51 protein-coding genes and 1 pseudogene (2 of these 52 cut by a window edge) are annotated in these 57,302 nt (G+C 70.9%); 30 read left to right on the forward strand and 22 right to left on the reverse strand.

Features of this window, described 5'->3' with window-relative positions:
* Positions 1-959: pseudogene (locus EDD90_RS42600) on the forward strand (alpha-L-arabinofuranosidase C-terminal domain-containing protein); its annotated part reaches 990 nt to the left of the window's first position; the annotation flags it as partial.
* Here the strand turns inward: EDD90_RS42600 and EDD90_RS42605 are convergent.
* From EDD90_RS42605 to EDD90_RS42615, 3 genes are all read right to left on the reverse strand, one after another.
* On the reverse strand, positions 946-1,380 hold the full coding sequence (locus EDD90_RS42605) for a carboxymuconolactone decarboxylase family protein (RefSeq protein WP_123978421.1): 435 nt from the start codon (positions 1,378-1,380) through the stop codon (positions 946-948). The pseudogene EDD90_RS42600 and the gene EDD90_RS42605 overlap by 14 nt on opposite strands.
* An 87-nt stretch (positions 1,381-1,467) precedes the next feature.
* A complete protein-coding gene (locus tag EDD90_RS42610; protein WP_123978422.1) occupies positions 1,468-2,454 on the reverse strand; it encodes a phosphotransferase family protein in 987 nt (328 codons plus the stop codon).
* Positions 2,455-2,761: 307 nt separating this feature from the next.
* Positions 2,762-3,670 (reverse strand): LysR family transcriptional regulator, encoded by a 909-nt coding sequence (locus tag EDD90_RS42615; RefSeq protein ID WP_123978423.1) that lies wholly within the window; start codon positions 3,668-3,670, stop codon positions 2,762-2,764.
* Positions 3,671-3,751: 81 nt separating this feature from the next.
* On the opposite strand from EDD90_RS42615, the gene EDD90_RS42620 reads away from it, so the two are divergent.
* From EDD90_RS42620 to EDD90_RS42670, 11 genes are all read left to right on the forward strand, one after another.
* A complete protein-coding gene (locus EDD90_RS42620; RefSeq protein ID WP_123978424.1) occupies positions 3,752-4,666 on the forward strand; it encodes a DMT family transporter in 915 nt (304 codons plus the stop codon).
* Between the two features lie 215 nt (positions 4,667-4,881).
* A complete protein-coding gene (locus tag EDD90_RS42625; protein ID WP_123978425.1) occupies positions 4,882-7,506 on the forward strand; it encodes a YfhO family protein in 2,625 nt (874 codons plus the stop codon).
* 22 nt (positions 7,507-7,528) lie between these two features.
* A complete protein-coding gene (locus tag EDD90_RS42630; RefSeq protein ID WP_123978426.1) occupies positions 7,529-8,503 on the forward strand; it encodes a glycosyltransferase family 2 protein in 975 nt (324 codons plus the stop codon).
* On the forward strand, positions 8,503-8,922 hold the full coding sequence (locus EDD90_RS42635) for a GtrA family protein (protein ID WP_123978427.1): 420 nt from the start codon (positions 8,503-8,505) through the stop codon (positions 8,920-8,922). The genes EDD90_RS42630 and EDD90_RS42635 overlap by 1 nt, the downstream gene beginning before the upstream one ends.
* A gap of 65 nt (positions 8,923-8,987) precedes the next feature.
* Positions 8,988-10,016, forward strand: coding sequence for an N-acetyl-gamma-glutamyl-phosphate reductase (gene argC, locus EDD90_RS42640; RefSeq protein WP_123978428.1), 1,029 nt, complete (start codon positions 8,988-8,990; stop codon positions 10,014-10,016).
* The gene (gene argJ / locus EDD90_RS42645; protein ID WP_123978429.1) at positions 10,013-11,164 is read left to right on the forward strand and encodes a bifunctional glutamate N-acetyltransferase/amino-acid acetyltransferase ArgJ; all 1,152 of its coding nucleotides are present in this window, start codon (positions 10,013-10,015) and stop codon (positions 11,162-11,164) included. The genes argC and argJ overlap by 4 nt, the downstream gene beginning before the upstream one ends.
* Positions 11,161-12,063, forward strand: coding sequence for an acetylglutamate kinase (gene argB / locus EDD90_RS42650; protein WP_123978430.1), 903 nt, complete (start codon positions 11,161-11,163; stop codon positions 12,061-12,063). The genes argJ and argB overlap by 4 nt, the downstream gene beginning before the upstream one ends.
* Entirely contained in the window at positions 12,060-13,256 is a 1,197-nt protein-coding gene (locus tag EDD90_RS42655; RefSeq protein ID WP_123978431.1) for an acetylornithine transaminase, read from the forward strand. The genes argB and EDD90_RS42655 overlap by 4 nt, the downstream gene beginning before the upstream one ends.
* Before the next feature lie 7 nt (positions 13,257-13,263).
* A complete protein-coding gene (locus tag EDD90_RS42660; protein ID WP_123978432.1) occupies positions 13,264-13,809 on the forward strand; it encodes an arginine repressor in 546 nt (181 codons plus the stop codon).
* A 109-nt stretch (positions 13,810-13,918) separates the two neighbouring features.
* Positions 13,919-14,506: an RNA polymerase sigma factor gene (locus EDD90_RS42665; protein ID WP_123978433.1), complete on the forward strand. Its 588-nt coding sequence runs from the start codon at positions 13,919-13,921 to the stop codon at positions 14,504-14,506.
* Entirely contained in the window at positions 14,496-15,251 is a 756-nt protein-coding gene (locus tag EDD90_RS42670) for a zf-HC2 domain-containing protein (protein ID WP_123978434.1), read from the forward strand. The genes EDD90_RS42665 and EDD90_RS42670 overlap by 11 nt, the downstream gene beginning before the upstream one ends.
* 1 nt (position 15,252) lies before the next feature.
* Here the strand turns inward: EDD90_RS42670 and EDD90_RS42675 are convergent, their stop codons facing one another.
* The 8 genes from EDD90_RS42675 to EDD90_RS42710 all read right to left on the reverse strand — a co-directional run bounded on the left by EDD90_RS42675 (position 15,253) and on the right by EDD90_RS42710 (position 23,272).
* The gene (locus EDD90_RS42675; protein ID WP_123978435.1) at positions 15,253-16,071 is read right to left on the reverse strand and encodes a serine/threonine-protein kinase; all 819 of its coding nucleotides are present in this window, start codon (positions 16,069-16,071) and stop codon (positions 15,253-15,255) included.
* Entirely contained in the window at positions 16,068-17,882 is a 1,815-nt protein-coding gene (locus EDD90_RS42680; RefSeq protein WP_123978436.1) for an ABC transporter ATP-binding protein, read from the reverse strand. The genes EDD90_RS42675 and EDD90_RS42680 overlap by 4 nt, the downstream gene beginning before the upstream one ends.
* Before the next feature lie 78 nt (positions 17,883-17,960).
* On the reverse strand, positions 17,961-18,143 hold the full coding sequence (locus EDD90_RS55925; protein WP_185149420.1) for a hypothetical protein: 183 nt from the start codon (positions 18,141-18,143) through the stop codon (positions 17,961-17,963).
* 138 nt (positions 18,144-18,281) lie between these two features.
* Positions 18,282-19,022 (reverse strand): FAD:protein FMN transferase, encoded by a 741-nt coding sequence (locus tag EDD90_RS42690; RefSeq protein WP_260328798.1) that lies wholly within the window; start codon positions 19,020-19,022, stop codon positions 18,282-18,284.
* A 55-nt stretch (positions 19,023-19,077) separates the two neighbouring features.
* On the reverse strand, positions 19,078-19,893 hold the full coding sequence (locus tag EDD90_RS42695) for an FMN-binding protein (RefSeq protein WP_123978438.1): 816 nt from the start codon (positions 19,891-19,893) through the stop codon (positions 19,078-19,080).
* 46 nt (positions 19,894-19,939) lie between these two features.
* Complete coding sequence (locus EDD90_RS42700) at positions 19,940-21,322, reverse strand: ferric reductase-like transmembrane domain-containing protein (protein ID WP_185149421.1); 1,383 nt, start codon at positions 21,320-21,322, stop codon at positions 19,940-19,942.
* A 59-nt stretch (positions 21,323-21,381) separates the two neighbouring features.
* Positions 21,382-21,903 (reverse strand): FMN-binding protein, encoded by a 522-nt coding sequence (locus EDD90_RS42705; RefSeq protein WP_123978439.1) that lies wholly within the window; start codon positions 21,901-21,903, stop codon positions 21,382-21,384.
* 10 nt (positions 21,904-21,913) lie between these two features.
* Entirely contained in the window at positions 21,914-23,272 is a 1,359-nt protein-coding gene (locus tag EDD90_RS42710) for a ferric reductase-like transmembrane domain-containing protein (RefSeq protein WP_123978440.1), read from the reverse strand.
* Between the two features lie 151 nt (positions 23,273-23,423).
* On the opposite strand from EDD90_RS42710, the gene EDD90_RS42715 reads away from it, so the two are divergent.
* Both EDD90_RS42715 and EDD90_RS42720 read left to right on the forward strand, forming a co-directional pair.
* The gene (locus EDD90_RS42715; protein WP_123982235.1) at positions 23,424-24,164 is read left to right on the forward strand and encodes a response regulator transcription factor; all 741 of its coding nucleotides are present in this window, start codon (positions 23,424-23,426) and stop codon (positions 24,162-24,164) included.
* Positions 24,161-25,645 (forward strand): cell wall metabolism sensor histidine kinase WalK, encoded by a 1,485-nt coding sequence (locus EDD90_RS42720; RefSeq protein WP_260328478.1) that lies wholly within the window; start codon positions 24,161-24,163, stop codon positions 25,643-25,645. The genes EDD90_RS42715 and EDD90_RS42720 overlap by 4 nt, the downstream gene beginning before the upstream one ends.
* A gap of 48 nt (positions 25,646-25,693) precedes the next feature.
* On the opposite strand, the gene EDD90_RS42725 is transcribed toward EDD90_RS42720, so the two are convergent.
* From EDD90_RS42725 to EDD90_RS42750, 6 genes are all read right to left on the reverse strand, one after another.
* Complete coding sequence (locus tag EDD90_RS42725; RefSeq protein WP_123978441.1) at positions 25,694-26,305, reverse strand: hypothetical protein; 612 nt, start codon at positions 26,303-26,305, stop codon at positions 25,694-25,696.
* Positions 26,302-26,685 (reverse strand): hypothetical protein, encoded by a 384-nt coding sequence (locus tag EDD90_RS42730; RefSeq protein WP_123978442.1) that lies wholly within the window; start codon positions 26,683-26,685, stop codon positions 26,302-26,304. Before EDD90_RS42730 ends, EDD90_RS42725 begins: the two co-directional genes overlap by 4 nt.
* Positions 26,678-31,651 carry a caspase family protein gene (locus tag EDD90_RS42735; protein WP_123978443.1) on the reverse strand — a complete coding sequence of 1,658 codons (4,974 nt, stop codon included), beginning with the start codon at positions 31,649-31,651 and terminating at the stop codon, positions 26,678-26,680. Before EDD90_RS42735 ends, EDD90_RS42730 begins: the two co-directional genes overlap by 8 nt.
* A 75-nt stretch (positions 31,652-31,726) precedes the next feature.
* A complete protein-coding gene (locus EDD90_RS42740; RefSeq protein ID WP_123978444.1) occupies positions 31,727-32,431 on the reverse strand; it encodes a L,D-transpeptidase in 705 nt (234 codons plus the stop codon).
* 3 nt (positions 32,432-32,434) lie between these two features.
* Entirely contained in the window at positions 32,435-33,022 is a 588-nt protein-coding gene (locus EDD90_RS42745) for a pyridoxamine 5'-phosphate oxidase family protein (protein ID WP_123978445.1), read from the reverse strand.
* A 132-nt stretch (positions 33,023-33,154) separates the two neighbouring features.
* Positions 33,155-34,024 (reverse strand): hypothetical protein, encoded by an 870-nt coding sequence (locus EDD90_RS42750; protein WP_123978446.1) that lies wholly within the window; start codon positions 34,022-34,024, stop codon positions 33,155-33,157.
* A gap of 188 nt (positions 34,025-34,212) precedes the next feature.
* On the opposite strand from EDD90_RS42750, the gene EDD90_RS42755 reads away from it, so the two are divergent.
* The 3 genes from EDD90_RS42755 (at position 34,213) to EDD90_RS42765 (ending at position 38,681) form a co-directional block, all read left to right on the forward strand.
* Positions 34,213-35,406 carry an argininosuccinate synthase gene (locus EDD90_RS42755; RefSeq protein WP_123978447.1) on the forward strand — a complete coding sequence of 398 codons (1,194 nt, stop codon included), beginning with the start codon at positions 34,213-34,215 and terminating at the stop codon, positions 35,404-35,406.
* A gap of 78 nt (positions 35,407-35,484) precedes the next feature.
* Positions 35,485-36,915 (forward strand): argininosuccinate lyase, encoded by a 1,431-nt coding sequence (gene argH, locus EDD90_RS42760; RefSeq protein ID WP_123978448.1) that lies wholly within the window; start codon positions 35,485-35,487, stop codon positions 36,913-36,915.
* Between the two features lie 329 nt (positions 36,916-37,244).
* Positions 37,245-38,681 (forward strand): hypothetical protein, encoded by a 1,437-nt coding sequence (locus EDD90_RS42765; RefSeq protein ID WP_260328479.1) that lies wholly within the window; start codon positions 37,245-37,247, stop codon positions 38,679-38,681.
* A gap of 105 nt (positions 38,682-38,786) precedes the next feature.
* On the opposite strand, the gene EDD90_RS42770 is transcribed toward EDD90_RS42765, so the two are convergent.
* The gene (locus EDD90_RS42770) at positions 38,787-39,542 is read right to left on the reverse strand and encodes an HAD family hydrolase (protein WP_260328480.1); all 756 of its coding nucleotides are present in this window, start codon (positions 39,540-39,542) and stop codon (positions 38,787-38,789) included.
* A gap of 177 nt (positions 39,543-39,719) precedes the next feature.
* Between EDD90_RS42770 and EDD90_RS42775 the strand changes: the two genes are divergently transcribed.
* The 3 genes from EDD90_RS42775 to EDD90_RS42785 all read left to right on the forward strand — a co-directional run bounded on the left by EDD90_RS42775 (position 39,720) and on the right by EDD90_RS42785 (position 42,848).
* Positions 39,720-40,691, forward strand: a complete 972-nt coding sequence (locus tag EDD90_RS42775; protein ID WP_123978449.1) for an aldo/keto reductase — start codon at positions 39,720-39,722, stop codon at positions 40,689-40,691.
* Positions 40,692-40,776: 85 nt separating this feature from the next.
* Positions 40,777-41,328, forward strand: coding sequence for a TetR/AcrR family transcriptional regulator (locus EDD90_RS42780; RefSeq protein WP_221305148.1), 552 nt, complete (start codon positions 40,777-40,779; stop codon positions 41,326-41,328).
* Positions 41,325-42,848, forward strand: coding sequence for an MFS transporter (locus EDD90_RS42785; RefSeq protein WP_123978451.1), 1,524 nt, complete (start codon positions 41,325-41,327; stop codon positions 42,846-42,848). The genes EDD90_RS42780 and EDD90_RS42785 overlap by 4 nt, the downstream gene beginning before the upstream one ends.
* A 71-nt stretch (positions 42,849-42,919) precedes the next feature.
* Here the strand turns inward: EDD90_RS42785 and EDD90_RS42790 are convergent, their stop codons facing one another.
* The gene (locus EDD90_RS42790; protein WP_123978452.1) at positions 42,920-44,560 is read right to left on the reverse strand and encodes a multicopper oxidase family protein; all 1,641 of its coding nucleotides are present in this window, start codon (positions 44,558-44,560) and stop codon (positions 42,920-42,922) included.
* A 191-nt stretch (positions 44,561-44,751) separates the two neighbouring features.
* Complete coding sequence (locus EDD90_RS42795; protein ID WP_123978453.1) at positions 44,752-45,423, reverse strand: 1-acyl-sn-glycerol-3-phosphate acyltransferase; 672 nt, start codon at positions 45,421-45,423, stop codon at positions 44,752-44,754.
* A 322-nt stretch (positions 45,424-45,745) separates the two neighbouring features.
* On the opposite strand from EDD90_RS42795, the gene EDD90_RS42800 reads away from it, so the two are divergent.
* From EDD90_RS42800 to EDD90_RS42810, 3 genes are all read left to right on the forward strand, one after another.
* Positions 45,746-46,930, forward strand: coding sequence for a glycerophosphodiester phosphodiesterase (locus EDD90_RS42800; RefSeq protein ID WP_123978454.1), 1,185 nt, complete (start codon positions 45,746-45,748; stop codon positions 46,928-46,930).
* 74 nt (positions 46,931-47,004) lie between these two features.
* On the forward strand, positions 47,005-47,511 hold the full coding sequence (locus EDD90_RS42805; RefSeq protein ID WP_123978455.1) for an RNA polymerase sigma factor: 507 nt from the start codon (positions 47,005-47,007) through the stop codon (positions 47,509-47,511).
* A 44-nt stretch (positions 47,512-47,555) separates the two neighbouring features.
* A complete protein-coding gene (locus tag EDD90_RS42810) occupies positions 47,556-48,053 on the forward strand; it encodes a GNAT family N-acetyltransferase (RefSeq protein ID WP_123982243.1) in 498 nt (165 codons plus the stop codon).
* A gap of 114 nt (positions 48,054-48,167) precedes the next feature.
* Here EDD90_RS42810 and EDD90_RS42815 read toward each other — a convergent pair whose 3' ends face one another.
* Together EDD90_RS42815 and EDD90_RS42820 are read right to left on the reverse strand one after the other, a co-directional pair.
* The gene (locus EDD90_RS42815) at positions 48,168-48,587 is read right to left on the reverse strand and encodes a hypothetical protein (RefSeq protein ID WP_123978456.1); all 420 of its coding nucleotides are present in this window, start codon (positions 48,585-48,587) and stop codon (positions 48,168-48,170) included.
* A 1-nt stretch (position 48,588) separates the two neighbouring features.
* Positions 48,589-48,948: a hypothetical protein gene (locus EDD90_RS42820; protein ID WP_123978457.1), complete on the reverse strand. Its 360-nt coding sequence runs from the start codon at positions 48,946-48,948 to the stop codon at positions 48,589-48,591.
* Between the two features lie 69 nt (positions 48,949-49,017).
* On the opposite strand from EDD90_RS42820, the gene EDD90_RS42825 reads away from it, so the two are divergent.
* The 7 genes from EDD90_RS42825 to cobT all read left to right on the forward strand — a co-directional run.
* Positions 49,018-49,674: an HAD family hydrolase gene (locus EDD90_RS42825; protein WP_123978458.1), complete on the forward strand. Its 657-nt coding sequence runs from the start codon at positions 49,018-49,020 to the stop codon at positions 49,672-49,674.
* Between the two features lie 375 nt (positions 49,675-50,049).
* The gene (locus EDD90_RS42830; RefSeq protein ID WP_185149424.1) at positions 50,050-51,084 is read left to right on the forward strand and encodes a methionine ABC transporter ATP-binding protein; all 1,035 of its coding nucleotides are present in this window, start codon (positions 50,050-50,052) and stop codon (positions 51,082-51,084) included.
* On the forward strand, positions 51,081-51,809 hold the full coding sequence (locus EDD90_RS42835; protein WP_123978460.1) for a methionine ABC transporter permease: 729 nt from the start codon (positions 51,081-51,083) through the stop codon (positions 51,807-51,809). The genes EDD90_RS42830 and EDD90_RS42835 overlap by 4 nt, the downstream gene beginning before the upstream one ends.
* A 76-nt stretch (positions 51,810-51,885) precedes the next feature.
* Positions 51,886-52,722 (forward strand): MetQ/NlpA family ABC transporter substrate-binding protein, encoded by an 837-nt coding sequence (locus EDD90_RS42840; RefSeq protein ID WP_123978461.1) that lies wholly within the window; start codon positions 51,886-51,888, stop codon positions 52,720-52,722.
* Between the two features lie 168 nt (positions 52,723-52,890).
* Entirely contained in the window at positions 52,891-53,529 is a 639-nt protein-coding gene (locus EDD90_RS42845; protein ID WP_185149425.1) for a GNAT family N-acetyltransferase, read from the forward strand.
* A gap of 106 nt (positions 53,530-53,635) precedes the next feature.
* Positions 53,636-54,868 (forward strand): precorrin-6y C5,15-methyltransferase (decarboxylating) subunit CbiE, encoded by a 1,233-nt coding sequence (cbiE, locus tag EDD90_RS42850; protein WP_123978463.1) that lies wholly within the window; start codon positions 53,636-53,638, stop codon positions 54,866-54,868.
* 395 nt (positions 54,869-55,263) lie between these two features.
* A protein-coding gene (gene cobT, locus EDD90_RS42855; protein WP_123978464.1) for a nicotinate-nucleotide--dimethylbenzimidazole phosphoribosyltransferase crosses the window boundary here: on the forward strand, positions 55,264-57,302 show its 5' portion. Its footprint extends 1,717 nt past the window's final position; the window shows 2,039 of its 3,756 coding nt (coding positions 1-2,039); it begins with the start codon at positions 55,264-55,266; the stop codon falls past the right edge of the window.

Genomic DNA, 57,302 nt, shown 5'->3' on the forward strand with positions numbered 1-57,302 from the left:
AGGACTACGTCCAGTGGCGCCCGGACCTGGTCTGGTTCAACAACCACGCCTCCTGGGGCTCCGCGAACTACGAGGTCCAGAAGCTGTTCATGAACAACGTCGGCGACCGGGTGGTCCCGAGCACGGCCACCACCACACCGAACGTCAGCGGCCCGATCTCCGGTGCCGTCGGCCTGTCGACCTGGAACACCAGCGCCGCCTACGACGACGTCAAGGTGACCGACGCCGACGGCAGCACACTGCCGAGCGACGACTTCTCCGGCGACGCCTCGCAGTGGACGCACACCGGCGGCGGCAGCTGGGCCGTCCAGGACGGCCAGTACGTCGAGACCTCCGACACCGCCGAGAACACCATGGTCCAGGCCGGCGACACCAACTGGCACGACTACGACCTGCATGTGAAGGCCACCAAGAAGTCCGGCAAGGAGGGCTTCCTCGTCGCCTTCGGCGTCAAGGACACGGGCAGCTACTACTGGTGGAACATCGGCGGCTGGAACAACACCCAGACCGCGGTCGAGCAGGCCGTCGACGGCGGCAAGTCGACACTGATCGCCAAGGCCGGGTCGGTCGAGACCGGCCGCGCCTACGACGTCGACATCAAGGTGCGGGGCCGGCAGGTCACCCTCTACCTCGACGGTCAGGAGTGGGGCAGCTTCGCCGACAACAAGCCGGCCGAGCCCTTCCGGCAGGTCGTCACCAAGGACGGGAAGACCGGTGATCTGATCGTCAAGGTCGTCAACGCCCAGTCCACGGCGGCCCGTACGGCCATCGACCTCGGCGACGCCGAGGTGGCGAAGAAGGCGCGGGTGACCACGCTCGCGGCGGCACAGGACGCGGTGAACACCGAGACGGCCACCGCGGTCGCCCCGGTCACGTCCACCCTCACCGGGGTCGCCGACAGGTTCACCTACACCTTCCCGGCGAACTCGGTCACCTTCCTGCGGATCAGGCAGAAGTAGTGTCCTGCGTGGGCTGCTGCCCGACCGGCAGCAGCCCACGCTCGGCGAACACCTTCTTGGCGACCAGGGTGGCGTTGAGTGCCTTGGGGAAACCGCAGTACCCGGCGGAGTGCAGCAGGGCCTCGACGATCTCCTCGGGGGTCAGGCCCACGTTGAGGGCCGCGTTGACGTGCACCTCCAGCTGCGGCTCGCAGCCGCCCAGCGCGGTGAGCATGCCCAGGGTCACCAACTGCCGGTCCCGGGGCGCGAGTCCGGGCCGGGAGTAGATCTCGCCGAAGCCCCAGGCGACGACCTGGTGGCCCAGCTCGGGGTTGATGTCGGCCAGCGAGTCGATGACCCGCTGCCCGACCTCGCCGTCGACCTTCCGCAGGACCTCCAGGCCGTGGGCGAAACGTTCTTCGCGCGTGGTGCTCTCGCTCATGTCAGCTCTTCCGTTCTCCTCGGATCCGGTCACGACCAGAAGAACGCTAGGAGTTGGAGCGCGCTCCAGGTCAAGCCGGTTTCGCGGTCACCCCAGCGCGCGCAGCGCGGCGACCCGTTCGCCGAGGAACTCCCGTGTCCAGTCGGCGTGTTCACCGGTATAACCCCGGGGCCCGCACTCCACGACCAGGATCAGTCCCAGGTACAGGCCGTAGAGCGCGAGGCGGTGGCGCAGCGCCGGCGTGAACTCGAGGCGGCCGCCGGCACCCAGGTACCCCGCCACCAGATCGCTGTCCGGGCCTACGTCCCCGCCGAACTCCAGGGAGACCAGTTCGGCGGCCGGGTCGCCCCAGAAGGCCCGCTCGTGGTCGATGAGGCCGGTGATCCGGGCCCCGTTCCCGGGGTGGTCGACGAAGATGTTGCCCGGCCACAGGTCGAAGTGGACCAGACGGGGCTCGCCGACCTCGTCCAGCGCGGGGCCGCCCTCGGCCACCAGGGCCCGGATGCCGGAGGCGGGCACCCCGAGGTCGGACTCCCAGCGTCCGGCGTCCTCCAGGAGAGCCTCCACCATGGCGGTGAAGGCGGTGCGCCAGTCGGCGGCGGTCAGGCCGGCCTCCGGCGCCGGGTAGCCGAACCGGCCGTCCTCGCTGGTCAGGGTGTGCAGCCGGGCGGTGATCGCGCCGAGTTCGCGGCGCAGCTCCGACGCCGTGGCGGGTGGCAGCCGCTCGGCCGCCTTGTCCCACGGGGTGCCCTCCAGCACGGAGACGGCGAGGAAGCCGTCCCCCGAGTGCAGCAGCGCGGGCGCCGGCACCGCTCCGTCGGCCAGCGCGGCGAGCCGCCGGTAGACCATGGTCTCGGTCGCCATGATGCCGCGCTCGTACCGCAGCACGGGTATGTCCGCGGGCGGCGCGAGCTTCACCACGGCCGCGCGTCCGTCGTCGAACCGCACGCGGTAGGCGGTGTTGAACCAGCCGTCGGTCAGCTCCGCCTCCACCCGGCATCCGATGCCGGTCGCCGCGCGGAGGAGAGTGTCGAGCTCGGACGCGGACACATGACGCTTGGTCAGGCTCTGCATGGGGCGACTCGCTCTCGTCCAGGGCCGTATGGGAGCGCTCCCGAACATACGGGACCCGCCCCGGGGGTGTCCGGCGGATCCCGCCGGCGCCGAGGGCCCTGACCGCCCTCCCGGCAGAGGTGTCGTCGTCACTCGCCGACGTTTCCCGGCCGTCGGCCGGGAGGCGTCCCCGCCGCGTCGCCCGCCGTGACAGCGGCCGGTCGGCTCAGCCGACTCCGCCTCGCGGCGGCATGCGCGCCATGCTCCCGCCCGGCCCGGCCCGGCCGGGGAGCGCCGTCTCCCGCAGCCCGCCCGATCGCCGGACCCCTCAGGCCGGTCCCCGGCATCGAATGGTCTCCGCCGCCTCCACCAGCTCGGAGAGCACGGTCCGCACCGCCCGGCGCGCCGTGCGCTCGGGGCGGTGGAGTACGTCGACGTGGCGGTGGGCCTCGATACCGCCGAGCGGTCTGAGGGTGACACCGGGGTGCGGGCGGGACGTCCAGCGGGGCATCAGGGCAACTCCGCCGCCCGCGGCGACCACCTCCGCCACCACCGAGATCTCGTTGACCCGGTGGACGATGTCGAGCCGGCGTCCGGCCGCGGCGGAGACGGCCTCGACGGTCGCGAGCAGCGGGAAGCCGTCGTGCACGGTGATCCAGGGCTGGTCGGCGACGTCCTGTGCGGTCAGGACGGACCGCGTGGCCAGCGGGTGGCCGACGGGCAGGGCGATGTCGAGGGGTTCACGCAGCAGCGGCGTGGCCACGGCGGTCCGGGGCCACGGCGGTGCGTGGTCGAGGCGGTGCGCGACGACCAGGTCGTAGGTGCGGGTGAGGGGCGGGAAGCCGGCCTGGGCCACGTCCTCGTCGTGGAGTGCGAGCCGGGGCGACCCCGGCGCATCCAGCCGTCGTAGCAGCAGCGGATAGAACGCGGCGGCTCCGCTGTGGAAGGCCGCCACCGACACCGTGCCGTCGGGTTCGTCGACGTACTCGTCGATGGTGTGCCGGGCCCGGGCCAGTGCCGTCTCCACCCCGATCGCCGCGTCGGCCAGGGCCTGCCCGGCCGCCGTCAGGACCAGCCGGCGCCCGGCGCGCTCGGTGAGCGGGACCGGGATCGAGCGCTGCAGCAGGCGCAGCTGCTGCGAGATGGCCGAGGGCGTCACCCGCAGCGCCTCCGCGACCGCTGTGACACTGCCCAGTTCGCCCAGCTCCCGCAGGACGCGCAGCTGCCGTTCGTCCATGGCGTCAGTGTAGGTCTGCTACAGGGTTGGTTGAGCAACTCGTCGTTTACTTCACCGTCCGGGCCGTGGATCGTGAACGGCATGCCGACCACCCGTCGTACCGATGCGGTGCTCCTGGTCGTCGCCGTGGTCTGGGGCTCCAGCTATCTGACGGCGAAGACGGCCACGGACACCCTGCCCGTCCTGATGGTCCTCTTCCTGCGCTACGCCGTCGCTGCCGTCGTCTGCGTCGCCGCGCTGCGCCGGTCCGGTGCGCCCACCCGGGACGAGAAGGCCTACGGCTGTCTGCTCGGCCTCACCCAGGCCGCCGTCCTCGTCCTGGAGACATACGGTGTCGCCCGCACCAGCGCCGGGAACGCGGGCCTCATCATCAGCCTCACCCTCGTCCTCACCCCGGTCATGGACCGCGTGGGGCGCCGGGACGGACTGCCGGGGCGTTTCTTCCTCGCCGCCGGGGTGTGCCTGGCGGGTGTCGCCCTGCTCGTGTCCGGCAACGGGCTGCGCGCTCCCGGAACCGGTGATCTGCTGATGCTCGCGGCGGCGGTGGTGCGGGCCGGCCATGTGGTGCTGGTCGGCCGGGTGACCGCGGGCCGGGCCCTGCGCCCCTTCCCGCTGACGGCCGTACAGACCGTCGTGGGGACGGTCCTCTTTCTCGTGCCCGTGGTGCCCGGGCTGCCCGTGCTCGCCCGGACCGGCGCCGCCACCTGGGCCCAGCTCCTCTACCTGGCCCTCTGCTGCGGCCTGTTCGCCTTCCTCGCCCAGACCTGGGCCGTCCAGCGCACCTCCGCGACCCGGGCCAGCCTGCTGCTGGGCACCGAACCGGTGTGGGCCCTGCTGGTCGGCGTCGGTCTCGGCGGTGAACGGCTCACCGCGCTCGCCGTGTCCGGCGCCACGCTGATCGTCGCGGGGACATACTGGGGCCAAGCTGTTGAACGCGCCCATCGGGCCGCACCGCCGCACATGGCATCCGAAGGGGTCCCGCAAGGCGCCCGATAGGCCTCCCAAAAGCGCGTTCACCTGCGGCTCATTTCCCGGAAAACTTCTGTTTCCTTTGGCGTCATGAATTCCTCATAATGCGTACGTGTATTCGGAATTCGGGCTATCACTTCACAGCCGAAGCACAACCAAGTCGGTCCCCTACCCGTCTATGTCGGCGAAACACCGTCCTGCGGGGAGTAATGCCCGCGTTTTTTATCTAGGGGCCGCACAGAATGAATCGCACCACCCTGACCGGGCACGAACAGGGGGTGGAACCGGCAGGGAGCGAAAAGCAGGAGACCGGGCCCGTGAGACGGCGCAGCGGCGATCCACGCCGGGCCGCCGCCCTGCTCGCGGCACTCCTGACCGCCGTCGCCTTCTGCGCCGGCGACGTCATCGCCGGCAGCTATCCCTTCGGCTCCCGCACCCGCAGCGTCAACGACCTCGGGAACCAGTACGTCCCCTTCCACGCCCATCTGTGGGACCTGCTGCACGGGCGCGCCGACGGCGGCCTCTTCATCAACTGGCAGTCCGGCTACGGCTCCAGCTTCCTGCCCGACATCGGCACCTACCTCAGCAGCCCGTTCGCCCTGCTGGTGGGGGTGTTCCCGCGGGACGAGATCGACCTCGCGGTCTACACGATCACCGTGCTGAAGACGGCGACCGCCGGTGCCGCCATGGCCTGGCTGCTGCTCAGTCTGCACCGCGGCCGCTGGTGGGCGGCCGGCGTCCTGGGCGCCTCCTACGCGCTGTGCGGCTGGAGCCTCGCCCTCGCCTCCTTCAACCCGATGTGGCTGGACGGGCTGATCGCGCTGCCGCTGCTCTGCCTGGTCGGGGAGTGGGTGATGGCCGGCCGCCGCCCGCTGCTCGCCGTGCTGGTCGTGGCGCTCGCCTGGATCGCCAACTTCTACACCGCCTACATGGCCACCCTCGCCGCGGCCCTGGTGCTGCTGCTCCGGCTGGTGCTCGCCGAGCTGCCGTGGCGGCGCGCCCTGGGCATCGTGGGCCGGGCCGCCGGGACCGTCCTGCTCGGCATCGGCCTGGCCGCGCCGCTGGTGATCGTCGTGTACTCCGGCACCAAGCACGCCTATCCCGGACGGGACAACCAGTTCGCCCCGGTCGGTGTGGAGGACCTGCTGGCCCGGCTGCTGCCGACCACCTACAGCTACGCCTCCCCGGCCCTCTACGTCGGCATCACCGCGCTGGTGCTCGCCCTCGCCCTGCCCTTCCACCGGGCGGTCCCGGTCCGGGTGCGGGCGGGCTGGACGGGGCTGGTGCTCGCCGTCGCCCTCTCGCTCCAGTGGGCGCCGAGCAGTCTGGCCTGGCACGCCTTCGCCGTCCCGAACGGCAGCTCCTACCGTCAGGCCTTCGTCCTGTGCGCCCTGCTGGTCATCGCGGCCTGGCACGCCCTCGCCTACGGTCTGCCCGACTGGCGCGCGCTGGGGGCGGCGGCCGTCCTGCTCGCCCTGATCGCCGGCGTCGCGAGCCGCAGCATCCTGACCCAGCAGCACAACCACCACACCTGGCCGGTCGTGCTGCTCGCCGTGGCCGGCGCGCTGGGCGGGCTCGCGCTGCTCGGTCTCGGGAACAACGGCCGTCCCGCGCTCGCCGGACTCGCCGTGGTCCTGCTGATCGGCGCCCAGATCGGCGAGGCCGCCGCCACCACCGCCGTGGCCGACCGCGTCCGCCTCAACAACATGGACGACTACGCGCCCTGGGGCGACCGCCAGCAGCGCCAGGCGGACGTCGTCGCCGAGAACGACGCCTGGCCCGCGTACCGCACCGAACCGGGCCGCGACCAGACGGTCGCCAACGACCCGATGATGGTCGGCGGTCAGGGCTCCCAGTACTACAGCAGCCTCACCGCCGACGTCCTCAGCCGCACCATGACCGCCCTCGGCGACGGCTGGACCTCGCGCGGCCGCAGTCTGCAGAGCCTCGACAACCCGGTCACCGACGCGGTCTTCGCGGTGGGCGCCCGGGTGCACAACCCGCCGGACCCGCACCAGAAATGGCTGCCCCAGGGCGGCGGTCCCTCGACCGTCACCCGCGAGGACGTCCCACCGCTGGTGACCGTACGGCCGGCCGCCGCGGACACGACTCCCGCCGCCTTCGGCCCCTCCCCTTACCGCAACCAGGAACTGCTGCTCGGCAGTCGCGTCTACACCCTGCCCGCCACCACCCTGAGCGGTCAGCAGCAGGGCGGCGCGGCGCGGGGGCTGCTGGTGCGCGGCCGGCAGACCGTCACCGCCCGCTGCCAGGCCGGGAGTTCGGTGTTCCTGTGGGCGCCGCACTACATGGGCACCGCACAGCTCGCCACCGGCGGCGACCAGAAGCTGTTCCGGTCCGACGACCTGGGCACGAAGATCGCCGCGATGCAGCCGCTCGGCACCGTTCCGGCCTCCGGACAGGTGCGGATCGCGCTGACGCCCAACTGGCCCACCCGGATCCCGGCGCAGGGTGCGGTCGGCTGCCTCGACGACGCCAAACTGCGTGCCGCCGTACACCAGTTGAAGTCCACCGGCGCGACGAAGGTCACCGTCTCCGACGCCACGCTCCACGCCCAGCTGCCCGCCGGCAGCAAGGGGACCGCCGTCGTGGCCGCCCCCCGCATCGCCGGCTGGCGCTGCTCCGCCGGTGGCGCCGAGGTCGCGGCCGGCGAGTTCTACGGCCTGATCGCCGTCCCGCTGGGCGCCTCCGCCACCAGCCTCACCTGCACGTTCCACCCGCCCGGCCTGCGCCTGGGCGGAGCCGTCGGCGGCGCCTCGCTGCTGACCCTGATCCTGCTCGGCACCGTCCCGGCCGTACGCCGCAGAGTCACCGCCCGCTCCGGCGCGCGCACGACCGCCGCTCACTGACCTGTCCCCAGGGGAGAAACCCATGCTGATATCGATCGTCGCGCCCTGTTACAACGAGGAAGACGTCATCGAACGCTTCCACGAGGCGGTCCAGAAGATCGCCGACGAACTCCTGCCGCTCGGCCACGACATGGAGTTCGTGTACGTCGACGACGGCAGCCGCGACAAGACGCTGCACCTGCTCAGCCAGCTCGCCGACCGCGACTCGCGGGTCCGGTACGTCTCCTTCAGCCGCAACTTCGGCAAGGAGTCGGCCCTGCTCGCGGGCCTGAAGCACGCCGCCGGCGACGCCGTGATCGTCATGGACGCCGACCTCCAGCACCCGCCGGAGCTCATCAAGCGCATGGTCGAACTGCGCGGCGAGGGCTACGACCAGGTCATCGCCAAGCGCACCCGGCAGGGCGACCGCTTCACCCGCACCCTCACCGCCCGCCTCTACTACCGGCTCATCAACCGGATGGTCGACGTCGAACTCGTCGACGGCGTGGGCGACTTCCGGCTGATGTCGCGCCGGGTCGTGGACGCGATAGTGAACCTCACCGAGTACAACCGCTTCTCCAAGGGCCTGTTCGCCTGGGTCGGCTTCCCCAGCACCACCTTCGAGTACGAGAACGCGGTGCGCGAACACGGAACCAGCTCCTGGTCGTTCCGCAGCCTGCTCAACTACGGCCTCGACGGGCTGCTCTCCTTCAACAACCGCCCGCTGCGCGCCGCGCTCTACCTCGGCATGACCCTGCTGGCCCTCGCCGGCGCGTACACGGCGTGGATCGTGGGCGCCACGATGATCAACGGCGTCCAGACACCCGGCTATGTCACCATCATTACAGCCGTCACCGCCCTGGCCGGCGTACAGATGATCATGCTCGGGGTCATCGGCGAGTACACCGGCCGGATCTACTACGAGGTCAAGGGGCGCCCGCACTTCCTGGTGAAGGCGACGAACGTGGACCGAACGGAAGACCGCACCCGCGGCACGACGAAGGACCTCATCCCCTGATGCCGAACGCCACCCTGTCGACCACGACCGTACCCGCCCGCCCGATATCCAGGCAGATCATCACCTTCGCGCTGGTGGGCGTCGTCAACACGGCGACGTACTACGGCCTTTACCTTCTCCTTCTCAGGTATTTGCCGTACCTCGCCGCACACGTCATCGCTTTTACGCTGAGCATGATCGGTTCATTTTTCCTCAACGCGAAGTTCACCTACCGGATACGTCCCACCTGGCGGAAATTCCTGCTGTTCCCCCTGACCAACGCGACGAATTTCGTGATCACGACGGTGGGTGTGTACGTGATCGTCGACATGCTCCATGTGGGCAGCAAGTTCGCTCCGCTGATGGCTTCGGCGGCGGCGATTCCGGTGACGTTCGTGGTGTCGCGGTGGGTGATGCTGCCGAAGGTGGAGGCTGCATAGTGATGCCAGGCGTTGCATAAACGTGCAGCGAGCCGTATAGTCATGCCATCTGGAGGAGGATGGACATGGCGGTACGTGCGGCGGTGGCCGGAGCGAGCGGGTACGCGGGCGGAGAGGTCCTGCGGCTGCTCCTCGCGCACCCCGAGGTCGAGATCGGCACCCTGACCGGCAACTCCAACGCCGGTCAGCGGCTGGGCGCGCTCCAGCCGCACCTGCTGCCGCTGGCCGACCGAGTGCTGGAGGAGACCACCGCCGAGGCCCTCGCCGGGCACGACGTCGTCTTCCTCGCGCTCCCGCACGGGCAGTCCGCCGCCGTCGCCGAGCAGCTCGGCCCGGATGTCCTCGTCATCGACATGGGCGCCGACTTCCGTCTGAAGGACCCGGCCGACTGGGAGCGCTTCTACGGCTCCCCGCACGCCGGCACCTGGCCCTACGGCCTTCCCGAACTGCCGGGTGCCCGCGCCGCGCTGGAGGGGTCCAAGCGCATCGCGGTACCCGGTTGCTACCCCACCGCCGTCTCCCTCGCCCTGTACCCGGCCTACGCCGCCCAGATCGCCGGGGCCGAGGCGGTGATCGTCGCCGCGTCCGGCACCTCCGGCGCGGGCAAGGCACCCAAGGCGCACCTGCTGGGCAGCGAGGTCATGGGCTCCATGACGCCGTACGGCGTCGGCGGCGGCCACCGGCACACCCCCGAGATGATCCAGAACCTGAGCGCGGTGGCGGGGGAGCGGGTCGCCGTCTCCTTCACGCCCACGCTCGCGCCGATGCCCCGGGGCATCCTCGCCACCTGCAGCGTCGCGGCGAAGGACGGAGTGACCGCCGAGGCCGTCCGCGCCGCCTACGAGAAGGCCTACGCCGACGAGCCCTTCGTCCATCTGCTCCCCGAGGGCCGGTGGCCCGCGACGGCGTCCGTCTACGGTTCCAACGCCGTTCAGGTGCAGGTCGCATACGACGAGGCCGTCGGCCGCATCATCGCGATCAGCGCCATCGACAACCTGACCAAGGGCACCGCCGGCGGTGCCGTCCAGAGCATGAACCTCGCCCTGGGTCTCGCCGAGACCACCGGGCTGACCACGATCGGAGTTGCGCCGTGAGCGTGACGGCAGCGAAGGGATTCACGGCGGCGGGCATCGCCGCCGGGATCAAGGAGAACGGCAACCCGGACCTGGCCCTCGTGGTCAACAACGGACCCCGCCGTGCCGCCGCGGGCGTCTTCACCTCCAACCGCGTGAAGGCCGCGCCGGTCCTGTGGTCCGAGCAGGTGCTCAAGAGCGGCCAGGTCTCGGCCGTCGTCCTCAACTCCGGCGGCGCCAACGCCTGTACCGGCCCCAAGGGCTTCCAGGACACCCACGCGACCGCCGAGAAGGTCGCCGAGGTGCTCGGGCGCGGCGCCATCGAGGTGGCCGTCTGCTCGACCGGCCTGATCGGTGTGCTCCTCCCGATGGACAAGCTGCTGCCCGGCGTCGAGACCGCCGCCGCCCAGCTCTCCGAGCACGGCGGCGAGAAGGCCGCCATCGCCATCAAGACCACCGACACCGTGCACAAGACGTCCGTCGTGACGAAGGACGGCTGGACGGTCGGCGGTATGGCGAAGGGCGCGGGCATGCTCGCCCCGGGCCTCGCCACCATGCTGGTCGTCCTCACCACGGACGCGGTCGTCGAGAGCGAGGACCTGGACAAGGCGCTGCGGGCCGCGACCCGCACCACCTTCGACCGCGTCGACTCCGACGGCTGCATGTCCACCAACGACACCGTGCTGCTGCTCGCCTCGGGAGCCGCTGACGTCACCCCGGAGTACGCGGAGTTCGCCGAGGCCGTCCGCGCTGTCTGCGACGACCTCGGCCAGCAGCTGATCCGGGACGCCGAGGGCGCCAGCAAGGACATCAGGATCGAGGTCGTGAACGCGGCCAGCGAGGACGACGCCGTCGAGGTGGGCCGCTCCATCGCCCGCAACAACCTCCTCAAGTGCGCCATCCACGGCGAGGACCCCAACTGGGGCCGCGTGCTCTCCGCGATCGGCACCACCCAGGCCGCCTTCGAGCCGGACCGGCTGAACGTCGCCATCAACGGCGTCTGGGTGTGCAAGAACGGCGGGGTCGGCGAGGACCGCGAGAAGGTCGACATGCGCTACCGCGAGGTGCACATCGTCGCCGACCTCGCCGCCGGCAGCGAGACCGCCACCATCTGGACCAACGACCTCACCGCCGACTACGTCCACGAGAACAGCGCTTATTCGTCATGAGCACTACGCGTAAGCACACCGCGCTGCCCAAGGCGCAGACCCTCATCGAGGCGCTGCCCTGGCTGGTCCGTCACAACGGCAGGACCGTCGTGATCAAGTTCGGCGGCAACGCCATGATCGACGAGGACCTGAAGGCCGCCTTCGCCCAGGACGTCGTCTTCCTGCACCACGCCGGCCTCAAACCGGTCGTCGTGCACGGCGGCGGCCCGCAGATCAGTGCCGCCCTCGACAAGCACGGCATCGTCAGCGAGTTCAAGGCCGGGCTGCGGGTCACCACCGAGGACGCCATGGACGTCGTACGGATGGTGCTCGCCGGGCAGGTCCAGCGCGAGCTGGTCAACCTGCTCAACCAGCACGGGCCGCTCGCCGTCGGACTGACCGGCGAGGACGCCCACACCATCACCGCCACCAAGCACCAGCCCAGGATCGACGGCGAGTTGATCGACATCGGGCGGGTCGGCGAGATCACCGCGATCGACACGGGCGCGATCGAGGCCCTGCTCGCCGACGGCCGGATCCCGGTCGTCTCCTCCATCGCCCGCAGTCAGGACGACGGACATGTCTACAACGTCAATGCTGATACGGCGGCTGCGGCACTCGCTGCTGCTCTGGGCGCCGAAACCCTCATGGTCCTCACCGACGTCGAGGGCCTCTACGAGGACTGGCCGAACTCCGACGAGGTGATCAGCCGTCTCACCGCTTCCCAACTGGAGAAGCTGCTGCCGGAGTTGAGCGCCGGCATGGTGCCGAAGATGGAGGGCTGCCTGCACGCCGTGCGCAACGGCGTGCAGACCGCCCGGGTCATCGACGGCCGGGTCCAGCACTCGATCCTGCTGGAGATCTTCACGGACGAAGGCATTGGCACCATGGTCGTGCCGGACCAAGAGGGGGAGTCATGAGCAATCAGGAACTGACCTCGCGCTGGCAGGGCGCGCTCATGAACAACTACGGCACCCCGCGCCTGCCCCTCGCCCGCGGCGAGGGCGTCAAGGTCTGGGACACCGACGGCCGGGAGTACCTCGACTTCGTCGGCGGCATCGCCACCAACGCGCTCGGCCATGCCCACCCGGCGATCGTCGGGGCCGTCAGCAAGCAGATCGCGTCCCTCGGCCACATCTCCAACTTCTTCATGGCGGAGCCCACCGTGGCCCTCGCCGAGCGGCTGATCCAGCTCTTCGGCCGGGAGGGCAGGGTCTTCTTCTGCAACTCCGGCGCCGAGGCCAACGAGGCCGCCTTCAAGATCGGCCGGCTGACCGGGCGGACCCACATGGTCGCCACCGACGGCGGCTTCCACGGCCGGACCATGGGCGCCCTCGCACTCACCGGCCAGCCCGCCAAGCAGGACCCGTTCCGCCCGCTGCCCGCCGACGTCACCCACGTGCCCTACGGCGACGCGCAGGCCCTGGCCGCCGCGGTCACCGAGGACACCGCCCTGGTGATCATCGAGCCCGTCCAGGGCGAGAACGGCGTGGTCGTACCCCCGCCCGGCTACCTCAAGGCGGCCCGCGCGATCACCGCCGCCACCGGCGCGCTGCTCGTCCTCGACGAGGTGCAGACCGGCACCGGCCGCACCGGCACCTGGTTCGCCTACCAGGCCCACGAGGGCGTGCTGCCCGATGTCGTCACCCTCGCCAAGCAGCTCGGCGGCGGGCTGCCGCTCGGCGCGACCGTGGCCTTCGGCCGGGCCGCCGAACTGCTCCAGCCCGGCCACCACGGCACCACCTTCGGCGGCAACCCGGTCGCCTGTGCCGCCGGCCTCGCCGTCCTCGACACCATCGAGAACGACGGGTTGCTGGAGAACGTCAAGCGGCAGAGCGAGAAGTTGCGGGACGGAATCGAGGGTCTCGGCCACGGGCTGATCGATTATGTCCGGGGCACGGGCCTTCTCCTGGGTATCGTGCTCACCGAGCCGCTGGCCGCACAGGTGCAGCAGGCGGCTCAGGAGGCCGGGTTCCTGGTGAACGCGCCCGCCCCCGACGTCGTACGGCTGATGCCCCCGCTGAACCTCCGCGACGACGAGGCGGACGCGTTGCTGCAGGCGCTGCCCGGCATCCTCGACGCAGCGAGCGGGGACGGACGATCCGGGGAATGAGACGACGATGAGCCAGGCGCAGGAGTTCGACCAGTCCGGCGGGACGGGGGCTGCGGTGCCGCAGACCCGGACCGCCCGGCACCGCCGGATCGTGGACATCCTCAACCGGCAGCCGGTGCGCTCGCAGAGCCAGCTCGCCAAGCTGCTGGCCGACGACGGGCTCACGGTCACCCAGGCGACGCTCTCCCGGGACCTCGACGAGCTCAACGCGGTGAAGATCCGCAACACCGACGGCGAGCTCATCTACGCGGTCCCGAGCGAGGGCGGCTTCCGCACGCCCCGCGCACCGCTGGGGGAGTCGGCGAAGGAGGAGCGGATGCGCCGCCTCTCCCAGGAGCTCCTGATCTCGGCGGAGGCCTCGGCGAACCTGGTCGTCCTGCGCACCCCGCCGGGCGCCGCACAGTTCCTGGCGTCGGCGATCGACCAGGCGGAGCTGCACGACATCCTCGGCACCATCGCCGGTGACGACACGCTGCTGCTGATCAGCCGCGAGCCGACCGGCGGCCAGGCCCTCGCCGATCACCTGCTGCGCCTGGCCCAGAACGGGCACTGACCCGCGTGCGGGTCCCGGCCCGCCGACGGAGAATGGACATGTGATCTTCCGCGGCGGGCGGGCAGGCGGGCGGGCAATCCCCTGGCGGCCGTCGAACGTATACAGGGGTGTGTCGGGCATCCGGTCCCCCGTCGGCCGCCTCCCGGACGAGGCTCTGCTGTCCGGGCTGGCCACCGGAGATCCGGAGCTCGCCGAGATCTTCGTACGGAGATTTCAGCACCGGGTCTTCGGGGTCGCCATGGCCGTCACCGGGGACCAGCAGCTCGCCGAGGACGTCGCTCAGCAGACATTCGAACGCGCATGGCGGCATGCCCAGATCTACGACTCGCGCCGCGGCTCGGTCGGGACCTGGCTGACGACCATCGCGCACAACCTCGCCGTCGACGCCGTCCGCGCGAGGCGGACGGAACCGATGGCACCCGAGGACCTCGACCCGCTCCTCGAGGTCGTCACCGAGACCCCCGAGCGGTGGGCGCTGGCCGACGAGGCCTCCTCCCAGCTCCGGGCGGCGCTGGCACGGCTGCCGAGGGAGCAGGCCAGGGCCCTGATGATGGCAGGGATCTACGGTATGACGGCCCAGCAGATCGCCGAGGCGGAGAAGATCCCGCTGGGCACCGCAAAGACGCGGATAAGGGCGGCGATGGCCAAACTCCGCACCACCCTCACGTCTCTGGAGCGAGGCGACCATGGCGAGTGACGCGCACTGCGAGAAGCTGCGGGAGGTCGGCGCCGAGCTGGCGCTGGGCGTGCTGCCCGGCCGTGAGCGGGCCGAGGCCGTCGCGCATCTGGACGGGTGCGCGGACTGCCGGGAGTACGTCCGGCAGCTGACCGGGATCGGCGACCGGCTGATCGGTCTGCTCCCGGACGCCGAACCGCCGCCCGGTTTCGAGACCCGGGTGGCGCGCAGCCTGGCCGAGCAGGCGGCGACGGCACCCGAAGGACAGCGGCCCGCCCGCGCCGTCCAGGGCCGGCGCAGCCGTGCCCGGCGGGCCCGGCTGCGGCTCGCCGCGGTGGCCACCGCCGTCGCCGTGGCCGTCGGCTTCGCCGGCTGGGCGGTCGGCACCGCCGTCGAGGGAGCCGTCACCGCCTCGGCGCCCGCCACGGAGTCCGAGCCCATGCTGGTCGGGGACGTGATCCCGACCGGGGGCGGGCAGCCCATCGGCGACGTCTACGCCCACCCGGGCAGCCCCGCCTGGATGTTCGTGTCCGTCTCCTTCCCCGGCACTCCCTACACCGGCAAGGTCACCTGCCTCCTCGAACACATCGACGGTACGACCACGCGTGTCGGCGAATTCCTGGTGCGCGAGGGACGCGGCCACTGGGGGGTGGCGGTCCCCGTCGACCTCACCCAGTATTCCGGCGCCCGCCTGACCTCTCCCGACGGCACCGTCGTCGCCACCGCCCAGCTGCAGAAGGGCAAGGTGGTGACGCCGGAGGCGTGAGTCACGCGCCGCGGTGCGGGGCGGGCAGCGTCGCTGCCAGGGCGGCGGCCAGCTCGGCGACGGTGGGGCGGGCCGTCGGATCGGCCCGGAGGCAGCCGTCGACGGCTGCTGCGAGAGCGCGGGGGAGCCGCCGCCGGGACGAGACCGGCGGGGCGCCGCGCTCCCGCGTGTCCCCGCAGGGGAACGCGGCCTCCCCGCACGCCGCTTCGAAGAGCGTGACGCCGATGCCCCACACGTCGGCGGCGGCCGTGAGCGTCCCGCCGCGGGCCTGCTCGGGGGCGCGGTAGCAGCAGGTGCCCAGCCCGGCCGGGGCGGCCCCGGGAGGCCGTGCCACGCTCAGGTCGAGGACCTTCGCGTGCCCCCGGTCCACCACCACGTTGGACGGCTTGAGGTCCAGGTGCAGCAGGCCCCGGCCGTGCAGATAGTGCACCGCCGAGCACAACTGCACCCCGAGCAGCGCCACATCGGTCGCGGACGGCCGGTGCCGCAGCCGGCGCAGCAGGTGGGAGAGCGTCTCCCCGGTCAGCGTCTCCAGGACCACCAGCGGCTCGGGGGAGTCGAAGGTGTCGTACCCGCGGACCAGGTGCGGATGGCTGAACTCCTGCAGCCACCGGCCCTCCCGCAGCAGCCGTTCGCCCAGCCCCGGCTCGTCCCGGCGGTCGGGCCGCACCACCTTGACCACGCACCGGCAGTCCCGCTCCGCGCTCCAGGCGTCGTGGACGTCGAGCCAGCCGGTGCGGGCGAGATGTCCCAGGACCTCGTAGCCCGGGACCGGCACCGTGCCCGGCGCCAGCGGCGGGTCCCGGCCCACCGGGCTCATGACAGCACCGCACCCGCGTTCAGCCGGTGCAGCCGGGCGTACGCCCCCTCGTGCCCGAGCAGGTCGGCGTGCGCCCCGTCCTCGACGACCCGGCCGTGGTCGAGCACCACGATCCGGGTGGCGTCCCGGACGGTCAGCAGGTTGTGGGAGATGACGACGGTCGTCCGCCCGGCCATCAGCCGGCGCAGCGGATCCATGATCCGCCGGCCCGACCCGACGTCGAGCCCTGCCGTCGGTTCGTCCAGCAGCAGCACCGGCGCGTCCCGGATCATCGCCCGGGCGATCGCCAGCCGCTGGCACTGACCGCCGGAGAGCGTCCGGCCGCGCTGGCCGACGAGCGTGTCGTAGCCCTCCGGGAGCCGCCCGACGAACTCGTGCGCGTCCGCCGCGCGCGCCGCCGCGACGATCTCCGCCTCCGTGGCCGCCGGCCGGCCGTAGGCGATGTTCTCCCGCACGGTGCCGTGGAAGACAAGGGTCTCCTGCAGCACCACCGCGACACTCTCCCGCACGTCGGACAGGGCGAGTTCGCGCAGGTCGGTCCCGTCCAGCCGGACCGCGCCCCGGTCGGGGTCGTAGAACCGCAACTGCAGTTTCGCGAGCGTGGACTTGCCGGCCCCGCTCGCCCCGACCAGCGCCAGCGTCTCCCCGGGCGCCACATGGAACGACACGTCCGACAGCGCCCAGGCCGCCGTACCGGGATAGCGGAACCACACCCCGTCGAACTCCACGTCACCGCGTGCCCGGCGGATCCGCCGGGCACGCGGCGCCTCGGTCACCTGGGGCCGCTGGTCCAGCAGTTCGATGATCCGCTCCGCCGAGGCGGAGGCCGCGTAGAAGGTGGTGCCGAGCCCGGACAGCCCGTGCACCGGGCCGTACAGCTTGCCGATCAGCGCCAGGAACACCAGGAGCCCGCCCAGCGTGAGCTGGCCCTGGGCCAGCTTCCAGGTGCCGAGGCCCAGCACCGCGAGACCGCCCGCCACCTCGATGATCTCCACGACGGGTCCGTAGACGCCCCGGATCCGCGCGGAGGCCATCGCCGCCCGGAACCTGCCGAGGTTCTCCCGCTCGAACCGGTGCGCCTCCCAGCCCTGCCGGTTGTACGCCTGCACCAGTACGACATTGCCGAGCGACTCCTCGGCGATCGCGCTGAGCGTGCCGCTGCGGCGCCTGCGTTCCCGGGACGCCTCCTTGATCAGGCGCGAGAAGTGCCGGGCGCAGCCCCAGAACACCGGCACGACGAGGAGGGAGAGCAGGGTCAGGTCCCAGCGCAGGTAGAAGAGCAGACCGAGGAAGACGCCGAGCCGGATCAGGTAGTACAGGGCGTCCGCCACGCCCGAGAGCAGGAACGTCTCCACCGCGTCGACATCACCGGTGACCCTGGCCAGCACGTCCCCGAGCCGCCGGCGCTCGAAAAAGCCGAGCGACAGCCCCTGGACGTGCCGGAACACGTCGGAGCGCAGCGCGAGCAGGAAGTGTTCGCCGACCCAGGTGGAGGTCACGTCGTCGGCGAAGCCGAGCGTGCCGGAGCAGACGACGAGACCGAGGTAGGCCGGTGCGATCCACAGGAACGGCCGCAGGTCCCGGGGGACGAGCACGTCGTCGATGACGATCTTGAAGAGCCAGAGTTCGGCCGCGTCGACGGCGGGAGCGGCCAGGCTCAGCAGAACGAGGGGCACGAGCCAGCGGCGGCCACCGCGGGTGTACGGCCAGAACCGCCGGAACACCTCGCGCGGGGAGACCCGGGGGGCGGCCGCGACCACGTCGTCGCAGGGGGCGCCGGCCGACAGCAGACGCCGTAGGAGATGCGCCATGGCAGGAGTTCCTCGGGTACCGACGGAGGCGCGGACCGGCTGCCCCGGTCGCCGGTCCGCTCACCCTTCCCTCTGCGGTCAGTAGCCGTTGTGGCCGTGCCGGTCGCCGTGGTCGTGGCCGTGCCGGTCGCCGTCGAAGTCGTCGTGGTCGTGGCCGTGCCGGTCGCCATGACGGTCCCCGAACCGGTCGTCGCCGTGGCCGGACGAACCGTGGTCGTGGTCTCGGTGCAGTGCTGGCATCAGGTTGCTGAAGATGGCCATGTTGTTCCTCCTGAAACTTGCTTCACAGGGGATACGGGGGAGGAGGGAACTTGGATGGCGTTTTATGGAACGAATATGTAAAAAACGGGCATGCGGCAGCCGTGGTCGCAGCCGTAGCCGCAGCCGCATTCGGGGGCGCTAGCCCAGACGCGCCGCAAGCCCCCCGGTGCACCGCACCTCGTCACCGGCGGTGATCAGCAGCCCTTCCACATCCGGCAGCGACTCCAGGAAGGCCAGCCCCGCCCGCGAGCCCATCGCGAACGCCGCGGTGGCCCAGCAGTCCACCCACGTCAGCCGCGGACCCACCACCGTCACCGCCACCAGGTCCGTCACCGCCGACTTGCCCGTCCGCGGATCGACGATGTGCGCGCCCCGCTCCGCCGTACCGGAGGTGGCGACCGCCAGCTCCGCCACCCCGGCCGCCGAGATCACCGCCGCCAGTCCGCCCGGCCGCAGCGGATCGGCGATCCCCACCCGCCAGGCCCGCGCCGGCTCCGGCGCGCCGAACATCTGGACGTCGCCGCCGCCGTTCACGCTCACACCGCTCACCCCGGTCACCCGCGTCAGCGCCCGCGCCGCCCGTTCGGCCGACCAGCCCTTGACGATCCCGGTGGGGTCGAGCCGCCCCCGGTAGCGCGTGCTGAACCAGCCGTCGCTCACCCGCTCGGCCTCGGCCGCCAGTTCCAGCACCTCGGCGACCTCGGCATCGCACGCGTCGACGCCGATCTCCTCCCGCGCCAGCCGGGACACCTGGCTGTCCTCGCGGTAGGTGCTGAACACCTCGTCGACCCGGTGCAGCCCGGCGACCGCCTCTTCGAGGGCCGCCCGTACCGCAGCCGGATCCCCGCCGCGGACGTCGAAGGAGAAGACGGTCCCCATGACCTCCTCCGCATGACGTACCGCGGCGGGAGCCTTCGCGGACTCCGCCACCGCGTCAGCCACCGGCCTGGTCCAACGCCGACTGCAGTGACTGCTTGTAGCCGGTGCTGGTGTAGGTGGCTCCGGAGACGGAGTCGATGTTGGCGTTGCCCGCCGCCACCGCCTCCTGGTTGAGCTTCGGCACGGCCAGTGCCGTCTTCTGGTCGCTGAGTCCGCCCTTGGGCGCCTGTACGGCCTCCGCCTTGGTGATCTTCCCGCCCGAGACCGTGATCCGGACCTGGACGGCCCCGTACTGGGTCTGTGCGACCTGCCCGGTGACCGTCTTGGCCTGCGCGGCCCCGGAAGACCCGGAGGACCCGGAGGGCGAACCCGAGGAAGACGACCCCGACGAAGACGAACCCGACGAGGAAGCCGCCGCTTGCTTCATCTTGTCCAGCGCCGACTGCAGCGACTGCTTGTAGCCGGTGCTGGTGTACGTCGCCCCGGAGACCGAGTCGATGTTCGCGCTCTGCGCCGCCACAGTCTCCTTGTTGAGCTGCGGCACCGACAGCGCGGTCTTCTGGTCGCTGGTGCCGCCCTTGGGCGCCTGGATCGCCTCGGCCTGGGTGATCTTGCCGTTGGCCACGGTCAGCCGGACCTGCACGACCCCGTACTGCGTCTGGGTCGCGTCACCGGTCACCGTCGTGGCCCCGGCGGCCCCGGTGCCGCCCTGCGGCGACTCCTGCCCGGCCGCGGCCGCCGACGGGGCCGTACCCGCCGCCGACGCGGACGTCGGGTCCGACGACGGCTTCAGCGACAGCAGCAGCACGACGGCGGACACGGTTCCCGCGGTGGCCAGCACCACACGCCTGAGGGGGTGACTCTTCCTCATCGTTCCAGAACTCCCGATTCCCCTGGATTCCCTGAATTCCCGTCGCTCACATCTCGAACGACTCGTGATGGATGCGGCGGGCGGGAACCCCCGCGCCGCGCAGTGCTTCGTACACTCCCTGCGCGAACCCGGGCGGGCCGCACATGAAGACGTCGTGGTTGTCGATGTCCGGGATCTTCCGCTGGAGGTTCTCCGCGGAGATGTCGGGACGTTCGCCGTCCGGGCTGTTGACCGCGTACATCAGCCGGGCCCCGCGCTCGTTGGCGATCTTCGCGAGTTCGTCCCAGAGCGCCAGGTCCTGTGTGGTGTTGGCCCGGTAGAGCAGGGTCAGGTCGCCGGCCGCGCCGGGCAGCGTCTCGAACAGCGCCCGCATGGGCGTGATCCCGACACCGCCCGCCACCAGCAGCACCTTGCCGCGGCTGCGCCGGGAGGCGGTCATCGCCCCGTACGGCCCCTCGGCCCACACCCTGGTCCCGGGCCGCAGCTCGCGCAGCCGGGCGCTGTGGTCGCCGATCGCCTTGACGGTGATCCGCAGCATGTCGGGGCGCGGAGCCGCCGACAGGGAGTACGGGTGCGAGCTGAACCGCATCCCGGGAGCCAGGAACCGCCAGCGGAAGAACTGGCCGGCCTCCGCGCCCATCCGGTGCAGCTTGCGCCCGCCGATCAGCACCGACACGATGCCCGGCGTCTCCTCGATGACCGCCTCGACCCGCATCCGGTGCCGCAGGTTGAGCCGGATCGGGGTGAGGATCCGGTACCAGATCACCAGCGCGGTGACGATGCCGTACAGCCCGTACCAGAAGGTCTTGGCGATCGGGGTGAGCGCGAAGTCGTTGCCGGTGGTGATCTGATGCCAGAAGGTCAGGAACACCGCCGCGTACGTCAGCAGGTGCACGTGGTACCAGGTGTCGTACGGCAGCCTGCGCCGGACCACCCCGACGGACGTCAGGCCGATGACCACGAACAGGCCTGTACCGATGGCGGCCTTGCCCATGTCCGGCAGCTGGTTCACGGAGTCGATGGTCTGCTGGACGATGTCGTTCAGCGTCTTGCCGGCCTGCAGCGCGTAGCCCCACATGATGAGGAAGACGTGCGCGAAGACCAGGCAGAGGGTGTAGCGGCCGCTCATCGCGTGCCAGCGGGCGACGCGGTCGGAGCCGACCCGGCGCTCCAGCGCGGGCACCCGGGCCATCTGCAGCACGACCAGTGCCATCAGATATCCGGCCAACAGGCCCGTGATACGGCCGGCGTTGAGTATCTTGCCGTTGGTGTCGGCGATGGACGGCGTGTTGTGCCACCACAGCCAGAGCACGGCCGCCGCGCCCGCCCACACGGCGAGCAGCAGCGGTACGGCCGGGGAGCGGCGCGGGCGGATGCGGCGCATCGTCTGGCGGCGGGCGGCACGTCCGCCTGCGAGCGTGGTGGTCACGGTTCCTCCGTAGGGACTTGACCCTTGGCCCACAGGTACGTGCCGTACGGCCCGATTGTTCAGAGTCCGGTGGAGTCCAGTGCCGATTGGAGTGACTGCTGGTAACCACCGCTGGTGTAGGTGGCCCCGGAGACGGTGTCGATCTTCGCGCTCTGCGCTGCCAGCGCCTCGCTGCGCAGCTGCGGGAGGGCGTAGCTGTTGATCTGCTGGTCCCGGGGGTTGTCCTGCGGGTACTGGACGGCCGTCACGTCCGTGATCTTGCCGTTCTTGATGGTCACCCGCACCTGGACGGGACCCCAGCGGGTCTGGACGGTGTCCCCGGTGACGGTCTTGGTGCCGGTGCTGCTCCCGGACTTGCCGGACTTGCCCGACTTTCCGGAGTCGCTGCTGCCACTGCCGGTGCCGCCGGTCGCGCCCGGTGCGGCGCTCGCGCTGCTCGACGGCGCCGGGGCCACCGAGCCCGTGACCACGGTCGGGCTGGTGTGCGGCTTCAGCGCCAGCAGCATCACGATCCCGGAGACGGTGGCGGCACTCGCCAGCATCACGCGGCGCAGGGGACGGTTCTTGTTCAGTGCGTGCACGGCAGCGGCCTCACAGCTCGAAGGACTCGTGGTGGATACGGCGGTCCGGCACCCCGGCGGCCCGCAGCGCGCCGTACAGCTCCTGGGCGAAGCCATGGGGGCCGCAGATGTAGACGTCGTGGCCGGCGAGGCCCGGGAAGGTCGCGCGCAGCGCCTCGGCCGAGATGTCCGGGCGTTCACCCCGGGGCCCGTTGAGGGCGTACAGCACCTGGGCCCCGCGCCACCGCGCGATCGCCTCCAGTTCGGCGCCCAGCGCCAGGTCCTCGGCGGTCCGCGCCCGGTACAGCAGCGTGACCTCACCGGGCAGCGTCTCGAACAGCGCCCGCAGCGGGGTGACGCCGACACCGGCCGCGATCAGCAGGGAGCGGTGGCTGGTGGCCCGGTCGGCGGTGAGCCCGCCGTACGGCCCCTCCGCCCACACCCGGGTGCCGGGGCGCAGCAGCGGGACGGCCGCGCTGTGGTCGCCGAGCGCCTTGACCGTGATCCGCAGCAGGTCGCCGCGCGGCGGCGCCGACAGGGAGTACGGCGTCGACGTCCAGCCCATGCCGTCACCGCCGAAGAACCGCCAGCGGAAGAACTGCCCTGCCTGCGCGCCGAGTTCGCCGATCCGCCGCCCCCGCACCACGACCGAGAACACGCCCGGCGCCTCCTGCTGCACGGAGTCCACGCGCAGCCGGTGCCGGAGGTTGAGCCGCACCGGCGCCAGCACCCGGAACCACAGGACCAGGGCGGCGACCCCCAGGTACAGCGCGTACCAGAAGGCGGTGGCGACCGGCTTGCCGTTGAGGTCGTTGCCCAGCGACAGCTGGTGGCCGAAGGCGAGGAAGACGGCCGCGTAGGTCAGCAGGTGGACGTAGTACCAGAACTCGTAGCTGGTCCGACGGCGCACCGCCCGCGCCGAGGTGATGCCGACCGCGAAGAGGATCACCGTGCCGGCGGTCGCCTTGAGCATGTCCGGGTAGTTGAAGACGACGTCGAGCGTCTCGTGGACGAGCGAGGCGTGGTCCTGGGCCGCGTACCCGGTGAGGATCAGTGCGACATGGGCGACCAGCAGGCAGACCGTGTACCGCCCGGCCATGGCGTGCCACCGCGCCACCCGGTCGGAGCCGACCCGGACCTCCAGCAGTGGCACCCGGGCCATCAGGCCGACCAGCACCGCACAGGAGTACCCGCACAGCAGCCCGGCCATCCGCCCGGCCCCGGTCAGCCAGCCCGCCGCACCGACGACCGAGCCGGTGTCGGACCACCACAGCGCGAGCACGGCCGCCGCCCCGGCCCACAGCAGCGCGAGCACGGCGCCCGCGGGGGAGCGGCGCGTGGCCACGGCGGGCGCGGCCGGAGCCGTACGCCGTTCGTCCACGGTCGTCATGAGTCGCGTCCTTTCTCCGGTCAGGGCGCCCACTGTGCAGGGCGAACTTCTGAGCGGCCTCTGAGCGGGGTCCGGCTCAGCCGACTCAGAGCAAACTCAGAGGGCCGCGGGTCCCCCCTCCTCGCCCGGAGGAGCGATGCTGGTAGACGCGATGAACACGACCCGCTCCGGCCGCCCCGCCCTCACCAGACCCGACGGCACCCCGCTCCGCGTCCTGGTCGTCGACGACGACCCCGACCTCGCGGAGGTACTCACCGGTGCCCTGCGCTACGAGGGCTGGGAGGTCCGCGCGGCCGGCGACGGCGCGGCCGCGCTGACCGTGGCCCGTGAGCTGCTGCCGGACGCGGTGATCCTCGACGTGATGCTTCCCGACACCGACGGCTTCGCCGTCCTCCGCTCTCTCCACCAGGTCAAGCCGGACGTCTGTGTGCTCTTCCTCACCGCCCGGGACGCCGTGGAGGACCGGATCGCCGGTATCACCGCGGGCGGCGACGACTACGTCACCAAGCCCTTCAGCCTGGAGGAGGTCGTCGCCCGGCTGCGCGGACTGCTGCGCCGCGCGGGCATGGCCCGCCAGCAGGAGGACGGCCCCCGGCTCACGGTCGGCGATCTCACCATGGACGAGGAGGCCCGCGAGGTCACCCGGGCCGGCGAGCTGATCGAGCTCTCCCCGACCGAGTTCGAACTCCTCCGCTTCCTGATGCGCAACCCCCGCCGCGTCCTCAGCAAGGCACAGATCCTCGACCGCGTCTGGTCCTATGACTTCGGCGGCCGCGCCCATGTCGTGGAGCTGTACATCTCCTACCTGCGCAAGAAGGTGGACGCGGGCCGCGAGCCCATGATCCACACGGTGCGCGGCGCGGGCTACGTCCTCAAGCCGGTGGCCAGGTGAATCTCCTACGACGGCTATGGCTGCGGCTACGGCGCCTGCCCCGCCCCCGCACCCTCCGCGCCCGCCTCACCGCGGGTCTGGTGGTGCTGCTGGCGGTGAGCTGCGCGGCCGTGGGCGTCGCGGCGGTGGTCGAGCTGAACGGCTTTCTCACCGGCCGCGTCGACCAGCAGCTCCAGCAGAGCGGGCCGAGCTTCCCGCAGTCCCTCGAACACGGGAAGTACAGGCCCAGCGACCGGGACGGCGACGAGCACGGCGACACCCGCCGCCAGGCCTCCGGCACCTTCGGCGCGCGCCTTCTGAACGGCCGGATCACCAACGCGGCCCTGATCCCCGCCGACGACGACCCGGACCTGACCGTCGGCCTCACCGCACACGACCGCACGGTCCTGGCCGAGGTCCCGGCGGACGGCAGGGCGCACACCGTCCACCTGAAGTCGATCGGCGAGTACCGGCTGATGGCCTGGACCGGCCTCGACGGTGACGTTCTGATCACCGGACTGCCCCTGGAGCCGGTACGGGCCACCGTGCACCGCCTGGAACTGGTCTCCGCCGCGGTCTTCGGCCTCGCCCTGGCCGTGGCCGGGGTGGCCGGCGCCTTCTGGGTCCGCTGGTCCCTGCGCCCCCTGAGCCGGGTCGCGGCCACGGCGGCCAGGGTCAGCGAGCTCCCGCTCGCCAGCGGCGAGGTGGCCCTGCCGCCCCGCGCTCCCGAAGCCGACCCCCATGGCGAGGTCGGCCGGGTGGCCGCCGCCTTCAACCGCATGCTGGGCCATGTCGAGGACGCCCTCACCAAACGCCAGGCCAGCGAGGAACGCCTGCGCACCTTCGCGGCCGACGCCAGCCATGAGCTGCGCACCCCGGTCGCCTCGGTCCGCGGCCACGCGGAACTGGCGCTGCTCCACCCCGGCCCGGTACCCCCCGAGGTCACCCGCGCCCTGGAACGCATCGCCGCGGAATCCTCCCGGATGGGCGAGATGGTCGACGACCTCCTCCTCCTGGCCCGCCTGGACGCGGGCCGCCCCCTGGAGCGCCGTCCGGTGGACCTCACCCACCTCATCCTGGACTCGGTCACGGACGCCCGCGCCGCGGGCCCGGAACACCGCTGGACCCTGGACCTCCCCGAGGACCCGGTGACGGTGCCGGGCGACTCCCACCGCCTCCAGCAGGTGCTGGCCAACCTCCTGGCCAACGCACGTCTGCACACCCCCGCCGGCACCAAGGTGACGGTGCTGCTGGAGGCGGAGGCCGGCACGGCGGTCCTGCGGGTCCACGACGACGGCCCCGGCATCCCGACAGACATCCAGCCCGGCGTCTTCGAACGCTTCACCAGAGCGGAACACCGCCGCCGCCAGGACGCGACGGGCGCAGGAGCGGGCCTGGGCCTGTCGATCGTGGCGGCGGTGGTGGAGGCGCACGGCGGGACGGTGGGCCTGCAAAGCGCTCCGGGATCGACGACGTTCACGGTCCGGCTTCCGCTCGGGTGACGCGGCGGATGCGCGCGGGGCTGCACCGGTCCGCAGCTCCGCACGCCGCTACGGCGCAGCGCCGCTCCCGCACGCGTCGACCGGCACGACGGACACCACGGCCCGCTCGGACAGCACCGAGCGCCTGCCGTCCTCCGTCCGCAGCACCAGCCCGCCCGAGCCCGCGCCCAGGAACTCCCCGCACCGCTCACCCGTCGTCGTCACCACCCGCACGAGATGGCCGGACGGCGACTCCGTGGTCGTCCAGGCGACGGCGACCGCGCCGCACACCAGAACGATCCCCGCCACACAGCACACCGAGGCCTGCCGCAGTGCCCCGGTGACCCGAATGGTCTCCTGCTCGGTCCACCGGCGCAGCACCTGTCCGGTGAGCAGCACCCGACTGCCCGGTCGGCCATGAGCGGCCCGCAGTGCCAGCACCGAGCCGACGGTCAGGCACAGGAACGCCGTACCGAGCAGTGCCGCGGCGGTGTTGCGCGCGGCGGACGGGAGCTGGGACAGATCGTCACGCCCCTTGAGCGTCACCAGGACCGCGAGCAGCGCGGTGAGCCCGGTCAGCCCGTTGCGCCAGCCCTCCGCCTGCTCCCGGAGTTCGCTGAGCTCGGAGAACTCCATCTCGCGTGCCAGTTGGGCCCAGCGCCGCTCGGACTGTGCGCTCATCCGGCCCCACCCGGGTTCAGCACGTCGATGTGCCAACTGGCTCCGCAGCCGGTGAAGGGGGCGTCCTGCGGAAGGTTCGGATGCGGATGCCCGCACTCGCAGAAATGGGTCTCCTGGAGCAACTGTCCGGCTTCCTCGGCCGGATCCGGCTCGGGCTGCTTCCCACTGAGCCAGGACCGCAGCCCCTTGGTCCCGGTACCGGGCGCACCATGCCGGTACTCGGTGGACGTCCGCCCGTGACACCGAGGACACCTGCCCTCGACGACGACCCCTTGCTGGTCCGCGGACCCGGTGTGGGTGAAGACGGTGGCTGACCGGCCCATGTCCTCCTCCGCATAGGCCAGGTCGAAGTCATGGCTGGGGACCGGGGGTTCACTCATCTGCGCCGCACTCGCTCTCACTCTGGTCCTCGACCTCGGGATCGGGAACGGTCAGGCCGAACATCTCGGCGTACAGGTGCAGTCGGCCCCGGATCCACTCCTCGTCCTCACGGGTCGCCTCTGCGGCCAACGCGATGTGGCGTTGCGACACGGTCCCCTCGATCGCGGGAAGCCTGCCGTCGAGGTGCCGGGCGAGCAGAGTGAGGTCTTGCCAGCAGGGCACACCGTCGGTGCGCGGCGGTGCAGGAAGCTCTGTCTGTTCGGGGAGCAGGGAGAGGTACGGCCTGATCCGGTGCGCCGTTTCGGAAACGGGTTCGCCGAGGCGGGCGGCAATGCTGACCAGGTCCAAGGGTGTGTAGGCGGAATCGGGGGCGGAGAGCCGTTGGTCGGGGGAGAGGGCCACGAGATCCCATTCGTCCGGGACCTGGTCGGGAAGTGCAGCAAGCTCTTCCCGCGTCAGCTGCGGGACGAGTGCGCCAAGGGCTCGGAATTCGCTCAACTGGGCGTAGACAACGGCAGGATGGCGTGCGCTCCTTCGGGCATAGCGCGCCAGTGCCACGGGCGTCAGCGTTCTCCACTCGGGTACGTCCACGTCCCTCTCGTGCGAGTTGAACGCGCCGAGTGCCTCGCAGAGCGCGAAGGACGGACGAGTGTCGGCCAATTCCGTTGGAAGCGGTGGTATCTCCACTTCCAGATGGACGGCGTGCTGACCGGCGACGTTCCACACCTCTCTCAGCGACTCCTGTAGGAGGATCGCGGCATTGACCAACACTGTCGAAGTGAGGCGTGCGGCGGGAGCATCGTAGTCTGTGATTGCTGCGTCGTGACCCGAAAACACGTAGCGACTACGCAAATCCATTGTGTCCCATGACGTGCTGACGCGGTGGCCGCGAGGTACGGAGACCCCGATGGCAAGCAGATCTTCCATCAGCTCTTCTGTGACGAAGTCCTCTCCTTCCAAGGTGGAGAAGTAGAGGTCCCTCAGATCGAGGCCGTCTTCAAGCCCCAACCCGATCTCATCCGTGAGGTATTCGATGAACTCGATGGCCTTGGAGGACGGTGTGACTGCGACCTCCGAAACTCTGTCGGCATACCGCGGTTCGTGATCCAGCCCGAGTGCCGCGGCGACCTTGGCCATGCGTTGTTCCGCTTCGGCGAGAGAGATCTCGCACTCTGCCGCGACCAGGATCGTCGCGGCCCAGTCCAGACGGAAGCGTCCGTTGCGCGTTCCGTGGGCACAGCGGTTCACGATGTGGCTGTCTGTGTGGTCCAGTTCCAGCCACGGGGCCATTTCGGAGGGTGAAGGAGCCTTCCAGCCCAGCCAGTTGAACTTCGACAGACAGGTCAGCACATCGGACATCGTCTTTCCGCTGCGATGGGAACGCGCGTGAAGGTCGAGAGGACCTGCCACTTGCCGCAGCTTTGGGTATCCGTTTTCCGCGAACAGACAGGCGATCTCGGCCTCGGTACAGATGTGCTGAACGTGGTGCGGCGGCGGTGAGGGCACCGACAGAGCATGAATCGGGGCCAGGCGGGCCAGTGACTCCGTCAGTTCTCCCAGCGGAAGACCGAGCTCCGCTGAGGCCAGTACCAGTCCCCTGAGGTCGTCGATTCGGCTCCCCGTTCTGGCGGTTCGCCCGGGCGTCGGACGAGAGTGGTCTGACGTGCCCTTCAGAGCCGAGGCCAGTGCCGCGTCCGGAGCGGAGGGGACCCAGGCGAGCGAGTCCCTTCCGCTGACGGGCAGCGGCGAGAAGCTGGGATCCACAATGCGCAGTCTCCGCAAGCGGTACAGCAGTTCATCGAGAGGCATCCCGTGCTCTGCCGAATAGATGACGACATCGTGCCAGGAATCGAACTTTTTGAGCGCCACACCCGCGTCGCCTGGTGACGGCACGGGATGTCCGGCCAGACTGCGCGGGTATCCGGACTCATGGCGCATCCGCGTGTCTTTGCCAACGACGCTGCGCCACGGCCGGACGCGGGACAGGTCGGTGTGGGACGTCGGGCGCCTGTCAACGTAGAACCAGCCCACCTCGTCCAGCGGCAGAGGCTTGCTGTCCCCCGATGCGACCACGACTCCCTTCCCTCGCCAGGCCTCGTCCAGCACCTGAGCCACGCGCAGGCTTTGCTCCTCCAGATTCGCGATCCACTTCACGGTGAACCGCGGCCACCGGGACAACTCGTCGGCGCCCTGCCGCCACTGTTCCTCCGCCCACTCCTGGTCGAGGTCCTGGAGTTCCGTGCGGCTGACACTGAGCTTCCCCGCGTGCGGGCCGGTGAGGTTCAACACATAACCGAATGGCTTTTGGTCAGTCACCACCCCGTCGCACAGAACGGCACCTTCGCCGTCCGCCCACCACAAGGTTCCCGGTGTCGCCGGCAGGTACGTTTCGGTGTCGTTCCCGGTCGGATGCTGCAGCTCTCCCGGCTCCCAGCGATGCCCCATCCCCTCCTCGTCCAGGGTCTCCACTCCGAACTCGCTCACCCGTACCAGTTCCCTCAGGACCCTGGTGCAGGACAAACCCTCAGTGGCCGCCCCCTCCCGCAGATAAAGCCGTACTCTGGTGCCTCCCTCAGCCAGCCCGTCGTCCGGTCCGGTGTGGCGGCGGATGCGGAACAGGCTTCCGCTGCTCGGGATGTCGACCCGCAGGGCGTGCTCGGCGGGGATGCCCTCGGGGCTGACCTGACGGGTCACGATCGTCATCTCGTCGGCGAGCATGAAGTAGCTGAACACCCCGATGCCGAAACGGCTGTTGGGGTAGAGCCGAAGGGCGCGATCGTGCCGCAGCCAGCGTGACTGCTCGCGGCGGAACGCCTTGGACCGCTCGAAGCGGCTGCCGGCCCGGGTGAAGGTGTGCGTGAGCAGTTCCTCGCTCATACCCACTCCGTTGTCCCGGCACTCGACGTACCGCCCCCGCTCGTCCTCGCCCTGGGTGAAGCTGATGTGTCCGTTCCAGGGAGCAGGATGAGCGCCGCTGCCGGTGAGGTACCGCCACCGCATGGCCCGGTACCGGCATGCGTCCATGGCGTTCTGGTACAGCTCGCGCAGCGCGAGGGTGGGGTCGCCGCCGTACAACTGCTCGCCCATCAGCAGGTCCCGCACCTCCGACTGGGCGAGATGGAACCGCAGCAACGGCACCTCGTACGGCTCGTGGCCGCCGCCGGTCCGCGCCGGCCGCAGCGCACGAGCGGTCACCCGCTTCGGCACGTCCGCCAGCAGATCCGCCTCCACGCCCGGCAACTCGGCGGCACGGTCGCGGATCTGCGCGACGAGCTGGTCCGCGTCCTCGGTGATCTCCGCGAGGGCGGCGTGCACCGCCTGATGCGGACAGGGCGCGTCAAGATCGAGCGCCGAGTCGTCCCGTTCCCAGCTCAGCCCGTGTGCGACGGCCGTCACGTGTTCGGGCAGGACCGGATCCGTCACGGCCAGGTGCTCGGACACGATCTCGGGGAACGTCCGTACGTCGACGGACAGCACGGCCGCCAGTCGCAGCAGCGCGGTCAGCGGGCGTATCCGCAGCGGCTGGGGTCCGTCGGGCAGCACCACCTTGCCCGTCACCCGGCCGGACGCCACGACACCGTCGAGCACTTCGTCGAGACCGACGGCCGAGGCTGCCGTGCACAGCAGCTCCGCCACCTCGTGCACCCGGTCGGGGGCCACGCCCAGATCGCCGACGAACGCCTCTGCGGGGCTCGCCGGCACGGGCTCGTCGTCCGTCTCGAAGCGGTCGGCGATCCAGCGGTGCACCAGCCACATGACGACCGCGGTCTCGTCCTCCACCCGACCGCGGGACCGGCACTGTTCCACCTTGCGCACGAGGCGGGCATGCTGGTCGCAGACCTGCTCGAAGTGCCTGCGGTGGGCCTCCGCGACCGGCTGCCGGTCCGCTCGGTAGGGGGCGACCTCGACGGCCTGGCTCAGTCGGTCGGCCCACGCCGCTTCCCACAGAAACGGCGCCGCGACCAGGAACGTCACCTCTACGGCGGACAGCCGTCGAGCGTCGGGCAGCACCAGCGGCAGCCGTTTCTCGACCAGCCGGACAGGGAACGCCTCGTCCGTCCAGGGATCGGGGCGTGGAAGCCGTCCCTGGGCCAGATGCAGTGTCCGGGCACACTGCTCCACGAAGCCCGCCAACTGTTCCTGGAACCGGGGCACCGAGGCCGCGTCCTGCGGACGCACCCGCCCCCACAGCGGTGTCTCGCGGACCGCCCGCAGCCAGGTCTCCAGCAGCGGTCGTCCCTCGCAGATCTCCGTCTCCCGGGTCACAGGCTCGCCGTTGGTGCCATAGCGGATCCAGGCCGTCTGGGACAGACGGTGCCGACGTGCGGCAGCCGCCGTACGGCTCCGCGCCAGCTCGAAGACCTCCTCGACGGTCCGCGCCGACGTCAACGGGCCCAGCGCGTCCGCCAGCCCCCGGGTGAAGAAACTGCCCTCGGCCGAGTAGCCGCTGCGCTCACCTTCGGAGCAGGCGGTCAGCACGGCGAAGCCGCTCTTCGGCGGGCCGTTGTCGATGGCGTTGCCGAAGGCCGTCTCGCCGTCGCCGAGCTCGGTACGGCAGGCGTCGACCAGCCAGAGCACCGTCCCGGCCCGGCACTTCGTCAGCAACGGGCTGATGTTCGCCGGCAGCAGCGAATCCAGGTACGGCCACTCCCACTCGCCCTCGGGCGACGGCTCGGCGTCGGAGGGCACGAGGTAGTCGGCGCCGCCCACGCGAACGCCGTGCCCGGTGAAGTACAGCAGGAGCGTGCTGTCGGGTGTCGCGTCTCCGGCCACCTCGTAGAGCTTGCGCTGGATCTGGCCGCGGTCCCCGTCGCGCAGGACCTCCACCTCGTAGCCGGCCGTGTCCAGCACCGACGACATCAGCCGCAGATCGGCCTCGACCACCTCGTCCAGCGGCTCCAGCACTCCGCCCGTGGCGGGCGCCTTTCCCACCCCGATCAGCAGCGCCCTGCGCGTTCGTTCCATGTGCCCTCCCCGAAGAGGGACATGATGTCACCCACCGCGGACACCGAGGGGCGATCCGCGGTGAGGTCCTTGTCCTCAGTACCGAGTGATCGCCGTATCTCCGCTCGCGGTCCCGACGGCGATGTGCGGCGCCGTCTTCGGGTCCGCCCACTGCAGAATCCGCCGCATCGCATCCACCGGCACCGACACACACCCGGCCGTCGCCCCCGCCCCGTTGACATGCAGAAAGATCCCGGCCCCCCGCCCCCGTACCGGCTGCTGGTAGTTGAACCCGATCACCAGCGCGTACGCGTACTGCGTCGTGTACGACGACAACCGCTCCGACTCGGCGGCCCGGCAGTCGCTGGGCAACGGCTCGACCCAACGGTTGTAGGAAGCGGAGTCGTTGTCCTGGCACCACCACGAATTCGCCGTCACCGCCCGGTACTCGACGGAAGTCCCCGCCGGCGCCGCCTGCAGACCGAACCCGAACGGAAGGTCGTACAACCCCGTAGGGGTCGTGTTCGTACCCTGCTGCCGCTTGACCCCCTCGACCAGTCCCTTCGCCCCGAAGCGGGCGTCGGCGGACCCCACCTTCGCCCACGCCCCGTCCCGGCGCTCCCACCAGGTGAGCGTTCCCGACGTCGAGCTCAGCGCGGACGCCTCCGCGGTGATCAGCTGGGTGCCGCCGCCCGTGTCGGCCATCCGAGTGGGCAGCGGGGACGAGTCCCCGTCCCCCGGAGCCGCACCGAGCAGCAGCAGGGACGCGGAGACAAGGGTGACGACGACACGGGGGAGCATGGCTCAGACGCTAGACGGAGGCAGCGGCAACGGCAGCCCGGGTAGGCCGTCCAGGCTCACCGCGATGTGGTCCTTCCGCTCGAAGTACGCGCTCAGCGAGGTGTCGTCCTCGCGTGCGAAGCGCTGTCCGTGCAGCTCGCGGTCGGACTCGTACGCCATGTAGGGGACCGCGTAACCGCAGCTGTCCCGGATGAGTTCGGCGTGTACGACGATGACGGCGCGCAGGCCGTGCTGAGCGGGGTCGATGTCGGGGAAACGGGTGAGGAGTTCCTTGAAGCGCGGGTCGTCGCGGAAGACCGCCTCGCCACGCCCGTGCACCCGAACGATGTTCGGCGGGCCCTGGAACGCGCACCACATCAGGGTGATACGGCCGTTCTCCCGCAGATGCGCGATGGTCTCGGCGTTGGAGCCGGCGAAGTCCAGGTACGCCAGGGTCAGTTCGTCGAGTACGACGAAGGAGCCCTTGAGGCCCTTGGGGGAGAGGTTGACCGTGCCGTCGCCCGCGAGCGGGGCGGTGGCGGTGAAGAACAGGGGCTGTTCCTCGATGAACGTGCGGAGCCTGCCGTCGATGCGCTCGTAGGTCTTTCCCATACCTCGGGATTATCGGCGCACTTACTTCGCATGTCTAAGGATTTGCCCTGCAGGACTTCGCGATCCGGACAGGCTCCACCATGGCCGCCCCGGCCGGCGCTGTACACGGGGCGGCCACAGCTGCCTGTCACGTCACTTGGTGAGCGTGCAGGCGGCCAGGGAGTCGAGGCCGGTCGGCTTGGTCGACGTGCGGCCGATCGCGATGGCGATCCGGTCGATCGTCGACTTCCGCTTGTCGGTCAGCGGGCCGAGGATCGCGTTCTGCACGAAGTTCGGGCCGCCCTGGCCGACCGTGGTCTGGAGCCGCTTGTTGGCCTCGTCGATCTGCGTCTGGAGCAGCGTGAGGTTGCGGGTGACCTCGGCCTGTGCGGAGGCGGGGATCGCCGGCAGCTTGGAGGCGACGTCGGGGCAGGTGATCGTGCCCACCGCGGCGGCGTTCGTGTTCGTGCCGGTGCTGCCGGTCGACTGCTGCTGGGTCGCCGCCGTGGTCGGCGTGGCAGAGGCCGCTGTCGAGCCCGCCGCCGTACCGCTGCCCGTGTTCGTGGCGGTCCCGCCCGCGTTCAGGGTGCACGGTGCCAGCGAGTCCAGGCCGGTCGGCTTGGCGGCCGTACGGCCGATCGCGGTCGCGATCCGGTTGATGGTGGCGATGCGCTTGTCCTTCAGGGGGCCGAGGATCGCGTTGTTCACGAAGTTCGGGCCGCCCTGGCCCACCGTGTCGACCAGCCGCTTGTTGGCCTCCTGGATCTGCGTCTGGAGCAGCGTGAGGTTGCGGGTGACCTCGGCCTGCGCGGTGGCGGGAATCGCCGGCAGCTTGGAGGCGACGTCCGGGCAGGTGATCGTGCCGGGGCTGGAGAGGGTGCGGGCGTTCGTGGTGTCGCTGCTCTTGTCCGGCGTCCCGGCGAGGGCCGAACCGGCGATGACCGCACCGGACAGCGCCACGGCGGCGGCGCCGCCGATGAACGCGACGCGACGCTTGTTGTACTTCGGAAGAGCCCTGGACATACGGATGCCTCACTTGGGTCAGAGGTGGGTTTACAAACGCGGCGCCAGCGTTCAGGCATGGGTACGGGAAAGCGGTTTCGTTTGTTCAAACCTCTTTCGGAATTCGTTCCACGGCCGGGGCGGATTGACGAATCATGCAGAGCTCTGCATACTCATGCATAGCAAGCGGATGTACGTGAGGAGGACCCATGACCGAGCGCGTCGTACTCGCCTACTCGGGCGGACTGGACACCTCCGTCGCCATCGGCTGGATCGCCGAGGAGACGGGCGCCGAGGTCATCGCCGTCGCGGTGGACGTCGGACAGGGCGGCGAGGACCTGGACGTCATCCGCAAGCGTGCCCTCGCCTGCGGCGCGGTCGAGGCCGAGGTCGCCGACGCCAGGGACGAGTTCGCCGAGGAGTACTGCCTCCCGGCGATCAGGGCCAACGCCCTCTACATGGACCGCTACCCGCTGGTCTCGGCGCTCTCCCGGCCGGCGATCGTCAAGCACCTGGTCGCCGCCGCCCGCAAGCACGGCGCCGCCACGGTCGCCCACGGCTGCACCGGCAAGGGCAACGACCAGGTCCGCTTCGAGGCCGGCATCGTCGCCCTCGCCCCCGACCTCACCTGTATCGCCCCGGTCCGCGACTACGCGATGACCCGCGACAAGGCCATCGCCTTCTGCGAGGCGAAGAACCTCCCGATCGCGACCACCAAGAAGTCCCCGTACTCCATCGACCAGAACGTCTTCGGCCGCGCCGTCGAGACCGGCTTCCTCGAAGACATCTGGAACGGCCCGATCGAGGACATCTACGAGTACACGCAGAACCCGGCCACCCCGCGCGAGGCCGACGAGGTGATCATCACCTTCGAGGCGGGCGCCCCGGTCGCGATCGACGGCAGGCCCGTCACCGTCCTCCAGGCGATCCAGGAGCTCAACGAACGCGCCGGCGCCCAGGGCGTCGGCCGGATCGACATGGTCGAGGACCGCCTGGTCGGCATCAAGTCCCGCGAGGTGTACGAGGCCCCGGGCGCGATCGCCCTCATCACGACCCACCAGGAGCTGGAGAACGTCACCGTCGAGCGCGAACTCGCCCGCTACAAGCGCCAGGTGGAGCAGCGCTGGGGCGAACTCGTCTACGACGGCCAGTGGTTCTCCCCGCTCAAGCGCGCCCTGGACGGCTTCGTCAACGAGGCGAACCAGCATGTCACCGGCGACATCCGGATGACCCTGCACGGCGGCCGCGCGGTCGTCACCGGGCGCCGCTCCGCGTCCTCCCTCTACGACTTCAACCTCGCCACGTACGACACCGGCGACACCTTCGACCAGGCCGCGGCGAAGGGCTTCATCGACATCTACAGCCTGTCGTCGAAGATCGCGGCCAAACGCGACCTGCCCTGAGCAGTAGCGTGACGACCGCCTCCCCGTTCATGGCCGGGGAGGCGGTGCCACATCCGTATCTCTTCTAGGAGCAACGCAGTGAGCAGCAACAGCGGTGACGTACGGCTCTGGGGCGGCCGTTTCGCCGACGGTCCCGCCGAGGCCCTGGCGAAACTCTCCGCGTCCGTCCACTTCGACTGGCGGCTCGCGCCCTACGACATCGCCGGTTCGCGTGCCCACGCGCGCGTGCTGCACAAGGCGGGCCTGCTCACCACGGACGAACTCCAGCGCATGATCGCCGGCCTCGACCAGCTCGAAGCCGCTGTCGCCGACGGCTCCTTCGTGGGCACGATCGCCGACGAGGACGTCCACACCGCCCTGGAGCGCGGTCTCCTGGAGCGGCTCGGCCCCGACCTCGGCGGCAAGCTGCGCGCCGGCCGCTCCCGCAACGACCAGGTCGCCACCCTCTTCCGGATGTACCTCCGGGACCACGCCCGCGTGATCGGCGGCCTGATCGCCGACCTCCAGGACGCCCTGATCGGCCTCGCGGAGGCCCACCCGGACGTGGCGATGCCCGGCCGCACCCACCTCCAGCACGCCCAGCCGGTCCTCTTCGCCCACCATGTCCTGGCCCACGTCCAGTCCCTGTCCCGGGACGCGGAACGGCTGCGCCAGTGGGACGACCGCACGGCGGTCTCCCCGTACGGCTCCGGTGCCCTCGCCGGCTCCTCCCTGGGCCTGGACCCGGAGGCGGTGGCGGCGGACCTCGGCTTCGAGCACGGCAGCGTCGGCAACTCCATCGACGGCACGGCCTCCCGTGACTTCGTGGCGGAGTTCGCCTTCATCACCGCGATGATCGGCGTGAACCTCTCCCGGATCGCCGAGGAGATCATCATCTGGAACACGAAGGAGTTCTCCTTCGTGACCCTGCACGACGCGTTCTCCACGGGCTCGTCGATCATGCCCCAGAAGAAGAACCCGGACATCGCGGAGCTGGCGCGCGGCAAGTCCGGCCGCCTGATCGGCAACCTCACCGGCCTCCTGGCCACCCTCAAGGCACTGCCCCTCGCCTACAACCGCGACCTCCAGGAGGACAAGGAGCCGGTCTTCGACTCCTGCGACCAGCTGGAGGTCCTGCTCCCCGCGTTCACCGGCATGATGGCCACCCTCACCGTCAACCGCGAGCGCATGGAGGAACTGGCCCCGGCCGGCTTCTCCCTCGCCACCGACATCGCCGAGTGGCTGGTCAAGCAGGGCGTCCCGTTCCGGGTCGCCCACGAGGTGGCCGGCGAGTGCGTGAAGGCGGCGGAGGCCGAGAACAAGGAACTCGACGAACTGACCGACGACCAGTTCGCGAAGATCAGCGCCCACCTGACCCCCGAGGTCCGGACGGTCCTGAACGTCCCGGGCGCGCTCGCGTCCCGCAACGGCAGGGGCGGCACGGCACCCAGCGCGGTGGCGGTTCAGCTGTCGGAGGTCAAGGCGGACGTGGCGGCACAGCACACCTGGGCGACCGCCAGGACGGCCTGACCTCCAGGCCGACTCAGGGCCTGAGTCAGGCCTGACCCAGCGCAGCCAGAAGGGCCCGGACAACAACATGTCCGGGCCCTTCTGGCTGCCCCCGTCCCCCGACTGGCCGCCGAACCCGCCGCGTTCGGCGGCCCGCTCGTACCGGGCGCGGGCCAGCGGGGACGGCCTGCTCAGCCGTCATCACCGCCGGTCGGAAGGGCTGCCGACCGCTCCTGTTCGAATTGACACCGGGCTACCGGGGCCTCGTACTGAACCAGGAGACACTTTCGATCAAAAGCGTCTCTTCGGTGCACTCCACCACCCCCACCCCACCCCCACATGGAGCCGCCATGACGGTGCAGCCACAGCAAGCGACCATGCCGACGGTCCTGGTGTTCGAGGACGACCCCGGCGGAGACCCTCTGCACATCAACATGCCCGTACCGCATCCCGTCCCCCAACTGGACGCCCAGCCCTTCCCGACGGCCATCGCGGAGACCGCGCCGCAGCCGAACGGCGCCGGGCCCGGCACCGAGCCATTCCGCTACTGGGTGGCGGCCGACTCGCTCAGCCGGGCCGGCCAGACCTGGGGTCCGCTGGTTCCGGCCGGAACGAAGTGGCATCCGAAGGTCGGCCGCGCCCTCACGGCGCACCTCAACGCGGGCGACGACCTGAACGCCTTCTACGACCGTAAAGGCGTGTGGTTCTTCCGCAGCACGGTGGCGGGCGTCAACGTCGCCGCGTGCGAGAGCAACGAGGTCGTCCTGCACGAGACGGGGCACGCGGTCCTCGACGCCCTGCGCCCCCAGCTGTTCAACATGGCGAGCGCGGAGACTGCCGCCCTGCACGAGGCGTTCGGTGACATCAGCGCCCTGCTGGGCTCGCTCCACCTGGAATCGCTGCGGATCGCGGTCCTGGCCGAGACGCACGGCAACCTCGAACTGTCCTCGCGGGTGTCCAGGATGGCCGAGCAGCTGGGCTGGGCGATCCGTCAGGGTGCGCCGAACGCGGTGGACCCGGACTGTCTGCGCAACATGGCGAACAACTTCTTCTACCGCGACCCGGTGCTGCTGCACCCGAACGAGCCCGCGAGCATGCTCTCCAGTGAGCCGCACTCGTTCTCCCGGGTGTTCAGCGGCGCCTTCCTGAAGATCGTCGCGGGGATCTTCCGGCAGCAGGACCTGCAGGACCATGCCGGTCTGGGCAGGGCGGCCGAGATCGCGGGACAGCTGCTGGTGGACGCGGTCGTGGCCGCACCCGTGGTGTCCGCCTACTACGCGCAGGTCGCGGGGCATATGATCGCCGCGGACCAGCGCCGCAACGGCGGCATGTACGGCCAGTCCCTGCGCTCGGCGTTCATCCGGCACGGCATCCTCTCCCTGGAGGCCGCCGCCTCCATCACCGAGCCGGAGGTGGCACGCCGGAACGCCGCAATCGCCGAGGCGACGCCGGGCGGTGGTGATGAGGAGAGCCTGATGCCCATCACGATCCAGGGGGCGATGTACGGCATCACCCAGCCGCTCACCCTCTTCGCCCCGGCGCAGGAGCGACGCTTCGGCATCGCGGGCTCCGACCCCGCCGGCGGTACGGTGCGGCCCTCCGACCCCGAGCGCGTGGCGACGTCGTTCCTCGAGGACCTCTTCCGTCGTGGCCGGGTCCAGGTGCCCGCGGAGCACCGCTCCGCCGCGTCGTTCGCCGACGACAACCCGTCCCGGCTCAAGACGCACGAGATCACGCGGAGCGCGACCGGCGAGGGCCTGGCCCTGATCCGGCGCTGCTTCGACTGAGGAGCCGGTCCGAGTGCTCATGAGGAGTCGGTCCCAGTGGTCTTGAGGAGGAGCCGGCCAGAGTGCTCGGTCTGAGCGTTCGGTCCGAGGGCCGGCTGTGAGCGCTCACCGGGAAAAGCGCAGACGGCGGACGGTGAGCCGTCCGTCGTCCTCGCGCTTGACCACGTGCGTCGTCCTGGGCGTCGGCTCCTCACCCTCGAAGACCGCCTCGCCGCGCGCCAGCAGATCGCTGACGAACTTCTCGGCCTCCGCCTGGACCTCCACCCCTCCCTCCACGGCCACCGCGAAACCGGCGTGCTCGAGCACTTCGGTGCCCCGTTCGGTCGCCATGACGACCACGAGCCGCTGGGAGACGACCCGCACGGGAACGGCCTCGGCCCCGTCCATGGCCGCGGTCAACGCCGCCTGGCCCTGGCCGTCCGGCAACTCGATCCTCGCCCGGAACACGGGACGGTTCTCCATCGCCGCCACGGTGAACACCGGGTGGGGCGCGGTACGCAGCCCCGCCTCGCGTGCGAACGCGCGCTCCTGGGCGTTCTCGCCCACGAAGACACAGCCGTCGGCCGTCGTTCCCCCCGTGCTCGCGACCGCCCGGTCGAAGATCCCGCGACTGTCCTTCGCACCCCAGTGCACAAGGGCCTCGTCCGTGAAACGGCCGGGGAACGCCTGCGCCAGCGCGCCCGCCGCCCGCGCCACGGCACCGTCGTCCGACCCGGGGTTGGAAATGATGCCCTTGCGCACCTCGCGGAGGGCGTCGAGCACGGCGATGACACGCGGCAGGGGCTGGAGTTCCAGCGAGCCGTCAGGGCCCACGTGGGGATGCGCGAGGGTCTCCCCGATGTCGAAGAAGATCACAGACATGAGGAGTGCCTCCCCACGGTGAACGCTTTCGAGTCGGGACCGGCGGAGTGAAAACGCCGTGGGCGTGACGTACGACGACAGCTCCCGGCGCGGGCTGAACCGCGCGGGGCTGGGTAGATTGGTGCGAGATCTCTCTCCAGATCCGAGACCCCCTACGCCGATCGTGCCGGAGCCCCCATGCCGTTCAGCCGCCTGGCCACCGTGACCACGCCCACCGCGCACCTCGGGCTCGGCCTCGCCGCCGTCGGCCGCCCCGGCTACATCAACCTCGGCCGCGAGGAGGACCTCGGGGAGAACCGCAGCGTCGAGGCGCTTCGCACCAGGACCCACGACCTCCTGGACGCCGCCTACGCCCAAGGCGTCCGCTACTTCGACGTCGCGCGTTCCTACGGCCGCTCCGAGGAATTCCTCGCCGACTGGCTGAAGTCCCGACCCGACGTCACCGACGTGGTCATCGGCAGCAAATGGGGCTACACCTACACCGCGGACTGGACCACGGACGCCGAGAAGCACGAGGTCAAGGACCACAGCGTCCGGACGTACGATCGGCAGCGCGCCGAGACCGCCGAACTCCTCGGCGACCGTCTCGACCTCTACCAGATCCACTCGGTGACCCCGGACAGCCCCGCCCTCACCGACAAGGAACTCCACGCCCGCCTCGCCGAAGCGGCGTCCGCCGGCCTCACCGTCGGCTTCTCCACCAGCGGCCCGGCCCAGGCCGACGCGATCCGCGCCGCCCTCGCCGTCACGGTCGACGGCGAGCCCCTCTTCCGTACCGTCCAGTCGACGTACAACGCCCTGGAGACCTCGGCGGGCCCCGCGCTCGACGAGGCGCACGACGCAGGACTGACGGTGATCGTGAAGGAGGGCATGGCCAACGGCCGGCTGGCCGCCCCGCACGCGCCCGACGTCCTCAGGGCCGTCGCCGAGGAGACCGGCCTCGGCTGCGACGCCGTGGCCCTCGCCGTCGTGCTGCGGCGGCCCTGGGCCGGGGTCGTGCTCTCCGGCGCGGCGACGCTCAACCAGCTCGCCTCCAACCTGCACGCGGCCGTGGTCGACCTCGACGAGGAACAGCTGAGCCGGCTCGCCGCTCTGGTCGAGGACCCGCACGCCTACTGGGAGCGCCGCGGCAGCCTGCCCTGGCACTGACGCGCAGCCGGTCGTGACCAGCCCCGTGTGAGTCACGCATGCCCATGGTGAGACAAAGATGTCTCACATGGGCTACTCTTGTCTCATGGCCCTCGATCGTGACCACGTCCTGCGCAGTGCGGCCGCCCTGCTGACCCGCAAGTCCACCGCGACCATGGACGAGGTCGCCAAGGCCGCCGGAATCAGCCGGGCGACCCTGCACCGGCACTTCGCGGGACGGGACGCGCTGGTCCGCGCGCTGGAGGCGCTCGGCATCGAGGAGTGCGAGGCGGCCCTGGACGCGGCCCGCCTGGACGAGGGCCCGGCGGCCGACGCAGTACACCGCCTGGTCCGGGAGATCGAACCGGCCGCCGGGCTGCTCGCGTTCCTCTACACCGAGAACCAGCTGTTCGAGGGCGAGGGGCAGAACCAGGGCTGGGCCCGTATCGACGACCGCATCGCGGGCCTGTTCAGGCGCGGCCAGCGAAGCGGCGAGTTCCGTATCGATCTCACGCCCGCCTGGCTCACCGAGGCGCTGTACGGCCTGCTGGCCTCCGCCGCCTGGGCGGTCTCCGAAGGCCGCGTCGCCCCCAAGGACTTCACCCACATGATCGTCGAGCTGTTGCTCGGCGGCGCACGACGAAGAGAGGAATCATGACCAGCGCCCTGCAGCCGGCGGTTGCGACGGAGACGGAGAAGCGCCCGGGCCGTTGGCTCGCGCTCTGCGTCCTCGTGCTCGCCGTGCTGCTGGTGGCCGTCGACGCGACGGTCCTCGGCCTCGCGACCCCCTACATCAGCGAAGACCTCAGGCCCACCGGCACCCAGCTGCTCTGGATCGGCGACGTCTACTCGTTCGTCATCGCCGGTCTGCTGGTCTCGATGGGCAGCCTCGGTGACCGCATCGGCCGCAAGCGGATCCTGCTCGGCGGCGCCACGGCGTTCGGCGCGATATCCGTCCTGAACGCCTATGCGACGACCCCGGGCATGATGATCGCCGCCCGCGCCCTGCTCGGCGTCGCGGGCGCGACTCTGATGCCCGCCACCCTCGCCCTGATCCGCAACCTCTTCCACGACCCGCGCGAGCGCAGCCTCGCCGTCGGCATCTGGGGCGCCACCGCCTCCGCCGGCACCGCCGTCGGCCCGATCGCGGGCGGCTTCCTGCTCGAACACTTGTGGTGGGGCTCGGTCTTCCTCATCAACCTGCCGGTGATGGCGGTCCTGGTCCTCGTCGGCATCCGGACGCTCCCCGAGTCCCGCAACCCCGACCCCGGCCCCTGGGACCTGGTCAGCGTCGTGCTCTCGCTGGTCGGCATGGTCTCGGTCGTGTACGCGGTGAAGGAGGCCGCGACCCATGGCCTCACCGGAGCGACCGCGGCCGCGGCGCTCCTCGGCACGGCCGCCCTCTACGGCTTCTTCCGCCGCCAACTCACCATGCCCAAGCCGCTGTTGGACATGCGTCTGTTCCGCAGGCGTGGCTTCGGCGGCGCGGTCCTGGCCGACCTGCTGACCGTGCTCGGCATGTCGGGCCTGGTGTTCTTCCTCTCCCAGTTCCTGCAACTGGTCCAGGGCAGGCGCCCGTTCGAGGCGGGCCTGGCCGAACTCCCCGCCGCCGTCGGCGCGGTGGCGGCGGGTCTGGTGGCCGGCCGGGCGGCCCGCCGCTACTCGGTACGCGCGGTGGTCTCCGGCGGACTGGCGGCAGTGGGCGTCGCCCTCGCGGCACTGACCATGATCTCGCAGTCCACCGGCTACCCCATCCTCGGTGCGGCCCTGCTGGTGGTCGGCATCGGCGCGGGCCTCTCCTTCACGGTGACGGCGGACGTCATCCTCTCCAGCGTCCCCAAGGACCAGGCGGGCGCCGCCTCGGCGGTCTCCGAGACGGCCTACGAACTGGGCGCGGCGCTGGGCATCGCCCTGCTGGGCTCGATCGTGATGGGCGTCTACCGCGACTTCGCGGCTCCGACGGGCACCCCGGCCGCCGCCCACGAGTCCCTCGGGGCGGCGGTGGAGGCAGCGAAGACCATGCCCGCACAGCCGGCGGCGGAGATGCTGACAGCGGCCCGCGACTCCTTCACCCACGGCCTGCACCTGGCATCGGGCGCAGGCGCCGCGGTCCTCCTGGCAACGGCGGTGGCGGCCTGGTTCCTACTGAGAAATCAACGGCTGGAAAGCGCCCCGTAAGGGGCGCGGGGAACTGCGCGACCAGCCCCCCACGCACCAGCACTCGAAATCCGACCGGTCCACCCCGAATCTCACTTCTGGTAACCGAGCACCGTCATCATCCCGCTCTCCGAGTGGTACTGGTTGTGACAGTGCAGCATCCACAACCCCGGGTTGTCGGCGTCGAAGTCGAGGACCAGCTTGCGGTGCGGCAGCACGATCGTCGTGTCCTTGCGCGCCCCCGCCGAGCTGATCCCGGTGACCGCGAACGTGTGCCCGTGCAGATGCATCGGATGCCACATGTCCGTCGCGTTGACGAGCGTCAGCCGCACCCGCTCACCGGCGCGCACGGCATGCCGCTGCCGCACGTCGTACACCTTGTGGTCGAAGCCCCAGTCGTACCTCTGCATCGAGCCCGTGATCCTGATGAGCAGGTCACGGTCGGGCACCCGGTCGTCCATGGCGACGGACTCGGCCGGCAACAGCCGCCGCGCCGGCACGCACTCGCGGTCCAGTTCGGCAGGGCGGACGTCCGGTGAGGGAAGGTTCCTCCCCTTGTCGGTGCGGAGGACCGCAAGCGCCTTGCCCGGCTTGCCCTCGGCGAGCGCGACGAAGGGGAAGACGCCGTCCTTGGCGGTGACGAGGACGTCGTACCGCTCGGCCATGCCGATGAGGAGCGCGTCGGTCTTCGTGTGCTGCACGGGGTAGCCGTCGGTGTGGGTGATGGTCATGGCGTGGCCGCCGAGCGCGACCCGGAAGGCCGTCTCGGAGCCCGCGTTGATGATCCGGATCCGGACCCGGTCGCCGGGGCGGCATTGGAAGACGGAGGGGTCGGTGCGCACGCGCCCGTTGGCCAGGTAGTGCGGGTAGGCGACGTTGCCGCCCTCGCCGTGGAGCATGCTGCTGTGGGAGTTGCGCAGCATCCGGTCGGGACCCGTCGCCGACTTGGACCCGGACTTGGACTTGGCCTTGGACGGCGACGGGGACGCGTGCGCCGATCCGTGCGGGCTCGGACTGTCGCGGCCGGGGCCCATGCCCATCCCCATGTGGGCGCCCGGCTTGAGCTGGGCGAGCACCTGGTCGGGCGTGGAGCCGCCGATGCCGTCGACCCAGTCGTCCAGGACGACGATCCACTCCTTGTCGTAGGCGAGGGGCTCGCGCGGATCGTCGACGATGAACGGCGCGTACAGGGCACGGTCGGGCTGCATGCCGACGTGCGAGTGGAACAGGTACGTGCCGGGGTGGGCGGCCACGAAGCGGTAGATGAAGTCGGTCTTGGGCTCGATGGAGGGCTGCGTCAGGTCCGGAGCGCCGTCCATGTCGTTGCGCAGGCGCACCCCGTGGGCGTGCATCGTGGTCTTCTCGGGCAGCTGGTTGCTGAGGGTCAGGCTGAGGACGTCACCGGCGGTGACACGCACCAGCGGGCCCGGGAGCGACTCGTTGTACGCCCAGCTGCGGACGGAACGCCCGCCCAGGTCCAGCGTGCTCTCGGCGGCCGTCAACTTGACCATGCGGACAGGCCCCGACCCGCGCTTCCGCTCGGCCGCGAGCACCTCTGGGTCCGACGGGTTGACGTACCCCTTGGGACCCTGTGGGACGAACGCTCCGGTGCCGGCCGTGTGCTGCGGTCCGGAGCGGGGGTCGGGGCCGGAGTCGGAACATGACGCCAGGAGCCCCGCGCCTACGGCAGCGAACGGAGCACGGAGCAGGGTACGCCGAGAAGGTTTCTGCATGTCTGAATAAGACATGCTGTGTGCTCATATGCCCGGTAAATGCGAAGGAATAACCGAAGTGTCGGGCCAGATTCCACCACCAGGCGGACGGCAGGCGGATGCCGGACGGATATCAGGCGGATGGCAGACAGAAGGGCACGGACCAACGGTCCGTGCCCTTGCGCCGAAAGAGTGCCGGACGGCCCCCGCCGTCAGGCGGCCTTCGCCTTCGTGGCGTACATGTCCACGTACTCCTGCCCGGACAGCCGCATGACCTCGGCCATCACCGAGTCCGTCACGGCCCGCAGCACATAGCGGTCCCGGTCCATCCCCTCGTACCGCGAGAACTCCATCGCCTCGCCGAACCGGACGGTGACCCGGCCGGGCCGAGGGATGCCCGCGCCGCCCGGCTGCAGCTTGTCCGTGCCGATCATCGCGAACGGCACCACCGGCGCGCCGGTCATCAGCGTCAGCCGGGCGATACCGGTACGGCCCCGGTACAGCCGGCCGTCGGGGGAGCGGGTGCCCTCCGGGTAGATCCCGAAGATCCGGCCCTCGTCCAGGACCCGCTTGCCGGTCATCAGCGCGGCGACACCGCCGCTCGCGCCGTCCCGGTCCACCGGGATCATGCCGACGCCGGTGAAGAACCAGGCCATGAGCCGGCCCTTGAAGCCCTTGCCGGTGACGTACTCGTCCTTGCCGATGAAGAACACCTGACGCTTGCTGACCAGCGGCAGGATCATCGAGTCGATGAAGGTCAGGTGGTTGCCCGCGAGGATGACCGGGCCGTCCCCCGGGATGTGCTCCACGCCCTCCACCTGGGGGCGGAACATCAGGCGCATGATCGGTCCGAGCACTGCCTTGATGAGCGCGAAGCGGGACAACGGGTCCTCCGATGTCGAGGGGCGATATGAGTCTGTGCAGGTGAGGACATTACTCGCGGCTCGGCGGGAAACGCACATCGGGTACGGCCGGTTCACCGAGGTCTTACGTACTGTTGACGCTGGTTTACCTGCGGTGGCGTCCCGGAGACGGGTCGTGACGAGCTTGCAACGAGTGTGACGGAAGTCGCCGACGGACCGTCATCATTCGCCGTCCATCAGCCATACGACGTCATCCGGCCGTTGGGTCGGCGGTCTCCCATCGGTCACATCCGGACCCCTACCATCAGCCGGCATCGAAGGGCGAAGGTCAGGAGAGGCGCTCATGGACACCAACGACTCGAACGAGCGGACGCACGCGAACGGCACGACCGGACGGCGCGCGCTGCTGGGCGCCGCGGTCCTCGGCGCCGGCGGCGCGGTCCTCGGACTGCCCGGCGCCGCCAGAGCGGCCGAGGCGAAGCAGGCCGGCTACGGCAACGGCGGCCTGAAGAGCCTGCCGAAGCCGGCGATCATCGGCCACCGGGGCGCCAGCGGCTACCGTCCGGAGCACACCTTCGGCTCCTACAACCTGGCCCTCGACCTGGGCGCCGACATCGTCGAGGCCGGCGACCTGGTCCCCACCAAGGACGGCCATCTGGTCTGCCGCCACGAGCCGGAGATCGGCGGCACCACGAACGTCGCCGACCACCCCGAGTTCGCCGACCGCAAGACCACCAAGACGCTGGACGGCGTCCCCACCACCGGCTGGTTCACCGAGGACTTCACGCTCGCCGAGCTGAAGACGCTGCGTGCGATCGAGCGCATCCCGGCCAACCGTCCGCACAACACGCTCTACAACGGCCGCTGGGAGATCCCCACCTTCGAGGAAGTCCTCAAGTGGCAGGACGAGCAGACCCGCAAGCGCGGCAAGCAGGTCTGGATTTACCCCGAGACCAAGCACCCCACCTACTTCCGCCGGCTCGGCCTCGGTCTGGAGGAGCGGGTCGCCAAGCTGCTGCGAAAGTACGGCAAGGACAAGCGGAACTCGCCGGTCATCCTGCAGTCCTTCGAGCCGAGCAGCATCCAGCGCCTGAACACGCTGGTCGACAACCCGCTGGTGGTCCTGCTCTCCGGCCTGACGACCCAGCCCTACGACTTCGTCGCGACCGGTGACCCGCGCACCGTCGCCGACCTGATCACGCCCAAGGGCCTCCGGGAGATAGCCGGCTACGCGCAGGGCATCGGCCCGACCCTGGACCTGATCATCCCGAAGGACGCGAACGGCAACTTCACCACGCCGAGCACGCTGGTCGCGGACGCGCACAAGGTGGGGCTGATCCTGCACCCCTACACCATGCGCAACGAGAACCCCTTCCTGCCGCCGGCCTTCCGCAAGGGCACCGGCGTGGACGCCTACGGCGACCCCTTCAGCGTCTTCAAGACGTACTTCGCCACCGGCATCGACGGTGTCTTCTCGGACAACGCCGACACCGCCGTCCTGGCCCGCGCCGACTTCGTCAACGGCTGAGCCCCCGCACCCCGTTCGGGGTGTCTCCCGGCCGCCCCGGCAACCTGACCCGGGGCGGCCGCGTCGTTCCGCATATGACGCACGACCTGGTCACCGCCCTGGGCCCGCTGCTCGCCGCCGAGGCCTCGGCCGAGGCGCACGCCTCCGGAGGCGACCCCGGCGACCTGGAACAGACGGTCTGGCTCCGCCTCCTGGAGCGCTTGGAGACCCATGGCCCACCACGCGCCCCCGCGGACTGGCTGCGCCGGGCCGTCCGCGCCGAGTCCCGCCGTGCCCGCCGCAGGGCCCGCCGTGAACGCCCGTACGACACCGACCCCGCGGATCACACCACCCCCACCCCCGAACAAGTCGCCCTGGCCACCGCCCACCGGCGCGCCCTGCGCGACACGGTCGCCCGCCTCCCCGGCCGCTGCCCCCGTCTCCTCCGGGCCCTGCTCTCCACGAACGACCTGACCTACCGGGAGATCGCGCGGGAGTTGGGTATCTCACAGGGCAGTCTGGGACCGGAACGTTCCAGATGTCTGGGATGTCTTCGCCGATTGTTGACGCCGGAGGTTGCGGCCCGCGAAGTGCGGGGATAGGAGTGAGAACTACAGGCGATCAGGTGAGCGGGAGGCGTGCGCACATGGGCATGAGCGTGACCATCTCGGTGGCGACCGAGCAGGATGCAGAGCAGATCTTCAGGCTCCAGTACCTGTGCTTCCAGCGCGAGGCGGCGCTGTACGGCAACTACCGCATCGACCCGCTCATGCAGAGCCTCGACTCGGTCCGCCAGGAGGTCGTCTCCGACTGCGTCTTCGTGGCCCGCCTCGGCGAGGAGGTCGTCGGCTCGGTCCGCGGCTCGGTCACCGAGGACGGCGCCGCCGCCATCGGCAAACTCTGCGTCCACCCCCGCCTCCAGGGCCACGGCATCGGCGCACGCCTGCTGCGCGCGGCCGAGGGGGCGTTGGAGGAGGAACGGGGCGCCAAGAAGTTCCGCCTCTTCACCGGCCACCGCAGCGAGGGCAACCTGAGGCTGTACCGCCGCGTCGGCTACGAGACGGTAGGCACGTCGAAGGGCGCGGACGGCGTACCGATGATCGTCCTGGAAAAGCCGGCCAGCACATACGCAACAACGGCCTGACTGTTCGGCGCCCCGAACTGAAGCGCCCCTTCAGGGGCGCTGGGGGTACCCCCGGCCGAAGGCTGGGGGAGGAACTGCGCGACCAGCCACAACGCACCGCCAGTCGCACGTTCCTCAGGCCGCGGCCCCTTTCGCGCCCTTCCGCAACCAGTACAAGGCGGAAAGCGGCAGCAGCACAGGGATGAACACGTACCCCATCCCGTAGTCCGACCACACGGTGGCGTCCGGGAACGCAGAAGGCTCGACAAGGGTCCACGTACCCACGATCAACACCCCCGCAAGCTCGGCGGCGCAGCACACCTGCGCCACCTTGCGTGCCGTCTCGCCGCCCCTCACCAACGTGTACGTGATGAACCCGTACACCACCCCCGCGACCGCGGACAGCGAGTACGCGAGCGGCGCCCGGTCGAACTCCGTCGCGATCTGGTAAGCAGATCGCGACACCGCCCCGACGACCATCACGCCGTAGAACCAGACGAGCAGCGTTCCGGGCCCGCTGGTGAGCCGCTTCGGCTTCTCTTCCACGGCCGTCATCTCAGCCTCCCCAGATGTCATAGAGCCGCACCTCCAGCACGGCCAGCACCACACCGCCCGCGGCGACCGTCACCGATCCCCACCGCGTCCGCTCGGCGAGCGACATGAACCCCGCGGCCGGGACGCACGCGAACGCGCCCAGCAGATAGGCGACGAAGATCGTCGTCCCCTGATCCGGCTTCTCGCCCCGCGCCAGCAGCACGATCCCGGCGACCAGCTGGACCAACGCCAGCACCGACACCACGGCCATCCCGATGAAGTGCCAGTCCTTCGTCGGCTGGTCCCGGTACGCGGCCCACCCGCACCACGCGGCGAGCAACAGCGCGGCGACTCCCGTCACCAGCAGCAGGGCATTGAGCATGCGGTGACCTTATTACGGCCGAAACGGCCCGATGCCGCCGCCCCTGCCGTACACCGTAGGGTCTAGACCATGACGTTCCAGACGATCCACGCACAAGCCCTGCTCTTCGACAACGACGGCACCCTGGTCTCCTCCCTCGACTCCGTGGACCGCTGCTGGGCCCGCTGGGCGGTGGAGTACGGCGTCACCGAGGAGTTCACCCGAGTCGAACTGCACGGGCGGCCCGCCGCGGACATCGTCGCCGACCTGCTCCCCGCGGCCCGCGTCGCCGAGGCCGTCGCCCGCGTCGAACAACTGGAAGTGGACGACGTCCCCAACGACGGCGTCCAACTGCTCCCCGGCACCGCGGCCTTCCTCGACTCCCTCCCCGCCGACCGCTGGGCCGTCGTCACCTCCGCCACCCGCCGCCTGGCCGAGGCCCGCCTGGAAGCGGTCGGGATCCGGCCGAAGACGCTGGTCTGCGCCGACGACATCACCCGCGGCAAGCCGGACCCCGAGCCCTACCTCCTCGCCGCCCGGCAGCTGGGCGTCGACCCGGCGCACTGCGTGGTCTTCGAGGACGCCCCCGCCGGACTCCAGGCGGGCCGCGCGGCCGGCATGACCACCGTGGCGTTGGCCACAACCCACCAGGCGCACGAGCTGGACGCGGACCTCGTGGTGAAGGACCTCTCGGCCTTGTCCGCGCTGGTCACCGACCGCGGCGTCGAGATATCGCCCCGCGGCTGAAAGGTGTCCGCCGCTGTCCAGGATGCGGACAGCGGCGGTCTGTCAGGACCGTAGGTCTGGTTTACTGATCGCATGACCACGACGAGCGACCGCACCCCTGCGACCGAGGCGACCATGACGCCCGGTGCTCGTTGTATGTGTCGAATGTGCGCCTTCTAGAGGGCCCCCGCACCACCCCAGAGCTCGCGCCCCGAAGCGAGACAGGTGGCATGTCCGTACGACGCCACGACGCGTGTATGTGACACGAGCCGCCCCCGCGCACATGTTCTCCCCGGTTCCAGCGCCACCGCGAGAACCGTGCCGCGTCCCTGAACGAACGCATCCGTGCGCCCGGGCACACTCACGCCCGCGCACTCGACAGTGACGGAAACCCACGTGATCACCACCACGGGCCTCACCAAGGTCTACCGCTCGCGCGGCCGCGAGGTCACCGCGCTCGACGGCGTCGATCTGCACGTCCGGGAAGGCGAGGTGTACGGCGTCATCGGCCAGTCCGGCGCCGGCAAGTCCTCGCTCATCCGCTGCGTCAACCTGCTGGAGCGCCCCACCGCCGGCACCGTGACGGTCGACGGACGGGACCTCACCGCCCTCGCCGGGCGCGGATCCCGGGCCGGCAAGGAGCTGCGGCAGGCGCGCAGCCGGATCGGCATGGTCTTCCAGCACTTCAACCTGCTGTCCACCCGGACCGTCCAGGACAACGTCGAGCTGCCGCTCGAAATCCTCGGCACCTCCGGCAAGGAGCGTTCCCGCAAGGCGCTCGAACTGCTCGACCTCGTCGGGCTCGCCGACAAGGCGAAGGCGTACCCGGCCCAGCTCTCCGGCGGCCAGAAGCAGCGTGTCGGCATCGCCCGCGCCCTCGCCGGCGACCCCAAGGTGCTGCTCTCCGACGAGGCCACCAGCGCCCTCGACCCGGAGACCACCCGCTCCATCCTCCAGCTGCTGCGCGACCTGAACCGCCAGCTGGGCCTCACCGTCCTGCTCATCACGCACGAGATGGACGTCGTGAAGACGATCTGCGACTCCGCCGCGCTGATGGAGCAGGGCCGCATCGTCGAGTCCGGAACCGTCAGCGAGCTGCTCGCGACGCCGGGCTCCGAGCTGGCCGCCGCGCTCTTCCCGGTCGGCGGTGAGGCCTCCGGCGACGACCGCACGGTCCTCGACGTCACCTTCCACGGCGAGGCCGCCACCCAGCCGGTCATCTCCCAGCTCTCCCGCACTTACAACATCGACATATCGATCCTCGGCGCCGCCATCGACACCGTCGGCGGCCTCCAGATCGGCCGGATGCGCATCGAACTGCCCGGCCGCTACGAGGACAACGTGGTGCCCATCGGCTTCCTGCGCGAACAGGGCCTGCAGATCGACGTGCTGGGCCAGGAGCCCGTGCTGGCGAAGGAAGGTGCCAAGTGAGCTGGTCCGAGATGCAGCCGCTGCTGTCCCAGGCGTGTTGGGACACGCTCTACATGGTCGGCTGGTCCACGGTGATCGCGGTCGTCGGCGGACTCCCGCTCGGAATCCTCCTCGTCCTCACCGACCGGGGCGGACTGCTCCAGAACGTGCTGGCCAACAAGGTCATCGGGCAGATCGTGAACGTCGCCCGCTCGATGCCGTTCATCATCCTGATGGTCGCGCTGATGAACTTCACCCGCTGGATCACCGGGACGACCATCGGCCGCGAGGCCGCCATCGTGCCCCTCGCCATCGGCGCCATCCCGTTCTTCGCGCGCCTGGTCGAGACGGCCGTCCGCGAAGTGGACGGCGGGCTGGTCGAGGCCGTCCAGTCGATGGGCGGCAACACCTGGACCGTCGTACGCAAGGTCCTCGTACCCGAGTCGCTGCCCTCGCTCATCGCCTCCACCACGACCACGATCGTCGCGCTCATCGGCTACTCCGCGATGGCCGGCACGGTCGGTGCCGGCGGCCTCGGCGACATCGCCATCCGCTACGGCTACCAGCGCTTCGAGACCGAGCTGATGTGGATCACCGTCGCGATCCTCGCCGTCGTCATCTCGGTCATCCAGTTCGCCGGCGACTACGCGGCCCGCTCCCTGCACCGCCGCGGCGGCCGGTCCGGACCGGCACCGAGGCTGCGTCTGCTGAAGGCCTCGACGGCCACCACCGGCGAGACCGTCTGAGCCTCCCCGGCACCCCACAGGTTTCCCCGCACCACCCTTCGCGGGGTCGCTCCACCCTTAAGGAAAGGCACTTTTCGTGCGTAACACCGCCAAGCTCACCACCGCCGTCCTCGCCGCCGGAGCCCTCACCTTCGGGCTCACCGCCTGCGGCTCGGACAAGGACTCCGCCTCCGGCTCCTCCGACTACAGCGGACCGCTGGTCGTCGCCGCGAGCCCGACCCCGCACGCCGAGATCCTCGACTTCGTGAAGAAGAACCTGGCGAAGAAGGCCGGACTCGACCTCGAGGTCAAGGAGTTCACCGACTACATCACGCCCAACACGGCGACCGAGGACGGCTCGGTGGACGCCAACTACTTCCAGAACAAGCCGTACCTCGACGACTTCAACAAGAAGCGCGGCACCCACATCGTGCCCGTCGTCACGGTGCACCTGGAGCCGCTCGGCCTCTACTCCCACAAGGTCAAGAGCGCCGACACGCTGAAGAGCGGTGCGACCATCGCTGTCCCGAACGACTCCGTGAACGAGGCGCGCGCCCTCAAGCTGCTCGCCGCCAACGGACTCATCACCCTCAAGGACGGCGCCGGCAGCGAGGCGACCCCGCAGGACATCGCCAAGAACCCGAAGAACCTCCAGTTCAAGGAGGTCGAGGCGGCCCAGACCGCGCGCTCCCTGGACGACGTGGACGCCGCGGTGATCAACGGCAACTACGCCATCTCGGCCGGCATCAAGCCCGCCAAGGACGCCCTCGTCCTGGAGTCCGCGAAGAACAGCCCCTACGGCAACTTCCTCGCGGTGAAGAAGGGCAACGAGAAGGACCCGCGGGTCAAGAAGCTCGCGAAGCTCCTCACCTCGCCCGAGGTGAAGAAGTTCATCGAGGACAAGTACCAGGGCTCGGTCATCCCGTCCTTCTGACGGCACCCAGGGCGGCACGTATACGGCGTATCGCCACGCACGGGGTCCACTCGCTCACCGCGGGTGGGCCCCGTCGTGCGGTTGAGTGGTTTCATGCTGCATGCTGGGCAGTTCGCGGGTCCTCGAGGTCTGGGCCCGGAAGGATTTCCGAAGGTTACGGAGCGGCGCATGACTAGCACCTTCCCCAACATCTCCATCAGCACGGAGCGGTTGGTGCTGCGTCCCCTCGACGAGGACGACGTGCCCGCCCTGACCGAGATGATGAACGACGAGCAGGTCGGGGCCTGGACGTCGGTGCCGCAGCCGTACACCGAGAACGACGCCCGCGCCTGGATCACCGAGATGGCGCCCGCCGAGCGCGCCGAGGGCCGTGGCATCGTCTTCGCCGTCACCGAGTTCCTCACCCAGCGTCTCGTCGGCATGGTGCATCTGCAGAACACCGACTGGCGCGTCCGGGCCAGCGAGATCGCGTACGTCATCGCCCCCTGGGCCCGAGGCGAGGGCTACGCCACCGAGGCGGCCCTCGCCATCGCACAGTGGCTGTTCCACGACCAGAAGTTCGAGCGGCTGGAACTGCGCACCGCCGCCGACAACACCGCCTCCCAGCAGGTGGCCCAGAAGATCGGCTGTATCAGCGAGGGCGTGCTCCGCAACGCCTGGATAGCCCGCGCCCGGACGGAGAACGGCGGGTGGGCCGACGTGCGCACCGACGTCATCGTCTGGAGCCTGCTGCCGGAGGACCTCGCCGGGGTCAGCGAACAACTGGCCGACACCGGTGGTTTCACGTCCTTCAACGACTGGAACTGACATCTCGGGGCCTGCCGGGGGAACGACCGCCGCCACGACGACGGAACCTTCCACCAGGTAGCCTCACGGAGCCCGACCTGCGTAAACCCTCTGGAGACCGACGACTATGGCCGACCGCGTCACAGTGATCGGCTGGGACGGCTCGCCGCTGACAGCCGCGGCACGCTCCGCCCTGGGCGCCGCCACACTGGTGGCCGGCGCGGCCCACCACCTGGCACTGCCCGAAGTGCCGCCGCGGGCCGAACGCATCCGCCTCGGCAGCGTCTCCCTCGCCGCCCGCCGGATCACCGGCCACCGCGGCACCGCCGTGGTGCTCGCCGACGGCGATCCCGGCTTCTTCGGTGTCGTACGGACCCTGCGCGCGCCCGAGTTCGGCCTGGAGGTCGAGGTCGTCCCCGCCGTCTCCTCCGTCGCCGCCGCCTTCGCCCGCGCCGGAATGCCCTGGGACGACGCACAGGTGGTCGTCGCACACCGGCGCACCCTGCGACGCGCGGTGAATGTATGCCGGGCCCACACCAAGGTCGCCGTCCTCACCTCACCCGGCGCCGGTCCCGCCGAACTCGGGCTGCTCATGGAGGGCGTCCACCGCACCTTCGTCATCTGCGAGGAACTCGGCACCGATCGCGAGCAGGTCTCCGTCGTCACCTCCGACAAGGCCCCCGACCACACCTGGCGCGACCCCAACGTCGTCATCGTTATCGGCGGACCCGCCGGACCGGTGGCGGCCGGCGAGGGCGGCGGCTGGATCGCCGGCCGGGACCCCGCGGCCGGACCGCGCGGCTGGGTGCAGCCCGACGCGGAGTACGGCGAGGGAGCCGTGCTCGGCGAAGGGGAGCGGGACCTGCTCCGGTCCGCCCAACTCGCCCGCCTCGGGCCCCGGGTGGGGGACCTCGTCTGGGACATCGGCTGCGGCAGCGGCGCGTTCGCCACCGAGGCCGCACGCGCCGGGGCTGCCGTCATCGCCGTCGACCGGGACCTCGCGGCCTGTGTCCGCAGCGAGTCGGCCGCCCGCAGGTTCGGGGTCCAGGTCCAGATCGTGCACGGCAGCGCGCCTCATGTACTGGAGAACCTGCCCGAGCCGGATGTCGTCCGGGTCGGCGGCGGGGGAGCGGCCGTCGTCACCGCGGTGGCCGACCGCCGGCCGCAGCGCATCGTGACACACGCCGCCACCCGGGACGCCGCCGAGCTCGTCGGCCGCGACCTGACCGAGCACGGATACCTGGTCGAGTGCGCCCTGCTCCAGTCCGTCGAACTCGACACCAGGGCCTGGACGGAGACCGAGCGGAACGTGGTCTTCCTGCTCAGCGGGACATTGCCGCAGCGCGAAGCGCCTCGTTGAGGGGTGCCGGCCGGGCGACGGGCGGGCCTGCCCGAGCGTGCCCCGTGATCCGGTTGTCATACTTCGCGCGGTAGGCTGGCCGATCGCTGCACTGCACCGGTGGCCCGGAAATTCGTTCGTCAATGTCCGGAAAACGCGCCCCTTTTGGGGCGGGTGTGGTACGGCAGAAACCGGGGACAGGCGCAACGTGGCGCAGTCCACAGCGGGCTGTCGCGGATCACGCTGTCGCGACGGTCGAACGGCCGGGACAATGCCACTGAATGGCTTTGTCGCCTTTTCCGGCGGGTCGTTCGTGCCGCTGGGCACGCACGCTCGTTCTTCACTGTGGGGCGGTCGGTGCGCCGCCCCGGGTGAGCTGGTCGTAGAAGGCACTAACCGATGGGCGAGGGGTACGCATGACGGACACCGGCCAGGTCCCGGGCGAGGGACTGCCGGAGAGCGCAGGCATGGTGGAACAGCCGGGCGTTCCCGCGCACGGCGCGTACACCTACCTCTCCGAGTCGCCTGCCGAGGACGAAGAGCTGCTGCTGCCCGGCGCCCAGGGCGCCTGGGGCAACGAAGTGCCGCCACCGGCCCCGGAGCCGGTCGTCGAGACCGTCCACGAGCCCGGCCCGCACGAGATGGCGGGCCGTGACAGCGGGTCCGTCGACCTCACCGGAGTCCGGCTGCCCAGTTCGGTGCCCGCCTCCCCGATCCTCTCGGTGCCGCACGACCCGGCGGTGGCCCCGGCCCCGCGTCGGCCGCTGCACCTCGGCCCGCCGATCCCCGACGCCTCCACCAGCCCGGTCCGCTCCCTGGCCGACCGTGGCCCGGCGGGCGCGCCGGTACGGCAGCCGGGCCAGCCGGCGGCCGGCCCCGAGTACCTCGACGCCCAGCCGCTGCGCGAGGCCGTGCCGCAGCCCGCCGCGCCCTGGGGTGCGCCCCAGGGCGCCCCGCAGGCCGTGCCGGTGGCACAGGTGAGCGCACCGGCCCCGGCTGCCGAAACGGTTGCCCCAGTACTGGAGGCGGTCGCTTCCGCCCCGTCCGTTGCCGCCGGTGCCCCCGCCGTTCCCGCTCCGGAGCCTGCGGTGATCCAGCAGGTCCGGACTGCCGAGCCGTCCGGCGCCGCACAGGCGGCCGTCGCCCGGCTCGCCACGGAGGCAGGTGCTCCGGGCACAGCGGACGCCGTGGGTGTGGTGGGTGTCGCAGGTGTCGCGGTCGAGCAGCAGGTGCCGGTGGCCGGGGCGCAGCCCGAGCATGTTTATGGCCCGGTGGGTGCGGCCCAGCCCGCCGCCGGGGACGCTCCGGTGCCCGTGGCCGAGCCGGCGGCGCCGCAGGTCGTCGAGGCCGTGGTGACTCCGGAGGCTGCGCCGGTCGCGGAGGTTCCACAGGCCCCGCAGGCTCTGGAGGCCGTGCAGGTGACCGACGCCGGGGTGGCTCACGACGAGGTCGTCGTACCGGCGGAGGATGTGCCGGTGGTGGTCGTGGCCGCGGCCCAGGCTGTGCCGGACGCCGAAGCCGGTCAGGTTGCGGAAGCGGTGGTTGCGGAGACCGTCGTCGAGGCTGCGGTGGCCGAGCCGGAGCAGCCGGTCGCGCCGGAGCCGCAGCCGGTCGCGCCGGAGCCACAGCCCGTGCCGCCGGTCGCGCCGGAGCCGCAGGTCGGGGAGCCGGTCGTAGCCGAGCAGGTCGTGGAGGCCGTGGTGCCCGAACCCGTTCCGGCACCGGAGACCGAGGCCGAGGTCGAGGCCGTCGTGCCGGAGGAGTCCGTTCCGGCACCGGAGGCCGTCGTGACCGAGCCCGGTCAGCCGGTGGTCGTGGTGCCGCCCGCGCCGGTACCTGCAGCGGAGGCGACGGTCGCCGAAGAGCCCGCACCCTTCCCCGAGGCCCCGCAGTCGCCGGAGCCGCTCGCCGCCACGGCCCCGGAGGCCGAGCAGTCCGTGCCGCTCGCCCCGGACGCCGTAGCCCCCGAGGCACCGGCCGAGTTCCCCGCGGCGGCTGCCGTACCGCAGGCCGAGCCCGCCCCCGAGGCTCCCGAAGCACCGTCCGCCCCGCTGGTCGAGGTACCCCCCGCCGGCCCGCAGACCCAGGGCACCGCGTCCGTCCCCGAGCCGGCGGCGGCCCCGGAGCCCCTCGCCGCCGCCGTCCCCTCGGAGCCGACGCCGGACCAGCCGCTGGGTGAGTTCGTCGCCATCGACGGCCAGGTGCCGACCACCCCGCACCTCGCCCCGACCCCGCCGCACCCGCTGGTCCTCCCCGCGCAGGACCAGGGCGAGCCGGCGCCGGAGCAGGCCGCGACGGTTCCCGCGCCGCGCGAGGCCGAGCCGGGGTCGGTGGCGGAGCCCCACCCCGATGTCGTACAGCAGGCGGAGGACCTGGAGACCAGGGCCGCCGAGCAGGAAGAGAGCACGGCCCCCGTGGCAGAAGTACGTCAGTCCACCGGCCCGGCCGCGCCCGC

The sequence above is a fragment of the Streptomyces sp. Ag109_O5-1 genome (genome assembly GCF_003814875.1).
GTDB lineage: Bacteria > Actinomycetota > Actinomycetes > Streptomycetales > Streptomycetaceae > Streptomyces > Streptomyces sasae.

Coding starts and splice junctions, on each gene's coding strand:
- EDD90_RS42605 (WP_123978421.1), bottom strand. CDS start 1,380: ATGAGCGAGAGCACCACGCGCGAAGAACGTTTCGCCCACGGCCTGGAG.
- EDD90_RS42610 (WP_123978422.1), bottom strand. CDS start 2,454: ATGCAGAGCCTGACCAAGCGTCATGTGTCCGCGTCCGAGCTCGACACT.
- EDD90_RS42615 (WP_123978423.1), bottom strand. CDS start 3,670: ATGGACGAACGGCAGCTGCGCGTCCTGCGGGAGCTGGGCGAACTGGGC.
- EDD90_RS42620 (WP_123978424.1), top strand. CDS start 3,752: ATGCCGACCACCCGTCGTACCGATGCGGTGCTCCTGGTCGTCGCCGTG.
- EDD90_RS42625 (WP_123978425.1), top strand. CDS start 4,882: ATGAATCGCACCACCCTGACCGGGCACGAACAGGGGGTGGAACCGGCA.
- EDD90_RS42630 (WP_123978426.1), top strand. CDS start 7,529: ATGCTGATATCGATCGTCGCGCCCTGTTACAACGAGGAAGACGTCATC.
- EDD90_RS42635 (WP_123978427.1), top strand. CDS start 8,503: ATGCCGAACGCCACCCTGTCGACCACGACCGTACCCGCCCGCCCGATA.
- argC (WP_123978428.1), top strand. CDS start 8,988: ATGGCGGTACGTGCGGCGGTGGCCGGAGCGAGCGGGTACGCGGGCGGA.
- argB (WP_123978430.1), top strand. CDS start 11,161: ATGAGCACTACGCGTAAGCACACCGCGCTGCCCAAGGCGCAGACCCTC.
- EDD90_RS42655 (WP_123978431.1), top strand. CDS start 12,060: ATGAGCAATCAGGAACTGACCTCGCGCTGGCAGGGCGCGCTCATGAAC.
- EDD90_RS42660 (WP_123978432.1), top strand. CDS start 13,264: ATGAGCCAGGCGCAGGAGTTCGACCAGTCCGGCGGGACGGGGGCTGCG.
- EDD90_RS42670 (WP_123978434.1), top strand. CDS start 14,496: ATGGCGAGTGACGCGCACTGCGAGAAGCTGCGGGAGGTCGGCGCCGAG.
- EDD90_RS42675 (WP_123978435.1), bottom strand. CDS start 16,071: ATGAGCCCGGTGGGCCGGGACCCGCCGCTGGCGCCGGGCACGGTGCCG.
- EDD90_RS42680 (WP_123978436.1), bottom strand. CDS start 17,882: ATGGCGCATCTCCTACGGCGTCTGCTGTCGGCCGGCGCCCCCTGCGAC.
- EDD90_RS55925 (WP_185149420.1), bottom strand. CDS start 18,143: ATGGCCATCTTCAGCAACCTGATGCCAGCACTGCACCGAGACCACGAC.
- EDD90_RS42690 (WP_260328798.1), bottom strand. CDS start 19,022: ATGGGGACCGTCTTCTCCTTCGACGTCCGCGGCGGGGATCCGGCTGCG.
- EDD90_RS42695 (WP_123978438.1), bottom strand. CDS start 19,893: ATGAGGAAGAGTCACCCCCTCAGGCGTGTGGTGCTGGCCACCGCGGGA.
- EDD90_RS42710 (WP_123978440.1), bottom strand. CDS start 23,272: ATGACGACCGTGGACGAACGGCGTACGGCTCCGGCCGCGCCCGCCGTG.
- EDD90_RS42715 (WP_123982235.1), top strand. CDS start 23,424: ATGAACACGACCCGCTCCGGCCGCCCCGCCCTCACCAGACCCGACGGC.
- EDD90_RS42725 (WP_123978441.1), bottom strand. CDS start 26,305: ATGAGCGCACAGTCCGAGCGGCGCTGGGCCCAACTGGCACGCGAGATG.
- EDD90_RS42730 (WP_123978442.1), bottom strand. CDS start 26,685: ATGAGTGAACCCCCGGTCCCCAGCCATGACTTCGACCTGGCCTATGCG.
- EDD90_RS42735 (WP_123978443.1), bottom strand. CDS start 31,651: ATGGAACGAACGCGCAGGGCGCTGCTGATCGGGGTGGGAAAGGCGCCC.
- EDD90_RS42740 (WP_123978444.1), bottom strand. CDS start 32,431: ATGCTCCCCCGTGTCGTCGTCACCCTTGTCTCCGCGTCCCTGCTGCTG.
- EDD90_RS42745 (WP_123978445.1), bottom strand. CDS start 33,022: ATGGGAAAGACCTACGAGCGCATCGACGGCAGGCTCCGCACGTTCATC.
- EDD90_RS42750 (WP_123978446.1), bottom strand. CDS start 34,024: ATGTCCAGGGCTCTTCCGAAGTACAACAAGCGTCGCGTCGCGTTCATC.
- EDD90_RS42755 (WP_123978447.1), top strand. CDS start 34,213: ATGACCGAGCGCGTCGTACTCGCCTACTCGGGCGGACTGGACACCTCC.
- EDD90_RS42765 (WP_260328479.1), top strand. CDS start 37,245: ATGACGGTGCAGCCACAGCAAGCGACCATGCCGACGGTCCTGGTGTTC.
- EDD90_RS42770 (WP_260328480.1), bottom strand. CDS start 39,542: ATGTCTGTGATCTTCTTCGACATCGGGGAGACCCTCGCGCATCCCCAC.
- EDD90_RS42775 (WP_123978449.1), top strand. CDS start 39,720: ATGCCGTTCAGCCGCCTGGCCACCGTGACCACGCCCACCGCGCACCTC.
- EDD90_RS42780 (WP_221305148.1), top strand. CDS start 40,777: ATGGCCCTCGATCGTGACCACGTCCTGCGCAGTGCGGCCGCCCTGCTG.
- EDD90_RS42785 (WP_123978451.1), top strand. CDS start 41,325: ATGACCAGCGCCCTGCAGCCGGCGGTTGCGACGGAGACGGAGAAGCGC.
- EDD90_RS42790 (WP_123978452.1), bottom strand. CDS start 44,560: ATGCAGAAACCTTCTCGGCGTACCCTGCTCCGTGCTCCGTTCGCTGCC.
- EDD90_RS42800 (WP_123978454.1), top strand. CDS start 45,746: ATGGACACCAACGACTCGAACGAGCGGACGCACGCGAACGGCACGACC.
- EDD90_RS42805 (WP_123978455.1), top strand. CDS start 47,005: ATGACGCACGACCTGGTCACCGCCCTGGGCCCGCTGCTCGCCGCCGAG.
- EDD90_RS42810 (WP_123982243.1), top strand. CDS start 47,556: ATGGGCATGAGCGTGACCATCTCGGTGGCGACCGAGCAGGATGCAGAG.
- EDD90_RS42815 (WP_123978456.1), bottom strand. CDS start 48,587: ATGACGGCCGTGGAAGAGAAGCCGAAGCGGCTCACCAGCGGGCCCGGA.
- EDD90_RS42820 (WP_123978457.1), bottom strand. CDS start 48,948: ATGCTCAATGCCCTGCTGCTGGTGACGGGAGTCGCCGCGCTGTTGCTC.
- EDD90_RS42825 (WP_123978458.1), top strand. CDS start 49,018: ATGACGTTCCAGACGATCCACGCACAAGCCCTGCTCTTCGACAACGAC.
- EDD90_RS42845 (WP_185149425.1), top strand. CDS start 52,891: ATGACTAGCACCTTCCCCAACATCTCCATCAGCACGGAGCGGTTGGTG.
- cbiE (WP_123978463.1), top strand. CDS start 53,636: ATGGCCGACCGCGTCACAGTGATCGGCTGGGACGGCTCGCCGCTGACA.